Origin of the sequence: Nostoc sp. (assembly GCF_036917935.1) — a bacterium.
Classification (GTDB): Bacteria; Cyanobacteriota; Cyanobacteriia; order Cyanobacteriales; family Nostocaceae; genus Nostoc.
In genome coordinates this window covers 57,672-115,342 of record NZ_JBALEL010000028.1, presented here as the reverse complement: position 1 = coordinate 115,342, position 57,671 = coordinate 57,672, and the positions used below count along the sequence as shown (strand labels likewise).

Annotated in this window: 38 protein-coding genes (2 of these 38 cut by a window edge); 6 read left to right on the top strand and 32 right to left on the bottom strand. The window is 42.3% G+C overall.

Translation table 11 applies throughout. The features are described from left to right. The 3 genes from V7K62_RS12275 to V7K62_RS12265 form a co-directional block, all read right to left on the bottom strand. Positions 1 to 31, bottom strand: partial view of a hypothetical protein gene (locus tag V7K62_RS12275; RefSeq protein WP_181930943.1) — the 5' end (the start) only. 137 nt of this gene lie to the left of the window's left edge; only the first 31 of its 168 coding nucleotides appear in the window; the start codon lies at positions 29 to 31; its stop codon lies off the left edge, out of view. 515 nt (positions 32 to 546) lie between these two features. Next, positions 547 to 1,266 carry a Uma2 family endonuclease gene (locus V7K62_RS12270; RefSeq protein ID WP_334864198.1) on the bottom strand — a complete coding sequence of 240 codons (720 nt, stop codon included), beginning with the start codon at positions 1,264 to 1,266 and terminating at the stop codon, positions 547 to 549. 50 nt (positions 1,267 to 1,316) lie between these two features. After that, positions 1,317 to 2,114, bottom strand: a complete 798-nt coding sequence (locus tag V7K62_RS12265; RefSeq protein ID WP_334864197.1) for an HAD family hydrolase — start codon at positions 2,112 to 2,114, stop codon at positions 1,317 to 1,319. A gap of 104 nt (positions 2,115 to 2,218) precedes the next feature. Between V7K62_RS12265 and V7K62_RS12260 the strand changes: the two genes are divergently transcribed. Next, complete coding sequence (locus V7K62_RS12260) at positions 2,219 to 3,043, top strand: hypothetical protein (RefSeq protein WP_334864422.1); 825 nt, start codon at positions 2,219 to 2,221, stop codon at positions 3,041 to 3,043. A 58-nt stretch (positions 3,044 to 3,101) separates the two neighbouring features. Here the strand turns inward: V7K62_RS12260 and V7K62_RS12255 are convergent, their stop codons facing one another. The 9 genes from V7K62_RS12255 to V7K62_RS12215 all read right to left on the bottom strand — a co-directional run bounded on the left by V7K62_RS12255 (position 3,102) and on the right by V7K62_RS12215 (position 12,650). Then, positions 3,102 to 3,812, bottom strand: a complete 711-nt coding sequence (locus V7K62_RS12255) for a DevA family ABC transporter ATP-binding protein (RefSeq protein ID WP_334864196.1) — start codon at positions 3,810 to 3,812, stop codon at positions 3,102 to 3,104. A gap of 125 nt (positions 3,813 to 3,937) precedes the next feature. Continuing rightward, on the bottom strand, positions 3,938 to 5,092 hold the full coding sequence (gene devC / locus V7K62_RS12250; RefSeq protein ID WP_334864195.1) for an ABC transporter permease DevC: 1,155 nt from the start codon (positions 5,090 to 5,092) through the stop codon (positions 3,938 to 3,940). Positions 5,093 to 5,223: 131 nt separating this feature from the next. Further along, positions 5,224 to 6,648: an HlyD family efflux transporter periplasmic adaptor subunit gene (locus tag V7K62_RS12245; protein WP_334864194.1), complete on the bottom strand. Its 1,425-nt coding sequence runs from the start codon at positions 6,646 to 6,648 to the stop codon at positions 5,224 to 5,226. A gap of 848 nt (positions 6,649 to 7,496) precedes the next feature. Then, the gene (locus V7K62_RS12240) at positions 7,497 to 8,234 is read right to left on the bottom strand and encodes a phycocyanobilin:ferredoxin oxidoreductase (RefSeq protein ID WP_334836523.1); all 738 of its coding nucleotides are present in this window, start codon (positions 8,232 to 8,234) and stop codon (positions 7,497 to 7,499) included. Positions 8,235 to 8,683: 449 nt separating this feature from the next. Continuing rightward, positions 8,684 to 9,277 (bottom strand): Maf family protein, encoded by a 594-nt coding sequence (locus tag V7K62_RS12235; protein WP_334864193.1) that lies wholly within the window; start codon positions 9,275 to 9,277, stop codon positions 8,684 to 8,686. A 110-nt stretch (positions 9,278 to 9,387) separates the two neighbouring features. Next, positions 9,388 to 9,933, bottom strand: a complete 546-nt coding sequence (gene psbP / locus V7K62_RS12230; RefSeq protein WP_334864192.1) for a photosystem II reaction center PsbP — start codon at positions 9,931 to 9,933, stop codon at positions 9,388 to 9,390. A gap of 393 nt (positions 9,934 to 10,326) precedes the next feature. Further along, complete coding sequence (locus V7K62_RS12225; RefSeq protein ID WP_334864191.1) at positions 10,327 to 10,665, bottom strand: ribulose bisphosphate carboxylase small subunit; 339 nt, start codon at positions 10,663 to 10,665, stop codon at positions 10,327 to 10,329. Positions 10,666 to 10,711: 46 nt separating this feature from the next. After that, positions 10,712 to 11,119: a RuBisCO chaperone RbcX gene (gene rcbX, locus V7K62_RS12220; protein WP_334864190.1), complete on the bottom strand. Its 408-nt coding sequence runs from the start codon at positions 11,117 to 11,119 to the stop codon at positions 10,712 to 10,714. A gap of 100 nt (positions 11,120 to 11,219) precedes the next feature. Continuing rightward, the gene (locus V7K62_RS12215; RefSeq protein ID WP_094350138.1) at positions 11,220 to 12,650 is read right to left on the bottom strand and encodes a form I ribulose bisphosphate carboxylase large subunit; all 1,431 of its coding nucleotides are present in this window, start codon (positions 12,648 to 12,650) and stop codon (positions 11,220 to 11,222) included. A 792-nt stretch (positions 12,651 to 13,442) separates the two neighbouring features. Between V7K62_RS12215 and V7K62_RS12210 the strand changes: the two genes are divergently transcribed. Next, on the top strand, positions 13,443 to 14,549 hold the full coding sequence (locus V7K62_RS12210; RefSeq protein WP_334864189.1) for a ligand-binding sensor domain-containing protein: 1,107 nt from the start codon (positions 13,443 to 13,445) through the stop codon (positions 14,547 to 14,549). Between the two features lie 113 nt (positions 14,550 to 14,662). Further along, a complete protein-coding gene (gene panB / locus V7K62_RS12205) occupies positions 14,663 to 15,433 on the top strand; it encodes a 3-methyl-2-oxobutanoate hydroxymethyltransferase (RefSeq protein ID WP_334864188.1) in 771 nt (256 codons plus the stop codon). Positions 15,434 to 15,672: 239 nt separating this feature from the next. Here the strand turns inward: panB and V7K62_RS12200 are convergent, their stop codons facing one another. Beyond that, positions 15,673 to 16,773 (bottom strand): HoxN/HupN/NixA family nickel/cobalt transporter, encoded by a 1,101-nt coding sequence (locus V7K62_RS12200; RefSeq protein WP_334864187.1) that lies wholly within the window; start codon positions 16,771 to 16,773, stop codon positions 15,673 to 15,675. A 387-nt stretch (positions 16,774 to 17,160) separates the two neighbouring features. Here V7K62_RS12200 and dapB point away from each other — a divergent pair, with 387 nt between their 5' ends. Together dapB and V7K62_RS12190 are read left to right on the top strand one after the other, a co-directional pair. Then, complete coding sequence (gene dapB, locus V7K62_RS12195) at positions 17,161 to 17,997, top strand: 4-hydroxy-tetrahydrodipicolinate reductase (protein WP_334864186.1); 837 nt, start codon at positions 17,161 to 17,163, stop codon at positions 17,995 to 17,997. A gap of 18 nt (positions 17,998 to 18,015) precedes the next feature. Continuing rightward, positions 18,016 to 18,702, top strand: coding sequence for a phosphate ABC transporter permease (locus V7K62_RS12190; protein WP_334864185.1), 687 nt, complete (start codon positions 18,016 to 18,018; stop codon positions 18,700 to 18,702). 596 nt (positions 18,703 to 19,298) lie between these two features. Here the strand turns inward: V7K62_RS12190 and V7K62_RS12185 are convergent. The 6 genes from V7K62_RS12185 to V7K62_RS12160 form a co-directional block, all read right to left on the bottom strand. Next, on the bottom strand, positions 19,299 to 20,714 hold the full coding sequence (locus V7K62_RS12185; protein WP_334864184.1) for a right-handed parallel beta-helix repeat-containing protein: 1,416 nt from the start codon (positions 20,712 to 20,714) through the stop codon (positions 19,299 to 19,301). Between the two features lie 100 nt (positions 20,715 to 20,814). Next, entirely contained in the window at positions 20,815 to 21,444 is a 630-nt protein-coding gene (locus V7K62_RS12180; RefSeq protein WP_334864183.1) for a precorrin-8X methylmutase, read from the bottom strand. 149 nt (positions 21,445 to 21,593) lie between these two features. After that, positions 21,594 to 22,403, bottom strand: a complete 810-nt coding sequence (locus V7K62_RS12175) for a TPM domain-containing protein (protein WP_334864182.1) — start codon at positions 22,401 to 22,403, stop codon at positions 21,594 to 21,596. 263 nt (positions 22,404 to 22,666) lie between these two features. Further along, a complete protein-coding gene (locus V7K62_RS12170; RefSeq protein ID WP_334864181.1) occupies positions 22,667 to 23,206 on the bottom strand; it encodes a DUF948 domain-containing protein in 540 nt (179 codons plus the stop codon). 11 nt (positions 23,207 to 23,217) lie between these two features. Next, positions 23,218 to 23,568, bottom strand: coding sequence for a YtxH domain-containing protein (locus tag V7K62_RS12165; RefSeq protein WP_334864179.1), 351 nt, complete (start codon positions 23,566 to 23,568; stop codon positions 23,218 to 23,220). 389 nt (positions 23,569 to 23,957) lie between these two features. Next, a complete protein-coding gene (locus V7K62_RS12160; protein ID WP_334864178.1) occupies positions 23,958 to 24,293 on the bottom strand; it encodes a hypothetical protein in 336 nt (111 codons plus the stop codon). Positions 24,294 to 25,062: 769 nt separating this feature from the next. Between V7K62_RS12160 and V7K62_RS12155 the strand changes: the two genes are divergently transcribed. Further along, a complete protein-coding gene (locus tag V7K62_RS12155; protein ID WP_334864177.1) occupies positions 25,063 to 26,055 on the top strand; it encodes a metal ABC transporter solute-binding protein, Zn/Mn family in 993 nt (330 codons plus the stop codon). A 200-nt stretch (positions 26,056 to 26,255) separates the two neighbouring features. Here the strand turns inward: V7K62_RS12155 and V7K62_RS12150 are convergent, their stop codons facing one another. From V7K62_RS12150 to V7K62_RS12090, 13 genes are all read right to left on the bottom strand, one after another. Next, positions 26,256 to 26,783, bottom strand: a complete 528-nt coding sequence (locus V7K62_RS12150) for a GrpB family protein (protein ID WP_334864176.1) — start codon at positions 26,781 to 26,783, stop codon at positions 26,256 to 26,258. A 212-nt stretch (positions 26,784 to 26,995) separates the two neighbouring features. Continuing rightward, positions 26,996 to 27,493 carry a DUF427 domain-containing protein gene (locus V7K62_RS12145; protein WP_334864175.1) on the bottom strand — a complete coding sequence of 166 codons (498 nt, stop codon included), beginning with the start codon at positions 27,491 to 27,493 and terminating at the stop codon, positions 26,996 to 26,998. A gap of 133 nt (positions 27,494 to 27,626) precedes the next feature. Beyond that, positions 27,627 to 29,210: an HlyD family efflux transporter periplasmic adaptor subunit gene (locus V7K62_RS12140; RefSeq protein WP_334864174.1), complete on the bottom strand. Its 1,584-nt coding sequence runs from the start codon at positions 29,208 to 29,210 to the stop codon at positions 27,627 to 27,629. A gap of 87 nt (positions 29,211 to 29,297) precedes the next feature. Beyond that, on the bottom strand, positions 29,298 to 32,309 hold the full coding sequence (locus V7K62_RS12135; protein ID WP_334864173.1) for a peptidase domain-containing ABC transporter: 3,012 nt from the start codon (positions 32,307 to 32,309) through the stop codon (positions 29,298 to 29,300). Between the two features lie 943 nt (positions 32,310 to 33,252). Then, complete coding sequence (locus V7K62_RS12130; protein WP_334864172.1) at positions 33,253 to 35,685, bottom strand: beta-propeller fold lactonase family protein; 2,433 nt, start codon at positions 35,683 to 35,685, stop codon at positions 33,253 to 33,255. A gap of 950 nt (positions 35,686 to 36,635) precedes the next feature. Further along, positions 36,636 to 40,934, bottom strand: coding sequence for a non-ribosomal peptide synthetase (locus V7K62_RS12125; RefSeq protein WP_334864171.1), 4,299 nt, complete (start codon positions 40,932 to 40,934; stop codon positions 36,636 to 36,638). Next, on the bottom strand, positions 40,931 to 44,197 hold the full coding sequence (locus V7K62_RS12120; RefSeq protein WP_334864170.1) for a non-ribosomal peptide synthetase: 3,267 nt from the start codon (positions 44,195 to 44,197) through the stop codon (positions 40,931 to 40,933). The genes V7K62_RS12125 and V7K62_RS12120 overlap by 4 nt, the downstream gene beginning before the upstream one ends. A 66-nt stretch (positions 44,198 to 44,263) precedes the next feature. Beyond that, on the bottom strand, positions 44,264 to 45,406 hold the full coding sequence (locus V7K62_RS12115; protein WP_334864169.1) for an acyltransferase family protein: 1,143 nt from the start codon (positions 45,404 to 45,406) through the stop codon (positions 44,264 to 44,266). A 330-nt stretch (positions 45,407 to 45,736) separates the two neighbouring features. Then, positions 45,737 to 46,735: a hypothetical protein gene (locus tag V7K62_RS12110; RefSeq protein WP_334864168.1), complete on the bottom strand. Its 999-nt coding sequence runs from the start codon at positions 46,733 to 46,735 to the stop codon at positions 45,737 to 45,739. 89 nt (positions 46,736 to 46,824) lie between these two features. After that, positions 46,825 to 51,765: an aminotransferase class III-fold pyridoxal phosphate-dependent enzyme gene (locus V7K62_RS12105; RefSeq protein WP_334864167.1), complete on the bottom strand. Its 4,941-nt coding sequence runs from the start codon at positions 51,763 to 51,765 to the stop codon at positions 46,825 to 46,827. 3 nt (positions 51,766 to 51,768) lie between these two features. Continuing rightward, on the bottom strand, positions 51,769 to 53,796 hold the full coding sequence (locus V7K62_RS12100) for a non-ribosomal peptide synthetase (RefSeq protein ID WP_334864166.1): 2,028 nt from the start codon (positions 53,794 to 53,796) through the stop codon (positions 51,769 to 51,771). A gap of 820 nt (positions 53,797 to 54,616) precedes the next feature. After that, the gene (locus tag V7K62_RS12095; protein WP_334864165.1) at positions 54,617 to 57,292 is read right to left on the bottom strand and encodes an alkaline phosphatase family protein; all 2,676 of its coding nucleotides are present in this window, start codon (positions 57,290 to 57,292) and stop codon (positions 54,617 to 54,619) included. A gap of 370 nt (positions 57,293 to 57,662) precedes the next feature. Then, a protein-coding gene (locus V7K62_RS12090) for an esterase-like activity of phytase family protein (protein ID WP_334864419.1) crosses the window boundary here: on the bottom strand, positions 57,663 to 57,671 show its 3' portion. Its footprint extends 3,093 nt past the window's final position; 9 of the gene's 3,102 nt are visible here — the last part of the coding sequence; its start codon lies off the right edge, out of view; the stop codon is at positions 57,663 to 57,665.

The window sequence follows — 57,671 nt, the reverse complement described above, 5'->3', positions numbered from 1 at the left end:
AGTTGCCAAAAAATCTTTCAATTTCTTGCATAATTTTATACCTCAGTATTTAAAGGTAAATTCTTGACTTTACATTGGTCTTGGACTTTTTAGTGGAAGTTGGAAATAAAACGCTAATCTGTCCTTGAAGTATCTGTTAGTCTCTGGGTGCTTAAAGGGCTGGCGGTTTATTTATCCTTTGATTCAGTAGACCTCTTGCAAAAGTCCCTAACACCCCACCCCTCGCCGCAAGCGCGGAGGGGAGACAAAGCATAGCTTTGGCGGGGTGAGGTTCTTATTTTTGATTTATATAACAGGTCTAGTTTTGCTTGAGAATGACTGTATAAAACAGTCTCATCAATCAAATCAGTATTGTTGAGACTTAGGAGATTGAAACGCCTTGGACGTTTATATATTGTATTCTGTCTAAGGTAATAAATGTAGCAAAGACACAGGTAACAAATTGTCTACTTGTTTGTAACAATTTTCCGATTTCACAGTCATTTACTCATTAGTGTCTTTGGTGCGATGTATACGACGAACTGTTGGGTGATGCAACTTATAGAATTACTGAATAGTATCGGGATCTACATTGAGCGATCGCAACCTTGCTTTTAACTGTTCTATCTGCAATTCTGCCTGTTCTGCTCGTTGGCGTTCTTGTTCTAGCAGTTCTTCTGCTTGTTGTCTTGCTAAAACTTCCTGCCCTAAAGCCTCTGCCAGTTCATTGGGGATCAGTAATTTTTCCCCCGTATCCTCTCGATAAAACCCAATTAACCTTCCCTCAACCACCAAACGCAGTTGTAACGGTTCACTACGTCCATCTTGTATAGATTCGTAGATTTCTCCCCGCAGGCGATAGCCACGTAACCGTTGTTGCACCCACTCGCCTTTAGGGTCAAATAGCCAGTATTCCTTGACACCTAGCTGCTCATAGAGGGTCTTTTTGAAGATTTCGTCTTGTCCCTTTGTCCCAAAGGATGTCATTTCAAAAATAACTGTGGGTACTTGACCCTCTTCCCAAACTTTATAGTTGTCCCGACCGCCAGGTGCAACATCAAAAATCACCATCACATCTGGGGCTACCCGCAACTTGGGAAAGCCCTGTGCATAGTAAAGAAATTGATTTCCCAATACTGTTGCCTGACGATTTGCCAGATACTGTTTCAGGACTTCTAAGGTAGTTAGTAACGCATAAAGGTGGTCGTAGGTTTCTGCCACTGGTTGACCATCAGCACTGGGGTAGAAGATTTCTGATTCGACACTAACAGGTAAAGTAGCCGTCATGGTTTTAAACTCAGTGCTACGAGATTATTGTAGAACAACTCTACTTCTCTCTAACTTGAGATGTGCAAGCTTTTCAAAATATAACTAGATAACTCACAAAATCCTTCCCCTTCGGCAGCAGTGGTAATGTAAGCAGGATGATATTTCAACTGATTCACATATTCCAGCACATTCGCCACGCCTACAGAAACAGGAAAATAACGCCGATCAAATAAACTTTCGTCATTGGGACTATCGCCCACAGTCACAATTTGTTCTGATGAGTACTGGGGCAAATATTCGCGCAATACCTGCAACAATCCCACAGCTTTATCTTGCCCTTGGGGTTTAATGTGACACTGCACATTGCTATAAGTAAATCCCCAACCCATTTGTTGACAGAGATTATCTAGGGTTTGTAGTTCGTCTTCACGCAAATCAGCTACATCAAAAGTCCAGTCGGTGATGCGAAAGCAATTATCAGTAGATTCTTGAATTTGGGGAAATTTAGTTTGTAAATTCTCAAAAGTCATAGCCAAGTGCTGGCGATGTTGAGCTAAATCGGGAATGAGTGTTAAGACTACTGGTTTCTGGTTTCCAGGTGGAAAGTACAAACCACCATTTTCTGCGATCGCACCTGCCACTGGCATCAAACTACTCAATCCACTCACCCACCCAGCCGAACGTCCGGTGACAATTAGCACCTTAATGTCAGCTGCGGCTAAATCTTCTAAAGCTTGCAGCAGTGCAGGAGTAAATTTTCCTCGTCTAGTCAGGGTGCCATCCATATCTGTGGCTATCAGACGAATCTTACTCAGGCAAATAGATGAAATCTCAGACAGGGCAGAGAGGCTCAAATGTCTGGACATATACGGTTTGTAAAATGCTGTAAAAAATATCAATGATACAGCAAGATGGCACTGAATATTTGGGCATCCTAAACATCAGGAGTCAAGTTTTTCAGTTTCCCACCATGTCCACTTCAATGTTTCTTGCCCAATCCTCTGGGAAAAAGGCTACTAAAAAGGCATCCCAGGAAGTGCCAGCAAGTAATCCTCAAATACCACCATTATTGTTGGTAACTTCTGGAGGACTGGCTTTAGTGGTGATTGCTTTGATTGTGTATATTAAACTCCAGAAGGATAAGCTGGATAAAAAACTTAAGTTTGAACAATTCCGGGCGCGAGAATTAGAGAAAAAGTTTAAGCTGGCGCTGGAAACAATTCGCAAAATGGAAACTAATCCCGATTTGGTCAACTCACGGGACTTTAACCTGGATTATCTGCGAATGCGGATGTCAGAGGAGGTGTTTCATTTTGCAATTCTTAATCAAATAAAGATTCAGATTAAAGAAAAAATTTCTCAAGCCCTGCGTCCAAATCAAGCCCAACAAGGATCGGTTGGAATTGCTAATAGTGCTGGACGGCAAGTAGATGAAACTTTTGATGTCGAGTACGAAACTGGTAGTCCAGGAAATTCTGCGAAACGAGTGCTGTTTCGCATTCAAGTTCGGTTAATGAAGTTACCGACGCAAGCAACTTCTGCGACTATTAGTCAAATTATTGATTGTATAGAAACTTATTTAAGCCCTATAGAAGACGAAGATAGTTGGCAACCAATAATTCAAGGCCGGATTGCGACTATGCATTGGGATCAAAAGGCTAAACCTACGCCTCTACTGGTGCTGGAACAATCAAATGAAGGCGTAAATGTAACTTTTCGTACTACTCGCCAACCAAATACCCCAACTCCGCCAAAGTCAACTGGAATTAAAAAATCAGGTTCGGCTAGACAATAAATTATGGCTGTCATTGGTCATTGGTCATTCACAAAGGACAAATGACTAATGACTAAAATTATGACTGAATAGCTGTATTGGGGGAATTACGGGTTAAAAGACCATCTTCCATTTCTACGATGCGATCGGCTATATCTAAAATGCGGTTGTCGTGTGTGACTAATAAGATAGTAGTTCCCTGATTTTTGGCTAGACTCTGCATTATTTCCACAACATCGCGTCCTGATTGTTTGTCTAATGCGGCTGTTGGTTCGTCTGCTAGTACCAGTGGGGGATGGTTCACCAAGGCGCGGGCGATCGCAATTCTTTGTTTTTGTCCACCAGAAAGATTGTCTGGGTAGTAATCAACTCGTTCTTCTAGACCAACAGATCCTAGCATGGCTTTTGATTTAGCCACTGCTTCTGTTTGAGAAATATTATCGTTCAATTCTACCGCCATTTGCACATTTTGCTTTGCTGTCAAGAACCCTAGCAAATTGTGAGCTTGGAAAATATAACCAATGTTGCGTCGCATCTGCACTAATTTGTTTTGACTGACGCCAACGAGTTCTTCACCTAAAAATTTTAAACTTCCCTCTTGTACAGACCGCAAACCACCAATTAAGCTCAGTAATGTTGTTTTACCTGAACCTGATGGGCCGGTCATAATTACAATTTCACCAGAATAAATTTCTAGGTTGATGTCAAATAATATCTGTTTTCTCAGTGCGCCTTTGCCATAGTAGTGATTGAGATTTTTAATGGCGATTACAGGTTCTTTTTCCATCATATTTTTGTTAGTTATAAATTAGCAGTTCCCCAATTTCACTGTCGTGACTATCAGAAATTAAATTTGCTTATTTATGATTATAAGTCAAACTTATAATTAATATCTTTTAATTAATCTTGAATTAATTAAAAGATATCTGCTGGATCGGCAGAGCGTAATTTTCTAACTGCGATCGCACCGGAAATAATACACATCATTATCGTCAAAAACAACACCATTACAGCCCGATCGAAACTCATAAAAACTGGTAAAAGTGTTGCATCTCTGGCACTCTTGTACATAAATAAAGCAAAAACTATTCCAGGGAAATATCCTAAAATTGCTAACAATAAAGCCTCTTGAAGAATCACAGTTAATAAATAGTTTTGTGTATAGCCTATTGCCTTGAGGGTAGCATATTCAGCTAAGTGATCTGCAACTTCTGTATAAAGAATTTGATAAACAATCACAGTCCCGACAATGAAACCCATAACAGTCCCTAATGTGAAAATAAACCCAATTGCTGTACTATTTGCCCAATAATTCCGCTCAAAATCAATAAATTCTTGCTTAGTTAAAACATTTACTTCATTAGGTAAATACTTTCGTAATTCTTGGGCGACAACTTTAGCATCTGCTCCCGGCTTTAATCTAATTAGCCCAATATCAATTAATCCTTTTTGACGATTATTGAATATCCGCAGAAAGTTTATATCACTCGTAATTAAATTACCATCTGCGCCAAATGATGCACCTAATGTAAATAGTCCTTCTACTTTAATTCGCCGCCTTCGCACTTCTGCTGTTACGGTCTTTCCTTGCTCATAATTAGTAGCAATTGGGCCATACTCTACCCTAGAAGAACGGTCAAATAGAACTACATCAGGTAGTTTCAGTTTATCTAAATTCTCCTGAACTCCAGGTAAGTTAACTAGGTTAGTTTCTGGGTTCATTCCATATATCAGGATACTCCGAGGACGGCCTGTTACAGGATTTTTCCAGATTGTAAAGTCTAAATATATCGGATGTACTGATTGGACTGCGGGTAATTCTAAAGCTTTATATAACCGTCGTTGAGAAAAGCTTCTCATCGCCAGTACAGCGCTAGATTGACTGTTAATTAAAACAATATCGCCTTGCAAGCTGTTATGGAATCGAACGTTACTATAATAGAGAGCATCCCGAAAGCCGAGTTGCATAAACATTAAAATATCAGCGAAAGCAATTCCTGCTAAAGCCACAGCTAGGCGAGTTTTTTCTCTTGTCAGTTGTAGCCACGACAGAGGTATTTTTTGATTCATTTTAAATCCATTCAATGAGGCTCGGATCTAATTTATAGAATGTTTAAAATTGATTAAACAAACTATTTAAAAATATTCCCAATCCAAAATATCAAATTTTTAATTGGTATTGCTGCTCACCGACAACTTAATTAGTTATTAATATCGACAACAACTTTGGCGTAAGTTAAACCAGAAACTTTCGGGCTATCTTCTGGAGACAGAGCAATTTTCACTTCTACGACTCTGGCATCCACATCTGCTGCTGGATCTGTATTCAGCACATCTTTTTTACCAATTTTTCTGCCAATTTCAGTGACAGTTCCCTTTAATTCGCCGCTAAATGCGCCGTTATCACTGGTGATAGTAGCATTTTGACCAATACGCACTTTACCAATGCTGTCTTCAGCGACTTCAGCAATCACAAACATTTGGCTGGTTTGGCCAATTTCAGCAATGCCATTTGCACCGATCGCTTCGCCCGATTTGGTGTAAACTTTTAAAATCTCTCCAGCGATTGGTGCTTGAACGTAGCTTAACCTTAGTTCTGCTTCGGCTTTTCTGACATTTGCGATCGCATTACTAACTTGGGCTTGCGCTACTTGCACATCGGTAGGACTAACATCTAAAATTCTGCTTAGTTTGGCCTTTTCTTCATCGATTTGTCTTTGCAAAGTTGCTAAAGTTTTATCACGGTTAACTTTAGCTTCGATTAGCTGCTGTTGCAAAGTTGCTAAATTTTGTATTTGGGTTGCTCTGGCTTCGGCAACTTGCTGTCGTAGAGTTGCCAATGTCTGCTTTCGCGTAGCTTGGCTTTCAGCAACCTGTTGATTAGAAGTTACTGCACTCAGGCGTCTACTATCCCGCTCTTGCTGAGAAATCGCACCTTCTCGGTATAAATAATCATAGCGTCCGGCATCGACTTGGGCATTGCGCTGTTGGGCTTGAATACGTGTAAGCGTTGCTCTCAGAGCTTCTTTTTGCCCACTGAGTTCAGCTTCTAGGCGATTTACTGTTGCTTGTTGGACAAGTTTATCACCACTTAACTGAGCTGCAATCCGGGCGATCGTTGCTTGTTGACCATCCCTTTCCCCAAGTAACTGCGCTTGTAGGCGAGCAATAACTGCTCTTTGGGCTTGAATATCTCTGGGAGATCCAGCCCTGACTTGCGCTAAATTCGCACTGGCTTCTTGAACTTTCGCTTTTGCCTCTTGTAGTCCGGCTATTTGGGTATCGCGGTTGTCCAAAATTGCCACAATTTGACCTTGCTTTACCTGTTCACCCTCTCTCACCAGAAGTTGCTGAATTCGTGACGATGGTGCTAATCCTGATGATGGGGCGGACAATTTAACAACTTCGCCTCGCGGTTCCAAACGCCCGACAGCACTAATGCTATTGGTAGATGGCATTACGGGCGCGGATGTAGTTAGTTTTCTTAACTGCTCGATTTTAGCCGTACCTAGTATCCCAGCAGCGATTACTATTGGCACGGCTACAGCGATACCCCACCAAATCTTAGGTTGTTCATGATTCAGTGTCTGCTCACTTGGGTTTGGCTTTTCAGTCACCCTTGACATAGTATGTTGCCCATTTACCTGAATTGTGCTGATGGAAGTAAAAATAAAAGGGTTTTTAATCAACAGCCAGCTGTTAGGACAAACAACAGTGGTTAAAAGCTGGGTATGGCTTAAAATCCATTGTGTGATGAACGTTCAACACTATGGCTTTACAAAATGGTGTTTATTTCTATGCAATACACTTTGACCTCACTTCTATTTCTCTCTCCTAAAAGGAGAAAGACTTTGAATTTTCCCCCTTCTCGACACGGGAAGGGGCTGGGGTCAGGTCTGTATTGAAACCCAGAAGCGCTATAGTAGCTGTCTATTCAATAACTCTGAGTATCATTGAGACATGAGTGCAATGGGAGTTAGCAGAATTCACAAGCAGTATGAATCTAGATATAAAGACGCGATATATCGCGCCTCTACACAAAATCCTAAATTGGTATGATGCGGTACTTTACTGCTACATTCACTACGGCTATAGTTAGTCAACAAAATTGAAAAGAAACATCAAAAATAGACTGTTACCTTTTTTGGACACAATCTTGCTACAAAAGTTAGTCTTCCTTAAGTGAATCAACGATTAACTAACTAAAAAATGTCTGTCAACTTGAGCATTCTTAACATTAGAGTTTCCTTAACTTTCTGGTCAATGAGTTAGCTGTCTCTAGTTGCTTGCACCTACCAAGACAACAAACCATTTTGTGATATTCGCTTCAAAGACCTTGCTATTCTCCCTGTTGCTGTTTTGGGCACTCCATTAAACTCTCGTTGAATGAATTCTACATTTATCCCTTAACTGAAAACGTAACAGAGCCTACAGATGGGGGAGATGGGGGAGATCAGGGAGATCGAGGGGATGATTAAGTTGGGAGATCGAATAAAACTGTGGTCATATAATTTTCTGCCCAAGCTGGGCCAAAGGCTTTTTCTAGTACGCGGCGGGTTTTATCGTTTTGCTGCTGTTTGGTGCAGTAGTTGTGTTGTCCGGCGAGATTTTGCGTGACTTGTTCAACCGAAACAGGATGTGAAGCGATCGCTTGGGTGCAATGAATGTCTAAAAATTCTCGCACCCGCGACAGAAACATTGTTTCTTCTTCTGGGGAACTGGGGCGGACAAAGATACAAAAATCTGAAAAAATATTTCCCCATTCAGGTAACTCACGGGGTTGAGAAAAGTTAAGCACTGTTAACTGTGTCAGTGCAGAAGTATAAGATTCTGGTAAGGTGCGTTCTACTTGGATAGGAGAAAGGTCTGCGATCGCTGCACTAATTTGACCTCTACCCCCAACTAAATCACAACCAAACATCGGCAGGTTGTATTCTGGACGGGGAAACATGACACAGTGCAAAATATCCAGCATATTTCCGATTTTTGCCAGTTCCAAGTGCATTTTCCGAAACTGGGGCGTTTGATAGCAGCGGTTTTCAATCGTCAGTTTTTCGCCTTCTAATCTACCTTCCACATACCCCAACTCATTAGGCAAATGGTAGGGCGATAGATCCAGGTGCTGATGCCAAGCTGCCTCAATACAATCAGCTAGCTGACGAATTAGGGGATGTTGTTGCTCACGCAGCGAGGGCATAGAAGTAAATGACATATTCTAGTTGGGAATGCGATCTAGTGGCCAGTCTACAACCTGTCGTGCCATACCTGCTCTGGACTGCAATATAAGCAAACACTTACTGACCTGCCAGCAAGAAATATTGACCCGCGATCGCATAACATTGACCTGCAATTCAATTGTATCGACTTACAATCGCATAACATCGACCTGCAATTCAATTGCATCGACTTACAATCGCATAACATCGACCTGCAATTCAATTGCATCGACTTACAATCGCATAACATCGACCTGCAATTCAATTGTATCGACTTACAATCGCATAACATCGACCTGCAATTCAATTGTATCGACTTACAATCACATAACATCGACCTGCAATTCAATTGTATCGACTTACAATCACATAACATCGACCTGCAATTCAATTGCATCGACCTGCAAAAATTAACTCATGTTTTCCCCTTACCTATGACAAAAGACTATTGCCAGAAATCAGTAACATCATATCCCAATTCCCCTAGCATCTGCCGCAGCAGGGGTAAACTGAGTCCAATTACATTGCTATGACAGCCTGCAATTTTTTCCACGAAGAAACTACCAAAACCCTCAATGGCAAAGGCTCCAGCACACTTGAGGGGTTCACCTGTGGCAACATAAGCTGCAATGGCGCGATCGCTCATTTGGGCAAAGTAAACTCTTGTAACTTGAGACTTGACTAAAGTACGGTTTTGGTATGTATCAATTAAGGCGTGACCTGTGTACAAGTCGCCAAAGTTACCTTGCATTATCTGCCAACGGGCGATCGCTTCCGAGATATCTGCTGGTTTGCCGTAAATTTCACCATTCATCGACAAAACGGAATCACAACCCATAATCAAAGCCGATTCAAACTGCGGGGCTACAGTTTGTGCTTTGTAGTCGGCAAGAGTTTTGACTAATTCTGCTGGATCACTTAGTTCAATTTGCGACTCATCAAAGTCACTAGGTCGAACTATCGGTTCAATACCAACAGTTTGCAGCAAGCGGTGTCGAGCTGGGGAGGCTGAGGCAAGTACAAAAGGTGGAATTTTCATGAGATTTCTGACAAACTTGGTAATTGGGTATTGGCCAATTCAATTTTAGATTTTGAATTAAATTTCAATCTAAAATCCAAAATCTAAAATCTAAAATTCTTACTCCCCAATTAATAGACAGAAAAAGAATTGACAACCTCATCAATCATTCGTTTAACTCTCTGCCAGCGTTTCTCAGGAATTGAGGCGTTGAAGGTAAAAAGTTTACCACGGCTAACAGCGACACTGGCAATGTTGTGTCGTTGCTGTTGATTGGGGAGTTTAACTTCGTACTCTAAAAGGTAGTATGTTTTACCGTCTACTTCTCGCTGTCCGGCATTGACTAATTCAGCCGAACGACCAGAGTCAGGAGGCGCAAGAGCTGCTTTTCCTAATTTATATCCTACTTCTGTTGGGGTTCCCAATTCTGACAAAGTTTTGCCTTCTGGAACTGGGCTAATTACAACCGAAATATTTTCAGACACCTCAATCAAATCGTGGAAAACCACATCTGGGCCATCGGCAACTTTAACTGGCAGCCAGCCGTTAGGATATAAAAACTGATAGCCATCACTACTGTCTACAAAGCTTTTGAGTCCAGCCGCAGCCGCAACATCAGAATTACTTAGACTGAAGCTCAACACCAATAACAAAATTAATACAATTCGTTTCCACATTTATACAGATTCCTTTGGGCTGGAGATAACACCATCCAATGCATCATTTATCGTCTTTAATTCTCCCACCAACTGGGACGCTTCGGATAATGCATTAGATGGTGAGGTATAAATGCCCAAATGTCGGCAAATACTTACTGAACTACTTGGGTTCACCTCTAATCGTAATTTTGTATAGTCTTAATGGTCTGCTAGTCGCCCTAACGCTCTCCTCTTCTATTACTCTGTTAAAAAACATAGAGGCAGACAGAGAATAACTCCGTGCCCCTGGCGAAGCGCCTATGCGTAAACCTCTGCGTCCCTCTGCGTTTAAAAACAAATCTAGTAAATAGGAGAGGCAGATAATTCTACCTCTCCTATGGGGATAAACCAATTACTTAAAGCTTGCTAGCTTTAGTATTTGTTGGGTTTGTTGGGTTTGTGAACAAGAAAGCTGAGAATTTGGCACTGCTTGATGTTGTCAAAACCCACAACCCGGATATAGCTGGTGTTGAATTGAGAACGGCATCCTTGGACTTCGCTCAATACTTCTTGAGTGGATTTAGCACCGAACAAAGGCAACTTCCACATTGTCCAATATAATTCTGTTGGCTCAGAAGTTTCGTTAAACTCGATCGCTGGAATGTAACCTTGATTCAAAATGTACTGGATTTGCTTGGCAATTTGAGCATCAGTCAGAGGTGGGAGATAAGAAAGGGTTTCGTAACGACGCTCTTTTGGTAAAGTTTGCATAGCTTTTGATAATGGGTTGCGATTTTTTACTACTAGGTTGACCGAACTAATTGGATAAGTTATCCAAATTCTGATCTGAAGTTGCTTGCTGTTCTGGTTGCAGACTGGGGTTAGATGTGTCTATCCGTGTGATGCGTTCTAAATGCTGGCGACGCTGTTCCATGTTGGCTTGCTGAATGCCAGTGCGAACCATTTCCGGTAAAAATTCGGCAATTTCTTCGGCAATGTGTTCTCTGACAGTCATGATTCGCAAAGCCAAATCTGGTTTTTCTCGCAACAGTTGTTCAATGTATGACTCACCATTCTGAATTTTGCCAGACGAAAAGTTATGCAACCAAAGTTCTAATGGCGGATTCGTTTCGCCTAGCTGTGCCAATACTGTCCTTAGAGCCTGATAAGTCAGATAGCTTTGGAGAGTTTTGGCTGTGTCCTTCGCAATTTGCTTAAGATTCATGCTTGACCCCAGCCCTAAAGAGTTATGAATTATGAGTTATGAGTTATGAATTAATCCAAATCCTAACTCTTAACTCTTAACTCTTAACTGTTAACTCAGATCAGACGGTATCCATTGCTTCAAACTCGAACTTGATTTCTTTCCAGAGTTCGCAAGCTACAGCCAGTTCAGGAGACCACTTGGCAGCTTCGCGGATGATATCGTTACCTTCACGAGCCAAGTTGCGGCCTTCGTTACGAGCTTGAACAACGGCTTCCAAGGCGACGCGGTTAGCGGTTGCACCAGGAGCATTACCCCAAGGGTGTCCCAGAGTACCACCACCGAATTGTAGTACGGAGTCATCACCAAAGATTTCTACTAGCGCGGGCATGTGCCATACGTGGATACCACCAGAAGCAACTGCCATTACACCAGGTAGAGAAGCCCAGTCTTGGGTAAAGTAAATACCACGAGACTTGTCTTGCTCAATGTAGTTTTCACGCAACAGGTCAACGAAGCCCATTGTGATGCCGCGCTCACCTTCCAACTTACCAACTACTGTACCAGTGTGGATGTGATCGCCACCAGACAAACGGAGGGCTTTAGCCAATACCCGGAAGTGGATACCGTGGTTCTTTTGACGGTCAATTACAGCGTGCATCGCACGGTGAATGTGCAACAGGATACCGTTATCACGGCACCAACGAGACAATGTGGTGTTGGCGGTGAAACCTGCGGTGAGGTAGTCATGCATGATAATGGGCATTTTGAGTTCTTTGGCGTACTCAGCCCGCTTCAGCATTTCTTCACAGGTAGGAGCGGTGACGTTTAGGTAGTGACCTTTAATTTCACCGGTTTCTGCTTGAGCTTTGTTGATAGCTTCAGCTACGAACAAAAAGCGATCGCGCCATCTTTGGAATGGTGCGGAGTTGATGTTTTCGTCGTCTTTGGTGAAGTCCAAACCACCGCGTAAACACTCGTATACAGCGCGTCCGTAGTTCTTAGCGGAAAGACCCAATTTGGGCTTAATGGTACAACCCAACAAAGGACGACCGTATTTGTTTAACTTGTCGCGCTCAACTTGGATACCGTGAGGAGGCCCTTGGAAGGTCTTGATGTAAGCTACTGGAAAGCGGATGTCTTCTAAACGCAGTGCCCGCAAAGCTTTGAAACCAAATACGTTACCGACAATTGAGGTCAATACGTTGGTTACAGAGCCTTCTTCAAACAAGTCCAAAGGATAGGCAACGTAACAGATGTACTGGTTGTCTTCGCCGGGAACTGGTTCGATATCATAGCAACGACCTTTGTAGCGATCGAGGTCGGTGAGCAAATCTGTCCACACAGTTGTCCAAGTACCTGTGGAAGATTCAGCCGCAACAGCCGCACCTGCTTCTTCGGGAGGAACACCAGGCTGAGGTGTCATACGGAACGCAGCTAGAAGATCGGTATCTTTTGGTGTGTAATCCGGTGTGTAATAAGTTAGTCTGTAATCTTGAACCCCGGCTTTATACCCAGATTTGCTCTGAGTCTTCGTTTGAGCGTAAGACATAATTTTATCCTTCCCTGAAATCACTCTTTTTAATTATCAAATCACGTTTCGTGCAACTTCCCCTCACCCCGCTCTTGCCCCCTTGAGCGAGGGGAAGATCAGGAAAAATTTTTGTTAGGAGTTGCCTTTGGCAGAGGTTAGCAGTTTTTTTGCGGCGGACACAATGGTCCCGGTGGTAGCCCTCCTCACCAGTGTTTTCCCCTTCTAGGGGTACACGACCTAGCGCTTCTACTGTTCCCTCTTGCTAAAAATCAAAATTCTTTTTTACCTCTTCTTCGCACCCAACTAAACCTTCTCAATTTCACCAAAACTTCCGCGTTTTGCGGCTTGATTTAGATAATTCCCCCATAAATTGGGTATTCAAGACATTGGGCTGGCTGGCACACATTCCCGCCTTTGCACTCCTTATATCTTTCCCCTTGATGGAAAAGATACCAGAAAAGAATTTACTTGACAGAGATTTAGCAGAGTGGTGAGCGAAAGATATAAAGAATTGCACACCACGTGATTTGTAACTTATTTCACAATATATCAAGAATTCGATAAGTTATTCTTTGAAAGTTTTTAACTTATCTATTTAATTTTGTTATTACATAATGATTTAAACTTTTTGTTACAAATGCTTTACAAAGTGCCATTAATGGTATGTGGGGAGTGGGGAGTAGGTGTTAGGTAATGAGAAAGTATTCCTAAATATTTATTTCCTATTCCCCAATCCCTATTCCTCGATGTTTAAAAAATCCTAGCTAGGGGAACACTGAAATTAACCCAAAGCCAGTTTAGGTAACGGCTATGGGTACTGTCTCCAAAGGAAATGTCACCGTGGTATTGTTTTGCAAGCGTACTAGTTTATTAATTACTTCTATCCTGCTAGGGTTGATAGCTTCGCCAAATATGGGATGGGCACAAAAAACGCCTGACATTAATTCATCTGATGTAACCCCCGCTTACCCACCTTCCGCACCGCCTCCACGAGTAGAACCCTTACCCAATGAGCGAGGAGTCCAAGAACATTCGCCAGAAACTGATTATCGTGTCAGTAACTTACTGGAAGACGTTACAGGCAATCTTTGGGTAGGTTCTTGGCGCGGACTATCGCGGATTGATCCTAAAACTGGCAAGATAATTTCTCGTGTTAGTTTACCGAATGTTACCATTGGTGCTTTAGCCCAAGACAAAGTAGGACGCTTGTGGGTGGGAAGTTATGAGGGACTAATCCGAGTAGACCCCCGCACTAGCGAAATCACCGCGCAGAATTTATTTTTGCCTTCTAAACGGGTATTGTCACTGTTACTTGACAAACGGGGTTATTTGTGGACTGGAACCGATAGCGGTTTAGCTTTAATTAGTCCCGACCAAGGTTTGATTATGACAACATTAAAAAATCTGCCTGGTGTCAGCGCTAACACCCTGACTTTAGATGCTGAAGGTCAACTGTGGGTAGGCACTCTTGAGGGATTGGTGCGGGTAAATACTGCTACTGCTGCGATTATGAAGCGGATAGTCGATTTACCAGGGACGACTGTACAAGCTTTGGCTATTAGTCCAGAAGGGTTAATTTGGGCGGGAATGCCAAATAATTTGCTAGTTATTAATCCAAAAACTGGTGCAGTGTTGCGGTCTGTGACTCGCCTGCGCGGGCGTGACGTCACAGCGATACGTTTTGCGAAAGATGGTAGTGTCTGGGTTGGGACTAGTAATGGTTTGTTACGATTAAATCCAAATACAGGAGCTGTGTTAGACGCAGAAGTTGCTGGACTTCCTTCTAGTCGGGTTCTTACCCTTGCACCTGACATCGCCAATAAATTATGGATCGGCACTAGTCAAGGTCTAGCTTGGTTAATGCCCAAAACGAACAGTGCAAAACCCCATCTTGCTTTCAGTCGCGCTGTTAAATGATTAGTTAAGAGTTATGAGTTAGGAGTTATAAGTTAAAAAATTTTTAAATTCAAAACTCCTCACTCCTAATTTTTAACTTCTAACTCAGGACTCCCTACTCCCCACCGAGAAAAATGGCAATCACTACCCAGCAATTAATTCAATGGAAACAACAGGGACGTTCAATTGTGGCGTTGACCGCCTGGGATTATGCGATCGCTCAACTCCTCGACGCAGCTGGTGTAGACTTAATCCTCGTGGGTGACTCTATGGCAGTAGTTCTAGGGTATGAAACAACACTGCCAATAACTTTGGATGAAATTATCTATCACGCCAAATCGGTGCGCCGGGGGGTTAAACGCGCATTAGTAGTTGTAGATTTACCATTTTTGACGTATCAAGAAAGTCTGCAACAAGCGATGCACTCGGCTGGGCGGGTACTGAAGGAAACGGGCGCTCAAGCGGTAAAATTGGAAGGCGGTTATCCAGCGATCGCTGAAACTGTGGCTCGTTTAGTAGAAGCCGGAATTCCAGTAATGGGTCATCTGGGTTTGACACCGCAATCAGTACATCAACTGGGTTTGCGACAACAAGGAAAGACGCAAGAAGCTAGTGAGAAGATTTTACAACAAGCGATCGCTCTCGAACAAGCGGGTGTATTTTCTCTAGTGTTAGAGCATATACCCGCAGATTTGGCAATGCAGATTACACAAAAACTTACTATTCCGACAATTGGTATCGGTGCGGGAATTCACTGCGATGGACAAGTTTTAGTTACCTCAGATGTCCTGGGACTGGCAGAGAAGCATCCACCATTCGCCAAAGTTTACACAAATTTGCGCGAGACGATTACCAAAGCTGTGCAAGATTATGCTTTGGAAGTGCGAGAGAGGAAGTTTCCTTGAACAAGAATTCAGAAGTCAACCGATTTTGGATTTACTTTCTTCGTAGCTAGGACTTACGCAAAAACCTCTCAAACTCTTATTCCTCGCTGTCCTCTGCGTCCTATGTGGTTCGATTTTCCGTTGCTTATGCGTAAGTCCTGGTAGCGTTAGCGAGTCTTTGAGCGTTTTTGGATTGACCCGTAGTCAAGTCAGGGGCTTGAAGATTTTGGACTTCGGCGTGAGACGATTGATCATCTCCTTTAATCTCTATCTATTCCCTTATCCCTTGTCTGCTTAGGGGTTGTAGTGGTAGTAACCTCCAACTCATCGTACTTCTTGACTTTGTAGATCAAAGTCGAGAGTAACCAACTTAAGACAAAGATACCAATGATCAAGTAGCCAATTGCGCCAAAATTATCACTTAGTTTACTAATAAGATCCCAAAACGAACCTTTCAGTTCTAACTGATCGCCAATGATGCTCAGAGCTTCAATCCCTCCGATGATTACAGCAACCAGTACAGAAACAAAGGTGATGGTCATGTTGTAGTAGAGCTTGCGGATTGGTTTTACATAAGCCCAGCCATAAGCACCAAGCATTAAAATACCGTCTGTAGTGTCAACTAGGGACATACCTGCTGTAAACAAAGCTGGGAACAATAGGATCGACCAAATCGGCAGACCTTTAGCTGCTTGACTTGCAGAGATCCCAAGCAGTCCTACCTCAGTTGCTGTATCGAAGCCTAAACCGAAAAGAAAACCCAAAGGGTACATTTTCCAGCTACTATCTATCAGCCGAAACAAGGGACGGAAGAAGCGACCCAACAACCCACGTTGGTTTAAAAATTCGTCTAAGGACTGATCATCGTAGATTCCTCCCCGCTTTACGCTTTGGAAGGTTTTATAGACATCCCACAGCACCACCATATTAATCGCTGCAATTGCCAGTAGGAAAAGTGCCGAAACAGTAGTGCCAATTAACCCGCCAACCTTTTGAAAGTCAGGAAAGTCCTTTTGGATGGTTGCGGCGGTCAAAGCGATCGCAACAGAGGCTAAAACCACAATAGTAGAATGACCCAGTGAAAAAAAGAACCCAACAGCAACAGGTCGTTTATTCTCCTGCATCAATTTGCGGGTAACGTTGTCAATCGCCGCAATATGATCGGCATCTACAGCATGACGCAGACCAAAGCTATAAGCTAATACGGCAGTGCCAAGTAGAAGAGGGTAATTGTGAAATGCAATGAGGGCAACTACCCAAACCAAAATATTCACGCTAATCAGGAACGCATAAATGTTGATAACTTTACGTCTAACGTTTTTGGAACTATCGTTGAAAACACGCAAAAAACCTGATAACATGGATTTTCTCTTTAAAGGCAGATTTTTGTTTGCTGAAAACGAATAGGGCTGTATTAGCGGCAAAAAACAGAACCTACCTATTTCGTTTAGACTCGTGAAGATTATTTAATTGACGTAACGTTTTAATAAAACCTATTGTGATAAAAACCGCAATCCTCTAAGGGGGCATTTTAAGATTTCATTTTATATATTTGCTTTTGGTCTAAGCTCCAGGGCTAAGATAGTGGGATGAAAATGAGAAGCGATCTTTTGGAGAGTAGAAAAACTGAGCGATTAGCTGCACAAATCTGGGTAGTCGGAAATTAAGCCAGAGATTTGAGAAGCTAGCTACTAGATCACCAAAGTCTTTACAATTCCCTTGTTGACTCAAAAAGTATTTCTCGACCTATGACGAATCAAGCTCCTATCCCGGTTATTGTCAACGGTGCTGCTGGCAAAATGGGCCGTGAGGTGATTAAGGCGGTGGCTCTTGCGCCTGACTTAAACTTAGTGGGTGCAATTGACCACAGTTTGGAACATCAAGATAAAGATGCTGGAGAGTTGGCGGGTTTAAGCGAACCTCTGGAAGTGCCGATTACCAATCAATTAGAACCGATGTTGGGGTATGTGGCTGGTGACAGAAAATCGCCTCCAGGGGTGATTGTAGACTTTACCCATCCTGACTCAGTTTATGACAATATTCGCAGTGCGATCGCTTACGGTATTCGTCCTGTAGTCGGCACCACTGGCTTAAGTCCAAAACAAATTCAAGACTTGGCAGACTTTGCCGACAAAGCTAGCACCGGTTGTCTAATTATTCCTAACTTCTCCATTGGCATGGTACTGTTGCAACAAGCCGCGATCGCAGCTTCCAAATATTTTGACCATGTAGAAATTATCGAACTGCATCACAACCAAAAAGCTGATGCTCCCAGTGGTACTGCGATTCAAACAGCGCAGTTATTAGGAGAATTAGGTAAAACTTTTAATCCGGCTGTTGTAGAAGAAACGGAGAAATTGCCAGGAGCTAGAGGCAGTATAGCAGATGAAGGGATTAGAATTCATAGTGTGCGCTTGCCGGGATTGATTGCCCATCAGGAAGTTATTTTTGGCGCAGCGGGACAGATTTATACTTTACGACATGATACGAGCGATCGCGGTTGTTATATGCCAGGAGTGTTACTAGCGATTCGCAAAGTCTTAGCGCTCAAGTCGTTAGTATATGGATTAGAAAAGATACTTTAAACATACAATTGGGCACTCATGTTAGTACCACTGACTCGCCAGAAATTTGAACAAGTTGTCCCCCTAATTGCCACTGGTTTGCAATACAAGTACTACTGGGGAAAGTTCTCAAATTTTTTGCAACGGCTGTTAATTTCTGTAGTTGCCGTAGTTGCTATTTTGCTTGTAACAGTTGTTTTCAAGCTTGAGTTTGCTTCAATAGTATTTGTGCTAGGAATAATTAGCGCTTTTTTTTGGCTGTGGTATCCAGTGTTTCAAGCAAGTATGCGGAATTTACAATGCCGCCGTTATAAGTACGGCGGCTTTTTCCGTGGTCGAGTCCTAGATTGGTGGATTACAGACCAGTTGATGGGTAAAACCGAAACAGTCAACAACAAAGGCGAATTGGTGATTGTAGAAAACCGAGAAAAACAGCTAAACTTAGAGGTCGGTGATGACACAGGATTTAGTATTGAGTTTGTAGCACCATTACGTCCTGCTCACAAAGTTATTACTCGCGGTCAAATTGCAGAAATGGTAGTGATGTCAAATCGCTCAGATTTAAGCAGTATTGAAGAATTCAGCGATATATACTTTCCTAATCGTGACCTGTGGGTTAGCGATTATCCTTGTCTGCGGCGGGATTTCTTTAACGAAGTCGGTCGCCGCTTGCGTGAAGACCAACAACAAAACCCGCGTCGGCGGCGTCGTAGAGAAGAGGATTGAAGAAGTAATCAGTATAGGCTTCTCTTTCAGAAACGCGCAAGAGATATACTCACACTAATTACGAGCCGCATATCGCAAATATTTCGGTAGTTTGCTCTCAACCGCAAAGCTTGCCGACGGTCATAGGACTTACGCACTGTACAAATTAATCATGGTATGTATTCACGAAAATGGTCGTTTCAGGTCTTAATTGTTCTTTGACGATGGGTAAACCCGCGCTGTAGGGGCACAGAAAAAGCTCATTGGTGTCAACTTAACGTGAAAGCAAGTCTAGAACTAGCTTTTAGACTGCCTCGTCTGCCTCGTTCCCAGTCGGAGACTGGGAATGCTCGTCCTTGAGGCTCCGCCTCTCTTGCTGGCGGCAGAGCCGCCAGGAGCAGCATTTCTAGCCTCTGGCTAGAAACGAGGTTTTAAAGGAGTTTAAGCTTAAGTTGACACTAATGAGCATTGCTGTGCCCCTACGACAGATGTGGTTTTACAAGCCCTTCATACTTTGTATTTTGCGTCAATGCGTAAGTACTAGGTCGCCCAGGAGTTTCGAGCATTTTGATTAATTCGGGATAAATCTCTCCTGCCCTGTACCTCTTGCCTTCTTGCTAACGAGAGCATCCCACTTTGATGAGTTTCCCTTGCAAACGATAAGTCACTGTCCCACAAGCAAAAGCTGCTGACTTAGGCTCTACATAAGTCCGCGTTGGCGGATTTTGTTTATCTAGCCGCGATTTCCAATTGCCAGATATTTTTTCGAGAGTGGGATACTTGCTTAAAAACTGTGAGTCTGCAACAATATCGTGAGACCCCTTAACACTTATATTAGAACTATTAATGTAGATATTATAATCATAAATAACGTTTTTATTTTTAGTGTTAGTGTTAATATTTTTGCCAGGGAAAGCATAGAGAATGTTCCTTAAAATTCTGACATCAGATGACGTATGAGCATATATTTGACTACCTTTAATTTCTGGACTTTGATTATTTAAAACACCTGTGTTATTTAGAATATCAACATGCTCACTTAAAAATGCATGAATACCTGAGCCACCATTATTAAATGTAAGATTGTTTTGAACTAAAGTACGTCCTTTATATGCACCCAATGTTGAGTTATTCTGATCGTTTCTTGTGCTATCGATAATAATGCCATTACCGTCTGTGATTTTTCCGACCGCAATCCAAGGGATGTACATGCGATTATTGTAGGACTTGTTGTTGGTAACAAACATCTTGTATCCGCGATTGTTGTCAGAATTCCAATTGTTTAACATCGAAATGCCACTGCAACCATAAACGCTGTACCAGGCATTATCGAACACCACGTTATTACTTATTGTCACATAGTCCGATTCAATCGCTGAAATCCCTGCTCCTCCACACCCATGTACCTTGTTGTTGACAATACGTATATGGTGACTACGACCATTTTTTCGCCCATCTACATTAATGCAGTTTCCATTCGTTAGTGGGTTTACTTTGTTACTCTTTTGACTCATCGCATAATCAAGGGTTATGTTGGCATTGTTTCCTACGACCTCCAGCCCATTTATCTCAATATATGATGCTCCATTGTCAATCAAAATTCCATTCCATCCATTGTGCTGAATTTTCGGATAATGTCCAGGATATGCTTTAAACTTAATCCATGCATTTGCTGTTCCAGAGCGAGTAATAGATACCACGTTCCCACCCGGATTTGCATTCGTGTACACTCCGTTCATAATTAGTACGGTGTCCCCAGGCTTCGTAATATTTGCCGCCTTTTGAATGGTCTTAAAAGGGGATGAAGAAGAAACTCCGCTATTTTTGTCGTTTCCAGTACCACTAACATAGTATGTTTCCGGTGTCGCTTTAGTGCTGATTAGCTTGCGACTAGATAGGATAATTTCCTTGTTAGTGGATACCTGACGAACGTTTTTAATTAAAGATACTTTTATACTTTCTCCTTCAGCCAAAAGACCTAATACCAGAGGAATTGCAAGATATGCGCTTAAACTGAAACCTTGAATCACCACAAAAAAAGGCTCCTTTATCGGCACTACTTAACAAAAATATCAGGATATTCAGTGATTTTGAATACTCTTTTGGATACAAAATACAATAAAGCTGGCTTTCCTAACTCCCCCGATTTCCATCTTGTCCATAGGCTTGCCAAGCCAAGTCTACCAATCCATCAACGATCGCAGCTGCTACAACTGCATTACCTTTGCGACCGTCAATTGTAATGTGAGGCACTAGAGAGTCTTGTAAACGCTTTTTAGCTTCATCAACATTTATAAATCTCACTGGAGTTGCAATTATTAAAGCAGGTCTAATTTCCTCAACTTCAATTAAATCCACCAGTGCAGTCAGTGCCGTTTGCGCTTGGCCCACCACAAAAATACCCTCTGGATAACGCTTCGCTAAGGTTTCTATTCCCCATGCGGCGCGAGTTTTTTCTTTTTGAGGACGTGTTACAGCTTCCATGCTGCAATACACCGGATTAGCAAAGGTGTTTTGAATGTCGTAGGCAATACCTACTTGTACCATCGGGACATCTACCACAATCGTAGTACGTGCGGCTAGTGCTGCTGCTCCAGCTTGCAAGGCACGCTCAGAAAAGCGAATCAAAGACTTATACTCAAAATCAGCCGTGGCGTAGATTACCCGACGCACAATCTCATACTCTGCGGGTGAAAAGACATGATCGCCAATTTCACTATCAATGATTGCTAAACTTTGAGCATCAGTTACGTGCCATTCCATTTTTGTTGAGCTTCTCAAATATTAGCTTTCAGCTTATCAGCTTCAGAGAGTTAAGAGTTAGGAGTTATAAGTTATAAGTTAATTTTTAATTAACTCATAACTCAGCGATAAGTTTGAGCGGCAGCTTGAATCACTCAAATCTTCGCTACTCATAACTCATTATTAGAAGAAGACCGACTGAAAATAGGAGATAGGTAGGCAACCAAGACGCCAATGAGAAACCCAGAGATATTGCGAACTAAAGGTACCCAGTCGCTTGTGCGTGTCACAACTGGCCCAATACCGAAGGCAATAAACAAGATTCCCCACAAAGGTGAGAAAATTAAAGCCCATTGCCAAGCAAAAACTTGTCCTTTCTCGCGGGGTTGAGCTGCAAATCCACAAATCACCCCACCAATAACTGAGGTAATCAAGGTGAGAATCCATTGCTCTCGTGGCAGTCCGGGGACAACATTGCAACCACCTTTGAGCAAACAGCCTTTAACCGATTCTAAGGCTTGCAGAATGGCTTGGTCTTCGCCTTGTTCGCGGACAAAGTACAAATTACCGAAGCGGGTTTGCAGTTCTATCCAGAAAGTCCGGGGTAAAAGTTCATAAACAGCATCGCCGACACTAAAACTGAGGATGTTACCGCCACGAGAATCGGCAACTAGTAGAATGCTTTTGTCATCCAAACCCCAATATTTTATAACTGCCCTACCTGGGGTACGGTCATACTGGGTCAATACTCGCAGTTTCCAGCCCGTATCGGCTTCAAACTGATCTAAATCTTTGACAAGCTTTTCCTCTTGCAGCACAGGCAAAGATTTTGCTAAATCTACAACTGGGGTAAAGGTGTCAGGAAGTAACTCAGGATTGTCATAAGCCAGTGCTGGGGGAGAATGCATGACCCAAATTGACCCAGCCAGGAAAAATATTGCAATAGATACTAGAATTCGCCGCCAAAAACAAGATTGCATGGGCGTTTTTATACAAATATCAACGGTAGAACTGAACAAGTTATTTTAAAAGAGTACTAGAAAAATGATAGTTCTTTACACTTGTTTACTTTACTCTAATCTAGGGGATCAAAGCAAAAGGTTTTTGGTGAGTGGAGAGTGGGGAATGGTATTTATCAAAAATTGAGATAAAGTGCATTTTGTCAATCAGTTAAAATACTCAAGATATTCTTGCACGTTTTGACACCGCAACAAGGAAGATCAGCAATGCCTAATGCCCCAATTCAATCTTCATCATCAAAATTGTTTTCCCAGCTAGTGGCATCGTTATAACCGTCATTAACGCGGTACACTTCTGCTTTGATGCGGTGATTTTCTTGCCTCAGCACTTCTCGTTCTCGCAACGTTAGAGGTGGTTTTTCATTGATTGGGGTGCGATCGCTAGTTCGCCTCGCTGGTTTTTGGCGCGTGAAGTTTTTCCAAGCAGCTTTGGCGCCAATAAAGATACTGCGTGTACCTACTTGCAGATTTTGAGCCTGTTTTCTTGCACTATCAAGACTTTGGTCAACTTGTTTGGCGACTTGACTAGCACTTTTTACGCCTTCGCTGACATCATCAGTTAAGTCAGTGATTTCTAAGCCAGTCACGCGGATAGCTTCTAGAGTGGGCGGTAACTCCCGCGAGAGTGTATCAAATAGCTTTTCTGCACTGCGAGCCGCGCGTGCTAACTCCTGCAAAGCCGGTATTGCCGCCACTAAAACCGCAGTCAAGCTTGTGGCGACTAAAAGTAAGGAAAGTCCCAACCAAAACAGGGGTTCAATCACGGTTGTGTCATTTATGAGCGTTCTAATTGCTGGGGAAGCGAATCTGAGTCTTCAACAGATATTTGCCGCTTCAAGACTTGGCTTTCTCGCTGACTGGCATCTACACCAGCTGCTAGCGCTTCCCGTAATCTATCTAAAGTCTCATCCCAGTTTCGTAGTGCGCTAGCAGAGAGACGATCTGCCTGGATTTGCACACTCGTTGATAAATCTTCTGCCAATTCTGGGATAGCATTGGCAGATTTTTTCAAAATTTTACGCGTTTCGCGCCCTGTGCGTGGAGCCACGAGCAAACCGGTCAAAGCACCGATGGTAGCTCCCAGCATCAAACCGCCAATAAATACTCCAGAACGGTTATTAGACATCTTGTTGTTTCTCTCCTTACACCTATTTTAGGTGGGTTTTCTCCCCTTGCAAGACTCAACCGATTTTATTCAGTTAATCTATGCTGACAAAATATGAGCGAGAAATGTTGCTTTTATTGATTAATATCTAAAGCATTAATTACTTATAATTCAAAACTCCCCCTGTCTCCCAAAGTTTTCATACCTCCGGTAAGCCTTCTCGGGTGCGTCTGTTTGTATTACATCTTGGGTAGTTCCGTAGCCGATCTTGCTAGGTTACTTAAGATTAGGGTATGGAAAGGAGAAGCGATCGCTAGAAGCCAATGCACCCTGTGGGATCTTACTACGAAATTCTCTCCGTGTCCCCCCGTCAGCCCTGATCATAAATCTTCATCTGAACCTGACGTAACTCATTTTGTAACTGTTCTTTTCCCAGATGTTAACTCTAGCTTCAGAAAATAACGCTGCCAGATTTGCCGTCCTAGCAAAAGTAGACTGATAAGTTGCCGCACTTGTTGAATTTGCATTTGTAGCACTTGATTTCTCTGCCGTAAGTTATAAATATTCTGCTGGCTGAGATAAATATTTTCGGGTGCTTTATTCAGTGCTGCATGGGTACAACTTTCATAGGCGGTTAACCTATCTGCTATGTATGCTAGCTGCTGCTTAAGTTGCCACACCCGCCAAGCTACATAGAGTAGTATCAGCGAAATTAGGGTGTTAATTATGACAACTAAAATTACCATTGTTTATCTTAACCAATATTAGCTTTGAGGAATTATTCTATATACTTGATTTGGCTCTTATTTAACGATCAAAAAACTAGAGGATAAAAATTATGGCATCAAGTACAGCCTGGATTCTGGCAATAAAGAGTAGTTAGATGATGTTCTCAGGGCTATTAAAAGGCTTTACTAGGTGAAAATTAGTTTAACAAAGGCTGATGGCTAAAAAATCGCCAATTTGCCAATTTTGTCACAACGATATGTCCCCACCTCGCAAAACCACAGCTACAATTGCCTTAGATTCACGACTCGGTTTGCGAAATCAACCCGTATGATCAATAAGCCCCATCATTACTACCTCCCACTCCTTAACCTGATAATCCTAGTCAATTTGCGACCTTTGTGGGATGTAAGCACAATGGTATAACCCCTTCAACAGATGGTGAGAGACTACACTACACTCCTTGGAGACTCCCCAGCATCGCCTTTATTATTGTGCTCCTACCTCTACCAGTTTTCCAGCCCGTCGTGTGAAGTTAACTAATATTTTGCCTGTAAAAACCTCACTAGTGGTTCACCAACCAAAAATTGCTGGGTGTGGACTGGGAAAAGGGAAAGTGATAAAGGAGAAAATCTATTAATTCCTCTTCCCTTAACCTTTACCCTTTTCTTTGCCGAAGGCTTTCCCGTCAACCCTTAACCTCTTCCCTGCTAAAGACTTCCTCCTGGTATTTTACTAATACTTTACCAATAATGATTATCTTTTTTATACATCCAGTAGGAGTTGAGGATGTCAAAAAAATCACCATTGAATAATTTCTTCCAAGCTATTCTTGCTGCCTTGACGATTGGATTTGTTGGGTGTGGAAATCAAGCTGCAAGAACTACATTCACTCAGACTAGCACCCAGGTAAATGAGAATCTTCCCCAAGTTGTCGCGACTACAAGCGTACTATGTGACTTAACCAGACAGGTTGCCGGAAATACAGTTAACCTCACCTGCTTAATTTCTCCTACTGCCAACCCGCAATTTTATAAACCAAAAGCGGAAGATCGTAAAGCCATTCAGCGAGCTAATCTGATTCTTTATACTGGTTACAATTTTGAACCAAATCTGATCAAGTTAATTAAAGCGAGTAAAAACCCTGCACCGAAAATAGCCGTCGGTCAGATGGCAGTGTCTAAGCCACAAAAATTTCAGGCAGGTGGTAAGAATGTAAGCGATCCTCATCTTTGGCACAATACCAAAAATGCGATCAGAATGGTAGAGGTAATTAATAGTAATCTGAGAAAATTACAATCTAGTGATGCAGAGGCTTATACCAGTAATACCAAAAAAATTACAAATGAACTCACTCAACTAGATAGCTGGATTAAGTCAAGAATTGCCAGTATTCCTACTAAAGAACGTAAGTTAGTTACAACCTCTGATGCACTGAGTTATTACGCCAAAGCATACGGTATTTCATTGACAGGAGGATTGCAAAGTATTAGTAGTAACGAAAAACTGACAGCCGAACGAGTCAAAACTTTGGCTACAAACATTAAACGGGCTAAAGTGTCAACAATTTTTGCTGAGGTGGAAATTAATCCTAATTTAATTCAATCTGTAGCAAGAGTTGCTGAAGTGAACATTTCTGACAGAAACCTGTATGCTGAGGGACTTGGTGAACCAGGAAGCGACGGGGACACTTATCAGAAAATGATGATTGCCAATACACGCACAATTGTGGAAGGGCTAGGAGGGACGTATTTGATGTTTGAAGCGAAAGCTGCTAGATAGCTATAATATCAGGTTCGGTTCAACACTTATAATATCTGTAGGTTGGGGAGCGACTGCGCCCTTGCGGTTTCCCGACTTGTAGCAAGTGGCGTTTAAGGAACGAAACCCAACATTTGATCCTTGTTGATATTGGGTTTCACTATTGTTCAACCCAACCTACATTGATAGATATTATTATAAGTAATCACGCGAACTTGATGTTATTCAGATTTATCAAGTGTCCACCATACCAATGCTTTCTTTTCCATCTCTTTGATGAACCCATCTTTCCCATCCATATATCCGATGATATCGTTAGGATACTGTTTCGCTAACTTACGTTTTAATTCACTATATTTCTGGGCATCTTCGGGATGTGCAATCATGTAATCCCGAAATGCTAAGTGTCGTTCTACTTCCGATGATCTGGCCGTGAAGGTGTGGATATGATGCGTTCTTGTGCCTGTTTTATTATTTTTACGAAAGAAGCGGCGACCTGGTATGCCGAACTCGCCCATTACTTCATAACCTAACCCTTGCATACCCAAAGTACAATCATCTATTTTGGCGATGTTTTCAACTTCAACCAACAAATCAATAATGGGTTTCGCGTAGATATGTGGAATTGCTGTACTGCCAATATGGTGAATAGCAACTACATTTTCACCTAGTGTAAGCGCAACATTCTTTGATTCGTCCTCAAATTTGCCGCGCCATGTTAAATCATGCGGTACTACTTCTACTTTCATCAAGATTTAGGAAAAAAATTTTTGAAGCGTCAGGCGTAGACGCGCAAAACATCGCTTCACTGGCTTTGAATCCAAAATTTAAAATCGTTCGATGGTTCCTGAGCCTTGTCGTACCACTTCCCTACGGGACGCTACGCGAACGTGGAATCAAGCTACGCGTAGCGTCAGGGAAGGACTGAACGCTGACGACAAATCCAAAATCTAAAATTGATTCACCATCCCCAAGTACCAGGAGCGCCTTTAAATGGCCCAACAATATCACTGGTTATCCAACCGCCGTAGAAGTTACCTGGTTGTGGTTCCACCTCTTCGCCATTAACGTAGCATTTATCCATTAAATGAGCATAAAAAGCTACATAGTCCTTGATAGATTCAAAGGCTGGTGTGGGATTTGGGTAAAACCAAGCAGCATTATGGACTTCTTGATCACCAACTCGAATTGTATAGTAAACAGCACTTCCCTTCCACTCACAAAAGCTAGATTGCGGAGTCATCTGTAGATATTCCATTTTGATATCCGCTGGGGGAATGTAGTAAGAAGGAGGATGACTGGTTTCTAAAACACGTTTGGCGCTGTGAGTATCTACAATTACTACTCCGTTAAAGATTATTTGGATATGTTTGCTTGTGTCCTCCAAAAGAGGAGGACGGGGATAATCCCAAACTGATTCTTGTCCGGGAGCGGGTTCGATGCGTTGAGAATTAACCATTATGAAGAGTGCTGTTAGCGGTAACGGGGCGTTTAGCCCGTGCTGAGAGAGGAAAAAGTACTCAGTACTGATCTACTTGGTAAAGGAGCAACTCCCCTTGTGGAGCCACTGCGGTCTTTTAACTGAACCCTCTTCATCGTACCTCTTTAAGAGCATCAACTTGCTTGGTAAACAACTCAGTGAATAAACTAAGCACAGTCCGTTCTTCGCGCACTTTTATATTGGCACTGATGGACATACCTGATTGCAAGGTGACTTTTTTACCCTTAATCACTAAGGATTGCTTATCTAATGAGACTTTTGCCGGAAATCTGTAAAACTGATGGGTTTGGTCTGGTGGTAATGCGTCTGACCCTATCCCAAGCACTTCTCCCTTGATATCGCCAAACTCGCTGTAAGGAAAGGAGTCAATTCTGACATCTACTTTCATGCCTTTTCGCACAAATCCAATATCTTTGTTAGTGATGAAAACTTCAGCTATATAGTTTTCATTGGGGACAATTTGCAGCAGTTTTGTAGTTGGAGTTGCTACAAATCCTGGGTTTTTTGCTTGCAAATCGAAAACTGTTCCAGCTACAGGTGCGCGGAGTTCTTGATATCTAACATTTAACTGAGATTGAGATATTTTACTATTGACATCTGCCAAACGCTGCTCATTATCCAGCAAAACTTTCATGAATTGGCTATCGATTGTGGCAATCCGCTGTTTGTTGTCAGCTATCTTATCCAAAATGTTTTTATCAGAAACAGCCACCGTATTGCTTAACTCTTGTTGTCCTTTTTGTATATCAAACTGGAGGCGTTTCAGTTCCTCACCTAGTTGCCCTACTTCTGCTGTGCGGTTTTGTACTTCTTGTTGCTGGTTAAGATATTGAAGTTGAGAAATACCACCTTCTTCTGCTAATACCTTCAGCTTATTTAAAATCCCCTGTTGAATAGCTAAACTTGCTTTACTATCTTCCAGTTTAATTTGATTTTGAGTAAATTGTTTTTTGGTTTTTTCTACTTCCAATCGCGCCGATGAGGAGCGAGAGTCTAATTCCTGTTTAGCAACTCGTAGAAGTTGTTGTTCATCAATTCCGACTCCAGAATCTTGACCAGAATTTTTTAATTGAGTCCGAAATAATTCGTTTTCTGCTACTAACGCTGCCCGACTTTTCAGCAGAAAAGCAGTTTCTTGTGGCAAATTACCGCGCAAATATAACAGTTCAGATCCGCTGCCAGTACTTGCACCCATCAATCGGCGATAAATCTGGTTTTCTTTAATTAATGCAAGGCGAATTTTATTCAAAGAATTTAATTCGGCAACAGGGGCTATGGAATCAAAAGTTAGCAGTAAATCTCCTGGCTTTACTTCTTGTCCGTCTTTAACATTAACCGTTTTCACAACTCCACTAACAGGAGCCTGAACTTCTTTGACTGTTCCTTGCGGTTTTAATTGCCCTGTTGCTGGAACTACTTGCTCAATTTTTGCAAAATAAGCCCAAGCAACTCCAAAACAGGCTAGCCCCATGAGTGTAATCATGATTGTACGCGACCAAATTGGAGATTGGCGCAAGACAATGGATTGCTCAAAGTCTTGAGTGTTTGAGTTAGTTAAAGACTCTTGAGCAGCTTTCTGTTGTTTTGTCAGTACTCGTGAATCTTGCTTCACTCCATTTTTGTGATTGCCGTTTTTCTGATTGCCGTTGAGGTGATTCCCATTAAGTTGAGTCATAACGATTTTGGATTTTGGATTTTGACTTTTTTGTAAGCTGGGCAATGTTTCCCGATGCCAAAAACCTTTGCCCTCAAGAATGACTAATTACAAGTTTACATCTTGTTGCTGATACAGGTAACAATAATGACCTTTAGTAGCCATTAATTCTTGATGGCTACCTTGTTCTATAACCCTGCTATTATCCATTACAACAATCATGTCTGCATTACTCACAGTGTTCAGTCGGTGGGTAATAAAAAATACTGTATCACCCTTGAATGCTTTGGCTAAGTTGAGACATATTTGCCGTTCTGTGGGATAATCTAATGCGCTAGTTGCTTCATCTAAAACTAATAATTTTGGTCGTTGCAAAACAGAACGAGCGATCGCAATTCTTTGTCGTTGTCCACCGGAAAGTGCAGAACCCCGTTCTCCCACCCGCGAGTTGTAACCGTTGGGTAAGTTCATGATAAACTCGTGGGCGCACGCAACCTGAGCCGCTTCGATAATTTCTTCGGTTGTGGCATCGGGATTGGTTAGGGCAATATTTTCCTGAACGCTGCCGTCAAACAATAACGTTTCTTGGGGAACTACGCCAATTTGTCGTCGTAGTGAATAAAGTTCTACTTTGGCGATATCATAACCATCAATCAAAATTCTGCCGGACTCAGTTTCGTAAAGTCTCAGCAGTAATTTCATCATCGTACTTTTACCAGACCCACTTTGTCCGACAATGCCGATAAATTTACCTGGCGCAAATTCCAGGTTGACATTAGAAAGTTGCAGAGGGCCACTTGTACCAAAGCGGAAGGAAACATTTTCATATTTCACTGCTCCCTTGATCGTCGGTAAGGGTATATTGTAGCGGTCTGTTTCTCCTTCTTGTGGTGTATCGACAATATCGCTTAAACGCTCTAGAGACAAGGCAGTTTCTTGGAAGCTTTGCCAGAGTTGAGCTAAACGTAATATTGGGCTGGTGACATAACCCGATATAATCCTAAAGGCAATTAATTCGCCTAAAGTTAATTGTTGTTGTAGTACTAAATAAGCTCCTACCCACAAAACTAGTAAGCTGCTGAGTTTGTTGAGAAAGTTGCTGGTAGAGTTAGCAAGGGTAGAAGTCACAACTGTTTTAAAACCAGCGGCGACAAAGCGGGCGTAACGCTCTTGCCAGGAAAAGCGCGATCGCAATTCGATATTTTGTGCTTTTACTGTTTGAATGCCTGACATCACCTCCACTAAATAAGATTGAGTTTCGGCGTTGCGTTCGGCTTTGGCACGTAACTGTCTACTAATGGTGGGAGAAGCAATTAAGGTGATCACGATAAACACGGGAATCGTGCTTAAGCCGACTAAGGTGAGTTGCCAACTATAAATCAGCATCACACCGATATAAACCACCGAGAATAGAGCATCTAACCCCACTGTTAAGGCAGTACCCGTGAGGAATTGGCGGATATTTTCTAGTTCGTTGATGCGAGTGGAAAGTTCACCCACCGGTCGGCGTTCAAAATAGCGCAGTGGTAGACGTAGTAAGTGGTCGATGATTTCCGACCCTAAACCCATATCGATCCGGTTAGTGGTATCGACAAATAGGTAGGTTCGTAAGGTAGTCAGCACTGCTTCAAATAGCCCGACTACTAATAGCAAAACCCCCAAAATATGTAGTGTGCCAATACTATTTTGAGTGATAACTTTGTCGATAATTAACTGAACGACTAGGGGATTTGCCAAGGCTGCTAACTGCACGAAAAAGGAAGCGACAAAGACCTCTATCAAGACTCGACGGTGCTTTGACAAATAGGGCAGAAACCACCGTAAACTAAAGCGTTCTTGGGGTGTTTGGTTGGTAGCAGTCAGCAGTAATACCCTAACTTTGGGCGGAAAGTCAGTTGGATCGACATCTAATTGTTCAACCAATTGAGCGGGTTTGCAGCGCACAATTCCTTGAGATGGCACACCGACAACCATCGTATTTGCATCCGCTTCATATAAAACGGCAAAATTATCACCGTAGCGAATCAATGCCGGTGTAGGAATGCGCGTCACTGAAGCGACTGGTAGCTCTATCAACTGTGCCTTAAGTCCGATTAACTCTGCCAGGTAAGCAGTAACTTGAAACGATATAGTGCCCTGACGTTTGACTTGCTCAGTTAAGATGCGGCGAACTACCTCTCGACGAAACGGCATTTCTAAGTGCTTCGCGATCATTTGGAAGCAGGCGAAGGCTGTATTTAGTTCTCCGTTACCGCCAAAAAATGGATATTTTTGTTTTGAGGAATTTTTGGAGTTTTGGGGGGCTGTCTGTGGAACTAGTTCATCTGATGCATAGGGAATAATATCTAGGTCGTCGGCGCTATCTCTATCTAATGTGGTGTCACTTACCACAAGTTCTATCTCATGACTATCTTCTAAAATCAAATCTGACGGATGTATACCAAGCAACCGTGCGGGGTTTTGATCGATGACCTGGATCTTGTCTCTGTCATCGTCTGATTCTAAGCGATCGCCAGGTGAGAAATTCGTGACTGTACCACCGCCACTGACAAACCAAACGCTTTTGCTATCCAGTTGGTTGAATGGAGTTTTTCCGGAAGGGAGATAATGTATTTTCGCTTGGGGTAAGGCTTTTTCTGCCAGTTCTCTGAGATTTAAAGTGGCGATCGCTTGCTTTTGCCAATAGGAACTGAGAATATCGAAAACTTCGACCAAATAGCTGCGGTTCTTACGAGCTTCGGCAAAAGCTGGGTAGGAAGCCAGAAAGCTAAAATATGCTGATGCACTCAAGGTTAAACAGACTACTTCGGTGGAAGCGATCGCTGTTTCACAGGCGAGATCGCGCAACAAACCAATTTCACCAATAATTTCCCCCGGTTGCAGTAATTTTAGGGTGATTGGCATTTGCGTCTGGGGATCGTATCCCAACAGCCGCACTTGTCCCTCATAAATGATCGTGATGCGTTCCGGGAGACTTTCTTTACCGATGATTTTCTGACCTATGCGATAGCGCCAGGCTTGCAGCTGTTCTGATAGATTAGCGATCGCCCCATCTGGCAACTGCTCAAACCCCTCTAGGGTGGTGAGAAATTCGGGAAAAGTGTTCTTAATATAAGTCATATAAAACAAGTAAAAGTGAGGAATTAAGTCGAAAATATTAGGGGGTATCTCTTTTACTAACAGTGGCAGTGTTTGGTTGGATGCCGGCAGTGACAAGACTTCTGTGGAATTCAGGTGTTTAAATATGTAAAAGCACAGAGGGGAGGTTCGTCTAATTGCAGACCTGTATTTGTATCACACGGTTACGATTGTTATGCGTTTTTCAAAACAAAGCATAGTCTAAATAGATCGAGGACAAGTTATCACTTGGTTAACGCTACATAATTTATACAAACTTAAAATCAATATTTAGCATTGCAAGTATGGAAGATGGATACTCATCATCAAACTAAGACAGATCAAGGCGGTTGTTAAATTTAGCGTTGCATATTTTAATTTATGATAATCAACATGAAAGTATCACAAATGCTTTCCTAAGTAAATACCCTCATTAAGAATTATGTAATAAAAAAAACTTTAAATTTCGGAATTATTTTTTACAAATTTTTGAATATAGGGATTGAGAATATCACTAAGTAGGTGGGCGGGAAAATTTATAACTATGTCATTGCGAACGCAACGGAGTGGAGTGAAGCAATCGCAAGGTTGTCACCGCTTTTATTTTTCGTTACATAGTTAGGTTTATTTGTGCCTACCTACTTAATGGCGAAAGATAGTGAGCTTTTCTTGGTAAACAGCACCATACCTGATTTATAAAAGAATTATCCATCACTTTTTTGGGAGATTAATTTAATAAAAATTAACTGGAAAAGTAAAGGTGAAGATTTTGATCACCCTAGAGGAATCAACTATTAAATTTATGAAGTAAAGGCAAGAACTGCCTTCAGTAAATTTACTAGTTTAATTAATATCGAGTCCATCTAATCGCTATGCATAAAATAACCCCACCCCGCAACCGGGATGAGGTTGTTTGATTTTGCTAAGTAATTACTTGCATTGGATATTACGCAGCATTGACACTCAAATTTACTTGCACAATCACATCGTTGTAATCTTTGTCACCACCATTAGCTAAATCTTCAAAACCAAAAGTGTTATTTCCCAACAGTCGAATGTGATCTACCTTATCTGAGTTAGCACCCAAGAATGTGAAGTAAACATTCTTATTAACATTGCTATCGAGAATTGCATCGGGTTTACCATCTACAATAATAAATGGTGCAAACAAAGAATTAGGCCCAAAAGTGCCACTGTATTTTGCAGTACCTTGGTTGTCCACCGTCAAATCAATGCCTCCAACACGTCCACGCACAGCGGCTTCGGCGTAACCAGCCTGTCCAACGAGGATATCTGCTGTGCCATCGCCATTGGTGTCAATACCACCATTTTCATCAGCCACCTGATAGAAGCCGACAAAGTTGTTGTAAGATGCTTCTCGGTTGACTGCAAACTCAGCTGTTACTGATTGTGTCACACTCCGTAAATCAATCAGTTCGCCTTGAGATTTGCCTTGCAGACCAGTACCTAAAGATACCTCTTGATTGGTTGCTTGAATATTCACAACCAAATTCTGGAAGTTGAGAGAAAACCCTTCCTCTTCTGTGTTGGTATTGGTAGCTGAGGAAAAAACGACACTTGAGAAAGAGGTTTTTCCAGACAGTACAGCCTGAGTAGTACTGTTAGATACCATATAGAATCGGAGTTTGGTATTCGACTCAAATTCTAAGACGTTTTTCAGGTCGTCGTGCTTGAAACCCTTGGGGAGATTAGCAAGGGAGCAGAAAATCACCTTGGAGCGCAAAAGAGCAGCTTGTGTATAGCCTTCTGCACCAGGGGCTATGCCATCAATCTTACCTTCATCATCATCAACATTAAATACACACAGTTCATTCACCTCTTTAGAAGTGCTGGTTTTAATCTTGATTGAGATTTTTGCTTTATTGCCTTTAATCTTCAGCTTAGTCTTGACACTAAAGATATCGCCTGTAATTAATGTGAATAGACTAGTAGGAGCATTTTGATCGCTAACCCCAAGCGTAAATATATCACTAGCTTGCTCTCCAGTAATATCTTTAGCAGTGACTTTGATGTTTAGATTACCTACATCCTTATTTTTGGGAGTCCCACTGAAGGTAAGAGTAGTAGGATCGAATTTTAACCAAGTAGGCAGTACGCGATCATTTTCCAGAGTTGCAGTGTAAGTTAGGATGTCTTCAACATCCGCATCGCTAAAGGTGTCAACTGGAATGGTGAAGTTGAAGACACTATCTTCGGTGGTTTCTTGGTCAAGAATTTGATTTACCACCTCTGGCGCATGGTTGAAAGACGTACTAAACACCGCCACCGCCGAGTCATCATATCCAGCAGCATAGAAGTATTTTCCGTCGGGGCTGAGAGTTACAGAAATGGCACCACCAACTCCATCGACACCATTGGTACCATCTTTTTGAACTTCTACAAAACTCAGTTTGCCTGTTTGTTGATTGCGCTCAAACACCGCCACCGCCGAGTCCTGATATCCAGCAGCATAGAGGTATTTTCCATCGGGGCTGACGGTGACGGAGTAGACACCATCAAGCCCATCGACGCTGCTGATACCATCTTTTTGAACTTCCACGAAACTCAGTTGGCCTGTGGTTGTATCCCGCTCAAACACCGCTACAGCCGAGTCATTATATCCAGCAGCATAGAGGTATTTTCCATCAGGGCTAACAGTTACAGAAGCCGCACTAGCAAGCCCATCGACACCATTAGTACCATCTTTTTGAACTTCTACAAAACTCAGTTGGCCTGTGGTTGTATCCCGCTCAAACACCGCTACAGCCGAGTCATCATATCCAGCAGCATAGAGAAATTTGCCGTCGGGACTGACGATGACGGAGTTAGCACCACCAAGCCCATCGACACCATTAGTATCATCTTTTTGAACTTCTACAAAACTCAGTTGGCCTGTGGTTATATCCCGCTCAAACACCGCTACAGCCGAGTCATCATATCCAGATGCATAGAGAAATTTGCCGTCGGGACTGACGGTGATGGATTCAGCACCACCAAGCCCATCGACACCATTGGTATCATCTTTTTGAACTTCTACAAAACTCAGTTTGCCTGTTTGTTGATTGCGCTTAAACACCGCTACAGCCGAGTCATCATATCCAGACGCATAGAGAAATTTGCCATCGGGACTGACAGTGACGGAGTAGCTACTACCAAGCCCATCGACACCATTGGTATCATCTTTTTGAACTTCTACAAAACTCAGTTTGCCTGTGGTTGTATCCCGCTTAAATACCGCTACAGCCGAGTCATTATATCCAGCAGCATAGAGGAATCTGCCGTCGGGACTGACGGTGATGGAGTAGATACCACCAAGCCCATCGACACCATTGGTATCATCTTTTTGAACTTCTACGAAATTCAGGATTTTCTCGGTCACAATTTTTCTTATTAATGCTTACTATTTATTCGGCCAATTTATGAGATAAAATCAACAATTGACTTCAGCAAATTCACTAATTTAATTAATATCTAGTCCATCTAATGACCCAGGATCAAAAAATCTTACCCCTCTACCAGAATGAGGTTGTTTTATTTGGTTAAGTGATTATTTGAATTTAGTTTCTTTGTTAGCAAGGTAGAAACCACACATATTATTGTGTAAATCAGGGTAATATAGCAAAGTGCTGTTAGCGGATAGCTAGGGTTTAGCCCGTGCTGAGTATAAACCCAGTTATTTCAAGGCTTTGAGCAACCAACACTGTCCTAACATATCTGACTACAGCTATACCTCAGTAAATGAACTGAGTAAAGTCCAATTTAGGATTTATACAAAGACTAGACCTCTTGCAAAAGTCCATAACACCCCACCCCCAACCCCTGCCCGCTCTTCGGGAGGGGAGCGTTTGCTTTACTCAAATGCGGGGTGGGGTTCTTTATTTTTGATTTATGCAAGAGGTCTACTTTATTGGCGATCGCATTTACACATACAGCGTATTTCAGGTAAATGAAGTACAGGGGTAGGGGCACAACATGTTCATTGGTGTCAACTTAACGTCAAAGCAAGTCTAGAACTAGCTTTTAGATTACCTCCTTCCCTCGTTCCCAGTCTCCGACTGGGAATGCTCGTCCTTGAGGCTCCGCCTCTCTTACTGGCGGCAGAGCCGCCAGGAGCAGCATTTCTAGCCAGAGGCTAGAAACGAGGTTTTAAAGGAGTTTCAGCTTAAGTTGACACCAATGAACATCTTATGCCCCTACAATTATCTGTACCTCACGCCTGTTGTAATCTGCTGTATATAGTGGAAGTTATTAATCGCAAATAAAACAACCCCATCACGCAAGCGAGAAGAGGTTGGAAAACTATAACTATTTCTGCAAAATAGATGAATTTTAGATGTCTACAATAGCTCGATCTATACAAGCCCTCATCTTTTCAGATAGAGATCGGACATGGGGTTCTCTAAAAATAGAGTCGTGATTTCCTGGGACATTTTCAATATCCAAACCTCCTAAGACCATTTCACTCCAACCCATATTGGGATCAACCTCCCGTTTTTCCAATGCAAAGCGCTCTTCTGCTCGGAATACAGTGACTCGACCGGGATAAACTTGTAGAACGTATTCTCTGGCTGCCTGTTTATTGGCCTCTTCGATTGTTAATTTCCGGTAGTTATAAGGTACAGTTCGCCAGATTCTTAAGGAAAACTTAAACATAAATTTCCGAAAATTTTCTTGAAGTTTATACTTCAGCCAAGAGCCTTTGTTCCTGATTTGCTCAAGCACGTAATTAGGCCCAAGTTTTGCAAGGTTGTCCCAATGCTGAGAAACTCGCTTTTCTAATGGCGCTTGTTTAATATAATTTGGGCCAGTGGTATCAAATAAAGCTAACAAAGCTACTTTTTGACCTTGCCTTACTAGTTGTTGAGCCATTTCCCAAGCTACTAGTCCGCCAAAGGAGGAGCCACCCAAAAAATAAGGGCCTTCAGGTTGAATTGTTTGCATCTCTTTGATGTAATGAGCCGCCATTTCTGCAAGCTTGGTAAAGGGAGCGTCTTTCCCATTTAATCCTCGTGCTTGTAGTGCATAAAATGGCTGATTTGCACCTAAATAAAGTGATAAATCTCGGTAATAGAGGACACTTAAACCAATTGCATGGATACAAAATAGAGGTGGCTTAGAACCGTTGGGCTGCATTGGTACTAGTGATGACCAAGGTATCGATTTTACTGAGTTGATACTAGTACTACTCTCAACCTGATTATGGCTTTCTGGCAAAAACCCTTGCTGGCGAATAATATTAGTTAATTGCTCAATGGTTGAATATTGCAAGAGAATAGCTAAGGGCAGATTTAAGCCAAATGTCTTTTCAATCTGAGAAAACAGATGTACTGCAAGTAGTGAGTTTCCACCCAAATCAAAAAAGTTATCTTTTATGCCAATGGGATGAATACCTAAAATATTTTCCCAGATTTTAGCTAACTGAAGTTGTAATGGATCTTCTGCTGTGGCAAATGTTTTTTCTATTTTAGAATTAGTTGGATTCAGCGCAGATAAGGCTTGGCGATCAACTTGGTCGTTAGCATTCAATGGCAGAGAATCGACGATGAAAAAGGCAGAAGGCAACAAATGTTCAGGCAGCTTTTGCTGGAGAAAACTCAGCAGTTGCTCATTCCCAAAAGTCTCCCCTTGTTTGGGGACAACATAAGCAACTAAACGTTTATCCCCAGGAACATCTTCTTTGGCAATCACCACAGTTTTTTGCAGGCCTGGATATTGACCCAAAATTGTTTCAATTTCAGCCAACTCAATGCGAAAACCGCAAATTTTTACCTGATTGTCTAAGCGGCCCTGAAACTCAATATTGCCGTCACTTAAGTAGCGTCCTAAGTCACCAGTTCTGTAAAGGTATGCCCCAGATTCGCTGCTAAAGGGATTGGGGATAAATTTCTCAGATGTTAATTCGGGACGATTAAAGTAGCCTTGAGTAACACCGATACCGCTGATGTAGATTTCACCAGTAACGCCAATCGGGAGGAGTTGCGATCGCTGATCGAGAATGTAGATTTGGGTATTGGCGATCGCTCTTCCTATGGGAATTTCTGACTGAGTGTTACTGGCTTCGGTGGCAGTCTCCGGATCGTAAACCGTGGCGGTTAAGGTTGTTTCTAGCGATCCATAAGCATTCAACCAGCGTACTTGCTTGCCAACTTTTTCTACCCAAGTTAAATAAGTTTGGCGTGAGACTTTCTCACCACCAACTATGACTAAGCGCAAGCTGGCTGGTAAGGTTTGGGGAGATACAGATGGCTCTTTAACTAACTCATACCAAAAATAAGTAGGTAAATTGACAACGGTGATCTGTTGTTGAGCAATGAATGGGAAAAACTGCGTCGTCGAGTTTTGTAGCTCTTGAGACTGGAGAATTGCGGTAGCACCAGTAATCCAACTGGGGAAAAGTGATTCAATGAAAGTATCGCAACTGATACTAGGTATGAGTAATAGGCGATCGCTCTGGCTCAACTCCCAAGTTTCGCTAATTGCCAAACTGTGGGTGACAAGATTACGGTGGGTAATAGCTATACCGTTGGGTTTTCCCTTGCAGCCGGACACATACATCACACAGGCGAGAGTCTGATCTGTGGTATAATTATCTGGATTTTCAGTTGCGTGTAGGGCAATAACTTCCCAATCACTATCCAAACAGATAACTTGTGGCTGATGCTCAGAGAGTTTTTCAATCAATGAGCTTTGGGTTAATACCCAAGATATTTGGGTATCTTCTAAAATGAAAGCCAAATCATCTTTCCCAGATGTCGCAGCTATGGACACGTAAGTTCCCCCAGCTTTCAAAATACCCAACAGCCCCACAATCATCTCTAGGGAAGGTTCTACGTAAAGACCGACGAGTACCCCCGATTTTACCCCTAGAGTTTGCAAATAGTGGGCTAGTTGATTTGCACGCTGGTTGAGTTCCTGATAGGTTAGTTGCTGATTTTCAAAACTTACCGCAATATTATTTGGAGTTCCTTTAGCTTGAGTTTCAAACCACTGATGGATACAAATCTCCTGGGGATAGTCAGCTTGTTTGCCATTCCACTCAACTAACAATTGATGTCGTTCAGGTGCTGTTAACAGGGGTAATTCAGCAATCGACCGATCGGGATTAGCAACAATACCTTCGAGTAAAGTTTTGAAGTGTCCCAACATCCGCTCTGTGGTGCTGGCATCAAACATCTCGGCATTATAATCGAATACCATGCCCAGACCATTATCCTGTTCCCGCAAGACTAATGTCAGATCGTATTTGGTCTTGCCATGATAGATGTAGCCAAATAGAGAAGTGATAGTCAAATCAGGTAGTTGCACTGAGGCCATGCCACGACCATTCGACCAAGGAGGATTTAGGGAGAATTTTACCTGAAACAGGGGCGAGCTATTGCGACTTCGCTGTTCTGGTCTAAGTTCTTCAATTAGCTTTTCAAAGGGTAGGTCTTGATGGGTATAAGCCTCTAAACAATCCTTACGCACTCGGTCTAATAATTGTCGGAAAGTTGGGTTAAGGGCAAAGTTACTCCGCAGTACAAGAGTATTAGAAAAAAATCCAATCAGCCCCTCGGTTTCAACTTGTCCTCGACCTGCGCTTGCAAAGCTAATTAGTAGGTCTTCTTGTCCAGAATAACGGTAGAGCAATAGCTCGAATGCTGCCAGTAGAGTCATGAACAGGGTGACACCCCATTTTTGACTCATGTCTGTTAGGGCATGGTTCAGTGACTTTGATAGCAGCAGGGCCGCGCGATCGCCTCGATAAGTTTGCACGCTTTGAGGACGGGGGCGATCGTAAGGTAACTCAATGATCGGTAAATTGCCTTCTAGCTTTTGCTTCCAGTAGTTTACCTGTGACTCTAAAACCTCTCCCTGGAGCCATTGATATTGCCAATTGGTAAAATCAGCATACTGCACTGGTAAGGGAGTTAAAGGAGAAGTTTTTCCCGCCGACAATGCTTTATAGATGGTAACGAGGTCTTGATAGAACAGATCGGATGAAGCACCATCACAAACTATACAGTGCATATTCCAAATTAGCAGATGTTCGCGATCGCTAAAGCGCAGCAATAACACCCGCAAAATCGGCCCATTCGCTAAATCAAAGGGTTGATGAGCTTCTTTAGTTGCCAGTAGGTAAGCTTCCGCCTCTCGTTGTTCATCTGGTACTTGCTGCAAGTCAATTATTGGCAATGTCAAGGAGACATCGGTGGCAATTACTTGAGTAGGCTTTCCATTCACTGCTGGAAAAGTTGTCCGCAGGACTTCATGGCGACGGACGACTTCTCTTAAACTTTCTTCTAAGACAGCAACATTCAGATTCCCGGTAAAACGCACCACAACCGGCATATTATTTGAGGAACTATCAGGTTCAAACTGATGGAGGAACCATATCCGTTGCTGACCAAAGGAAAGCGGCAAGTTGCCATTCCGTTCACAAGCGACAATTGGGGGAATCTGTGAACTGGCGGCTGTGGCAATTTGTCGGAGAAAGTTGATGATTTCGGCTTTTTGAGTTTTTAACTCGGTGAGCAATTCTGGTGTGAGACTATCTTTTGCCGCCCGATAGCGTAAGCGTTCGCCCTCTAGCCAAAGTTTGACATCGCGCTGACGTAGCTCAGATAGTAGTTCATTTAATGTTTTCATAGCTCACCTTCCTCGTAATCATCAGCTGTTTCACTCTCAGCAGCCTGAACACCTTGGGTTGCCCACCGCAGAGTTTCCACTCGTTCAGCCAAATCTGCTACCGTTGGTAATTCAAATAAATTGGACATGAGAATTTCTGCTTGCAAGGCTTGGCGCAGTCGAGAAACCACTTGAATTCCTAGTAGAGAATATCCACCCAATTCAAAAAAGTTGTCGTTAATCCCAACCTGCTTGACATTAAGAACCTGCGCCCAGATATCTGCAATCTGCTGCTCAATGGGAGTGCGAGGCGCTACATAATTTGCCTCCAGTTCTGGGCGGGAAGCATCAGGCTGTGGCAATGCCTGGCGATCGACTTTGCCATTGGGGGTTAACGGCATAGCTTCCAGTGCCATAAAAATCGTTGGCACCATAAAGTCAGGAAGCTGTTGTTTCAAGAATCGACGCAACTGCGAAATCACTTGCAAGCTATCTTGACCAGTTTCCGCGACAATATAACCGACTAGACTAGTCTCATTAGGAATGTCTTCTCGAACAATTACAAGGGCTTCTTTTACTTCTGGATGTTGCAGGAGTGCGGTTTCAATTTCACCCAATTCTATGCGGAAACCACGCAGTTTTACCTGATAGTCGATACGACCCAAGTATTCTATATGTCCATCTGGTAAATAACGAGCCAAATCTCCAGTTTTGTATAAGCGCGATTCCGGGTTTGAACTGAAGGGATTAGAAATAAATCTCTCAGCAGTCAGTTCGGGACGATTCAGATATCCCCTTGCTAGTCCTTCGCCACCAATATACAACTCACCTGATATACCAATGGGAACGGGTTGTAAATGAGAGTCTAAAATGTAGATTTGCGTATTAGCTAGAGGGCAACCAATGCCTATTGCTTTATTTGCCGTTGTCACCTTGTAGCCTGTTGACCAAATCGTTGTTTCTGTAGGCCCGTAGAGGTTCCACAGACAAGCTCCCTTCGGTAATAATTGATTTGCGAGGTCTCTAGGTAAGGCTTCGCCCGTGGAAATCATTTTGAGTTGAGGACTACCTTGCCATCCGGCTGCCAGTAATAGCCGCCAAGTAACTGGTGTCGGTTGCATAAAGGTTGCGCCGGAGGTGATTAGCGTTTTTAACAGTTGAGTGCCATCAGCCGCAACTTCACGGCTTACCAAAACCAACTTCCCACCTACAGACAGGGGTAGAAAAATTTCTGCAACGGCAATATCAAAGGATAGGCTAGTAACAGAGAGGAGAGTATCTTCAGCGGTTAAACCGGGTTCTTGAGCGATCGCATTCAGGAGATTAACAGCACTCTGATGTTGAATTTGAACGCCTTTCGGTTGACCTGTCGAGCCAGATGTATAGATGACGTAGGCTAAGTTATGGGAAGTGACGTTATGTGTTGGGTTATCCAACCCATATTCTATGGATTGCCAGTTGCTATCAAGGCAAACAATCTCTGCTTGATGGTTGGGTAGCGCTTTCTTTAGCTTCTCCTGCGTTAGTACCACTGACACCTGAGCATCTTGCAGCATGAAAGCTAAACGTTCTTGAGGATAAGCATAATCTAACGGTACGTAGGCTCCCCCAGCTTTGAGAATGCCTAAAACTCCTACAACCATTTCCAAGCTGCGCTCGACACAAAGACCAACCAGAACCTCTGTCCCGACTCCTAAGCTTTGGAGATAATGGGCTAGTTGATTGGCTCGCTGATTCAGTTCGCGGTAGCTAATTTGTTCATCTTCAAAAACTACAGCGATCGCATCTGGAGTTTTCTCCACTTGAGTTTCAAATAACTGGTGAATGCAGATATCTTGGGGATAAGCTGTTTGAGTATTGTTCCATGTTGCTAATAACTGTTGCTCAACTGCTGGCAAAATTGGCAATTTAGCAATAATTTGATTTGGGTTAGCAACTATGCCCAATAACAAAGTTTCAAACTCTGCCATGCGGCGGCGGATAGTGTCAGCGTCAAATAAATTAGTGTTGTACTGACATTCCAGAATAAGTTCACCATGCGATTCCGTAGCATTGATAAACAGTTCAAAATTCTCGAATGCGCGGGGATTGGAGAAAAATTCTACCTCTAACCCAATAAAGGGAAGTTGATCGCTGTCTAAGGCTTGATCGACATTAAATATAATTGGTACTAAAGGAATGCGGCTAGAATCCCGTGGTAATACTAATTTTTTGACCAGACTGCCAAAGGTAAATTGTTGATGGTCATAAGCATCTAAGACAGCCGATCGCCGCATTTGCAAGTAGTCACTGAAAGATTTTTCGCCATTAATCTGGCTACGCAAGGGTAGTAAATTTACACAGTGACCTACGAGATTATATTGCCCTAAAGCAGCTTGTCCGGCGGCTGGAATACCTACAACTAAGTCGTTTTGTCCTGTGAGACGGTGCAGCCAGACCTCGAATCCTGACAAGATGGTGGTCATAAAGCTACAACCGAGTTTTATCCCTAGTTGTTTGAGATTGGCAACTAGTTCGGGATTTAAATGCCAATCTTCGCGGGTAGCGTTAAAGGTTCTGAGTGGGGGACGGGGGCGATCGCTAGGGAAATCTAGTACAGGTACGGAGTCAGCGAATTGTTGTAACCAGTATTGTTCTGTGGCGATCGCTTCTGGACTATCCGCCTCTTCTTCCTGTAAAGTCGCATATTCACTTAAATTGTCTGGTTCTTCCAGTTCAGGAACAATTCCCTGTTGTAAGCCAGAATAAAGTTTACCCAAATCTGGCATTAGCACTGCCCAAGACCAACCATCACAAATAATATGATGGGCTGTCAAAAGAACTAGATGCTCCTGCGGCTGCAATTTGACAATTTTTGCCCGAAATAGAGGCCCATGTTCCAAATCAAAAGGTTGCTCTACCTCTTGTCGCCAGATCGTAGCTAATTTTTCCTGTTGTTCCTGTGGTTCCAGGTTAGAAAGTTCAATAATCGGGATTTCAATTTGCCGATAAGCAACAATGCAGAGTGTATTGCCATCTGTGCTAAAAGTTGTTCGTAGTGCTTCATGACGTTGTACTAACTTTTTCACCGCAGATTGGAAAACTTTGACATCAAGTTCGCCTTTTAGTCGCAGAGATTGAGACTCGTTATAAGCACAATTGGCAGCATCCCCCATTTGCACAGAAGCCCAAATTTCTTTTTGTGATTCTGTCGCAGGGGCGGTTAGAAGTAATTCTCCATCTGCAAATGGATCAAAATCAACCGCAGTTAATGTGGATTGGTAATCTACAGGTGATAAGGTCATAAAAGTTTATTATTTTCTCAATTTATTGAATGTGGTTAAATCTCAATCTTTTTTTTAATCCTGACTTTAAATACCTTGTTTACCCAAGATTGTAGACTTTAAAAAATTACGTGTAGGAACTTCTACAAATCTATATGTCAATGATGCAGCCAGTAAGATAATCATAAGAAATACTCCTAAAGATGTCAATGCTTGATATTCTGTGAATCCTTTACCAAAAGCATCGTGAAATTGATAAAACCAGAAAAATTTTAACAATTCTTGAAAAAACCAATGAACCATATAAATTGAGTAAGATATAGTACCGATATATAGCATTAACTGTGAATTTAAAATTTTTGCGATCGCACTATTGTTGTTGATAGATACAGCTAAAATCAGTAGAGAGAAAGCTGGTAAAATTAGCCAATCATGAAGGTTACGAAAATGATGCCAGTAATAATGCATAATCATAGTTATCCAAGTTATAGCTATAATTGCCAGTAAATTAAGATTGAAATATTTTTTATAATTACCTCTACGATATACTTTGTAAGTTATAATACCAAGGACGCATTCTAGCCCGCATCTAGCTATCGAAGGTATGCCAATAATAGTATCTAAATTGCCACGGGTAAAGGTGATTAGTAGTAATATAGCCAAGAGAGTAAAAATATAAATTACCAAATCATTTTTGATGTTATTCCTTAATAAAAATAATAATAGAAATGGAAATATACAGTAAATAAAAAACTCTACGCTAATTGACCAAGCAGGTTCATTCCAATAGGTATCACACCAGAATAAAGGTTGGCATTTTAGGTCGAATGCTTGTAAAAGAAAAATATTGGCAAAAAGAGCAGTTAAGTTAAATTTACCAGTGAAGGCAGAAGTGTTTAGTAAGAATAACTTGACAATTTCTAATCCAATAAACAGAGAAATAATAAATATATGCAGAGGATAAATTCTAGCAAAGCGTGAGAATAAATACGCTCGATAGTGATTTAAACTTACTTTTAAATAAAAATCTTCTGCATAAACGTGGGTCATGATAAAACCACTTAGAATAAAGAAAAAATCAACCCATAAATATCCATTTTTAAAAAAATCGCTATAGGCTGATAATGTTGAACCTGTTTTCGGCAAACCGTAGTAAGAAAAATGGTGTACAACAACAACCAAGGCGGCAATACCGCGTAGAGAAGTGAGCGATTTGATGTGTTTATACATTGATATTTTTGGTTTTAATTTTTACCTATAGCAATCCGATCTGAGTTGTGAAAATTATTTTTTAACGTAGATGCGTATTTGTTTGCTGTAGGCTACCGCGAAGGATGTAACGATCGCAGACTCTTGCATAGAAACAAGCTACGCAGAGCGTCTAAAAAAGAAGATTTCACAAATGATTTAGAATTGCTATAGAACACCGATTCAGTATTTATAGCGGTTCTCAGTTGAGTGAGATACAAGAACCCCACCCCCAACCCCCTCCCCGCTCTTCGAGAGGGGGCTATGTAGGAAACGCTATAGGCTAATTAATAATTAGTCAGTTTATAAAATTTAGATTTTTTTCATAATCTTGTTGGTAAATTGCTTTAGTCTTCCCTCAATGGATTTGAGTCTTAATACACCAGAGCGCAGTATCATAAATTTACTTTTCGGTTGGCGATCGGATAGAAGATCCAGAGCAAAAATTTTGATCCGGTCTTTTAGGGCAGACTTACCTGGTGGAGTAGGTTCCAATCCCAGTCTGCGTAAATAACTGTTGACTTGATATATTCTGGCTTTGAGATCGTAAGGTCGCAGATAAAAGAGGATACTCAAAGCCACAGAGACATTATTACCATTTTTGGCCCAATGGGGTGCCAGTATTGGATGATGGAGTCCCTTACCTGGTTGCAAATGGTAAACCTTTGCTTTATTCTGATTTTCCTCTCTATAATTTGCGACATTCAGGTCGCCTACATAAAATTTTTCAATCTCCTCTTCGCTCAATACAGAACGATCGTTTTGATTGAAGAGGCTCATATCTTTTTCGCCCTGAATTTGAAACAGGAAATTCAACTCACTATCGATGTGGTAAGGTGTAATAGAATTTGGAGAACCAATAAAGATGTAAGCACCTAGCCACGTCATTTGCTTCCGAAGGGGTTTACCTGTAAGAGTTTTGAGTTCAGTTATAATCTGGTTGAGCAAGGCGGCATATTCTGGGTCTACTTGAACATCTTCAAGCATTACCCAAGAATCTGATTCTCCAATATGTGCGATCGCCTCGCTAATTTGCTTGATTCCAGGTCGATGATTCCACTTTTGCTCAACAGGGACTTTGCTGATATAAGACTGAATTTTATTTGTTCTTCCCTGACTTAAGATAGTATTTGCCAGCTCAACTAAGCGGGGGATCTCAAACAAAGGGTGTCCCGCAAGGTTATGCGAAAACATGAAGTGAGAAGAGTTGAAGTTTTCTCGGAAGTTTGAAATATCAGTTTCAATGATTTGTTCAGGAAGCTTCGGATCGGACTTAATAGAACTCGGTTCAAGTAGATTATCAACTGACATACAAAACCTGGATGGATGAGTATTTACTATTTGCAAAAATTACTGACGCAGACTATAATTTCTGTGCAATTGCTTTTTTTACAACACTTTCAGGAAACACTAGCAACTTGTAGGTATTTACCAGGTCGCTCTGTATCGGGGATATACCAAGCGGGGTTTCCTTGGGGATCTCGTCCTAATTTGGCATTAGATTGCGGAGGACGATTACGTAAACTGTTATTGGTAACTTCGCGGTTTGTTACTTCTATGGGCGGTGCAGACAAGAAGCCAGCAGACTGCATTTCGGCAATACTTTCTTTAAAGGCTGCCATTACGAAAGCTAGATCGGCTTCGGAATGGGCTGTCGTCAAGAAGCAAGGACGGTGATCCCAAGTATGCACTCCCTTATCCCGCAGCAAGTAAAACAGTAAATCTCCGTAGGGAAACTCTGGTGCAGATTTCACCATGAACAGGGAGCCGAAATTATAAGCTGTGAACGGAGCTTGAACTTGCTGGAAATAGCCCATAAGTTCCGCTACAAACTTATCGGTTCTGGCATTAAGATTTTGCTGTAAGCTGGGGCCACTCTGTTTTAAATGCTGAAGTACTGCTTTGGCGGCTGCTAGTGCTAAAGGATGGCGGACGAAAGTGCCGGCGAAGTAAGTCACGCCTACTTCAGGAACGGAGTCATCGCCAAACTGCCAAAACCCACCATCTAAAGCATCCATATATTGTGATTTGCCAGCAATGACTCCAATTGGTAGCCCACCGCCCACAATCTTACCGTAGGTTGCTATGTCCGCCTTTATACCGAAATGTGCCTGAGCGCCACCTGGATGAATTCTGAATCCGGTAACGATTTCATCAAAAATCAGGGCAATACCAGCTTTCTCCGTGAAATCACGCAATTGCTGGAGGAATTCTTTGGGCTGGTATTCAGGGCGACGGCTTTGCACAGATTCCACCATCACTGCTGCTAACTCATCAGCCCGATTTCTGAGGATTTCTAGAGACTCAGGCGAATCATAGTCCACTACCAAAATGTTCTCTACCATTTCGGGTGGGATACCAGGAGCAGCGGGAATTGACCGAAGTTTTTTTGTACCCCGAACAATTACTTCATCTAAAATACCGTGATAAGCTCCAGAAAAGATGGCGATTAAGTTACGCCCTGTGATGGTGCGTGCCATCCGCATCGCTCCCAGAACTGCTTCCGAACCTGTGTTGCAAAAGGCCGCTCGGTCAAAGTTGGTTAACTCACACATTAGCTTTGCCACTTCTCCAACTAATGGAGTCTGTGGTCCAATTTCCATACCGAGTTTCAGTTGTGCTTCAATTGCTTCGGTAATGAAAGGTGGCGACCAACCAAACAAATTCAAGCCAAAGCCATTGCTTAAATCGACATATTCATTGCCATCAACATCCCAAAGTTTAGAACCTGATGAACGAGACACCACGATGGGATAAACCATCTCTTTCATTGTCGGGTTAAAGCCAGAAACAGTTCTTGGATCTGCCAAATAAGGGCGATGAGCTTGAGTAAATTCTTTGGATTTTTGAGTCCGTTGTGTATATCTTTGAATAATTTTGTCTAGATGAGTGCGTTGTTGCGCTGTCAGAGTTTTAGTTTGGGTCTTTTCAATTCGAGCCGCCGCACCAAATGCTTTTTTGGCACCATTTGACTCTGTGTCTACCGATGCTGATTCTTTGCTGGTTTGGGTTGGGGGAATAGAAGATACAGCATTTTGTGGCTTGACACCATTATTTTGAGATGTCGCCGCAGGTACAACTGGGATTGTTAGAGATTGACTGTTATTACCCAATAGCGCCAATTGCTGGCTCATGATTTGTAGCTGCTGATTAATCACATTTTCTAGGAAACTGGATGCAGCAGGTTGGGAAGAAATCTGAGGTGCAGATCCATTTGTATGAACTTCATGCACTACCAAAGTGGGTGATGTAGTTACAGGTGTTGCTAATGGTATTTCTGGAGTTGGTTTTGCAACGGTTTCTATTAATCCTAATGCGGATAAAGTTTCGGGAGACAAGGCTGAATTGATAAAGTCAGCCAGTGTTCCTAAATTGGGGTAAATTTCTAGTAACTGCCTAAGTGTGACTTTGACTTTAAATTTTTTCTTTAACGCTAGTCCGACTTGGGTCAAAGATAAGGAATCTAATCCCATTTCTAAAAACGTTGTGGAGTCGTCAACACTAGCGATTTCCAATCCTGAAGTTTCTTCGATAACTTCTTTGAGCAGTGGAATGAGCTTTTGCTGAGGGAATGTTGTCATAGTTTGGGCCTTTTCTAATAATTGGGGATTTAAAAGTTTAGGAGTTGCTGCGCGATTGGGATGAGGTGGAGGATCAATCCAGAAGCGTTGGCGTTCAAAGGGATAAGTAGGCAGGGGAATTCGTTGTCGCGTTTCCCTTTGATAGAAGTTGCTCCAGTCAATAGATACTCCTGCTAGCCACAGTTGTCCTACTGCCTTGAGTAATGCCGTCCATTCCGTTTCGTTCTCAGCGTTATCACCCAGAGAAGGAATCGCTATCTGTTGTTTAATATCTTTTGCTTGTTGGCGGGCTAAAGTCGTAGTTGTGATTCGTGGCCCCACTTCTAACAGTAGGCGTTCTGGCTGCTGCCACAGGGTTTTTATGCCCTCCGCAAATCGCACAGTCTGACGCAGATGTGTAGCCCAATACATCGGATCGGTTGCTTGCTGGGCTGTAATCCAGTCGGCGGTAACTGTGGATACAAAGGGAATTTGGGGTGGCGATAATTTAACCTTTCCAACTACCTCAGCAAAGGGGGCAATGATACTATCCATCATTGGGGAGTGGAAAGCGTGGGAAGTGTGTAAATGGCGACAAACAACTTCTTCGCTTTCTAATTGTTTTTGCAGAGCCGCGATCGCCTCTGTGGGGCCAGAAACTACACACAGGGATGGGCCATTAATTGCGGCGATCGCTAGTTCTGCACTCAATCGCGGCTCTACCTCTTTGGCTGGTAGGCGCACTGAGAGCATTGCCCCTTCTGGTAACTCCCACATGAAGCGCCCGCGAGTTGCAACCAACATCAGCGCATCTTCTAAGGTAAATACACCCGCAATACAAGCGGCGACAAATTCGCCAATACTGTGGCCAATCATGGCTTGGGGCTTGACTCCCCAACTTTGCCACAGTTGCGCTAAAGCGTATTCAATAACGAATAATGCTGGTTGGGTAAAGCAAGTTTGCCGTAGGGAAATAGCCGCAGTTTCGCGTAGGCGTAGCCCGCCGTAGGCATCGCCTGGTGCAGGATAGATGATTTCTCGTAAATCCCTACCCAACAAAGGTTTAAGGATTTCAGCACATTCATCTACTGCCTCCTGAAACACAGGTTCGCAGTTGTAGAGATTTAGTCCCATGTTCACATATTGCGATCCTTGTCCGGGGAACATAAAAACAACGGCTGGATTGCGGATTTCTGTATGCCGGGTATTTACTTGATTTGGATCTAAAGATTGCAGCGCTGCGATCGCATCTGTGATATCGTGACAAACTATACTGCGTCGGTAGTTAAAAGCTTTGCGCCCTCGCTGTAAAGTATAGGCTACATCAGCTAAGTTAATTTCGGCATTGTACTGTAAATGTTGCTGCAAATTTGCTGTTGCAGCTTCTAAAGCTTTACTAGTTTTTGCCGAGAGTAGCAATAGCTGCTGTGGACGCGAAGATCCTGAACTTTGGATTTGTGGCGCTTCTTCTAGCACAATATGAGCATTAGTCCCACCGACACCAAAAGAACTCACACCAGATCGTCGCGGAGCTTCACCTTCTAACCACTCAGCTAGTTTGGTATTGACATAAAAGGGGCTGTTGGCAAAGTCAATTTTGGGGTTGGGAGCCTCAAAATTTAAACTAGGTGGAATCTTTTTATAATGCAGGGCAAGAGCGGTTTTAATTAACCCTGCTACTCCCGCCGCCGCAACTAAATGTCCAACATTGCTTTTAAGAGAGCCGATGGCACAAAATTGTTTAGCAGCTGTATGTACACGAAATGCTTGCGTCAGCGCTTCAATTTCAATCGGGTCGCCTAAAGGTGTAGCTGTACCGTGAGCTTCAATATAAGAGATAGTTTCGGGGTGAAAGTTGGCATCAGCTTGCGCCATTGCAACGGCCTCTGCTTGTCCGTCTACACTGGGAGCGGTAAAGCTCACCTTATCAGCGCCGTCATTATTTATACCACAACCCTTAATTACAGCATAGATGCGATCGCCATCATTGAGTGCATCTTCTAAACGCTTCAGGACAACCACCCCTGCGCCATTGTTGAACATTGTGCCCTGAGCGCTGACATCAAAGGGACGACAATGCCCATCTCCAGACAGCATACTGCCTTCTTGAGCCATATAACCGCTGTTTTGGGGTGTAGTCATAGATACACCACCAGCTAAAGCTATATCGCACTGATAGCTGCTTAAGGCTTGGCAAGCCTGAATGACTGCTACCAAAGAAGTGGAACAGGCTGTATTGACGCTGACGGCTGGGCCTTTGAGGTTGAGCTTGTAAGCAGCACGGGTTGTCAAAAAGTCTTTTTCATTGGCTAACATCGTCTGGAATTCACCGATGCGATCGACAATTTCCATGCGTCCAGAAATGTGGTTAGCAAAATAAGTATTTTGACCGCACCCAGCGTATAAACCAATCAAACCCTCAAAAGACTCTGATTCATAACCAGCATTTTCTAAAGCTTCATAAACCAACTCTAGAAAAACTCTCGCCTGTGGGTCCATCACCACAGCTTCTAGTGGATTAATGCCAAAGAAAGCAGCATCAAAAGTTTCTCCCCCAGGAATAATTCCTCTAGCTTTTACGTAGCTAGGATCTTTGCAAAGGTTTGGGTCAATACTAGGATCTAGTTCTTCATCTTGAAAAAAAGTCGTTGACTCTAATCCCTCACACAGATTGCGCCAAAACTCATCGACATTTCCAGCGCCAGGAAATCTTCCTACCATGCCAATAATGGCAACACCATCAATAGGATCTTGGTTGTCGGATGCTTGCATATTTACCATTGCTTAAACACCTTGTTGATGATTACGGCGACGAGTTCGAGCTGCTTGTTGGCGTTGGGCGCGATTTTGCAGCTTGTCAGAAGACGGTTGGCTATTCTGGTTTGAATGCAAATAGTTTGCTAAAGAGCCAATTGTTGAATATTGAAATAGTTTCACAGCAGATAGCTCAATATTAAGTTGCTGTTGCACTCGCACAGCAACTTGCAAAATTGAGATTGAAGTTGCTCCCAAATCAAAGAAATTATCATCAATCCCAACGCGATCTATTTTGATCAGTTCGGACAAAATACCTGCAAGCAGACGCTCTAAATCGCTTTGGGGAGAAATATAAGCTTGTTCGAGTTGCGGACGTTCTCTACTTGGTGCTGGCAATTTATGTCTATCTACTTTGCCATTTGCAGTCAAAGGCAGTGATTCTAAGATCACAAACGCCGATGGCACCATGTAATTAGGTAGTCGCTGCTGTAAGAAACCACGTAATTTATTGTGCGTATAACTACGGTTATAGTGAGGAACAATATAAGCTACTAACTGCTTTTCACCTATTTCGTCCTGACGAGCTAAAACGACAATTTCCCGAACGTCAGGATGTTGTGCAATTTCTCGCTCAATTTCCCCTAGTTCAATTCGGAAACCGCGAATTTTTACCTGATTGTCAATCCGACCTAAGAACTCGATATTGCCATCTGGAAGATAACGAGCTAAATCTCCAGTCTTGTAAAGGCGCGTTGTTAAATTACTATCAAAGTAGTGATAAATAAATTTTTCGGCAGTTAAATCTGGACGGTTTAAATAGCCTCTAGCTAATCCATCACCACCAATGTACAATTCGCCAGCTTCTCCAATTGATACTGATTGCAGGTTGTGATCTAATATATAAACTTGGGTATTAGCAATTGGGCGGCCAATCGGAATCGAAACATCTGGTGGTAGTGGCGCTGTTATAGAATGGCAGCAGGTAAAAGTTGTATTCTCAGTTGGCCCATAACCATTAATTAGCTGACAGTTCTCTACTGTTTGCAGAAACTTCTGCACATGGGGAACAGATAAAACATCGCCACCCGCTAAAAGTTGACGCAAGGATTTTAAAGCATCAATTTTTTCATCCACTATCAGGTGGAATAAACCGGCTGTCAGCCAAAGAGTAGTAACTTTATATTGCTGAATAATCTGCCCCAATTCTTCTAAAGATGGTGTATGAGGAGGGTAAATTACTAATCGCCCGCCGTTAAGTAAGCAACCCCAAATTTCAAAAGTGGAAGCGTCGAAGGAAATAGGAGCAAGTTGCAGAATTACTTCTTCAGCCGTGAGGTGAGCATAATTAGTTTCTTTGACTAACCTAACTACACCACGATGGATAACGCTAACACCCTTGGGTGTACCTGTAGAACCTGATGTATACATGACATAAGCCAAGTTGTCAGCAGTGACGGTAGTGCTTAGGTTCTCTTTTTTATTTTGGGCGATTGTATTCCAATCTGCATCTAGGCAAATAACAAATGCTGTATGAGTAGGTAATTTGGCAACTAGTTCTTTTTGAGTTAATAGTACTGATACCTGAGTATCTGACAGCATGAAAGCTAAACGTTCTTGTGGATACCCTGGATCTAATGGTATGTATGCTCCACCTGCTTTGAGGATAGCTAAAAGTGCTACAACCATTTCTAAGGAGCGCTCTATACAGATGCCTACAAGAGTTTCTGCGCCTACCCCCAGAGATTGCAGATGTTGTGCTAGTTGATTAGCACGAATATTCAAATCTCTATAGGTGAGATGCTGATTATTAAAGATTAATGCTACAGCATCAGGTGTTTTCTCTACTTGTGCTTCAAACAACTGATGAATACACGCTTGCTGAGGATAATCAGTTTGAGTATGATTCCACTGTAACAGTAGGTGTTTTTCGGATTTTTGCAAAATAGGTAATATTAAATTATCTCGTTCTAAGTTATTTTGTGATAATGAGGTTTGACCCTCAGTTGCCAGTAAGTCATTTTGATTTTGAGCCAATGAATTAGTTATTAGTTTCATATTGAACTGGAAGCAAAATAATATTTTTACAAAATGTGTATTTTTTAAGTATTACTGCATTTTTAACTCAACAAATTTATGGCTTATTGATGCAGTTAATGTTAATACTCAAATATACAAAACCAGAATAATTACTGACTGAGAAATATTAAAGGTTGTTCCAAACTTCACATGAAAGATACTTTTGTATGTTAATCATATAGATTTTTGGATAAACCAGTGAACCATCTAAATCAAGTACGATATTGTTCCAAGATAAATGAGTAACGAGGAATTTAGTATATTTGAGATGAGGTTGTTATTTTTCGTATCTAGAGAAACAGATAAAATGAAAAGGGAAAAAGCGCTTTTATCTGTTTACTAATTAGTGTTTTCACGTAGATTGTATAGTTGTATTTTTAACCTTTAAATTATATTAAAAGACAAATTTCGCAACAAGTTATGCCGCAATCTGACAATGTTTGTATGAAAGGGCACTAACTCTAAGATTTAGTTCTCCTATTCTGACTTATTTCCTCAAAATCGTAGTTATTTTCACTACATCTTCATTGAAAATTAAAACTTTAGAGATGTTTGCAATGGGAGTATTAACTGTACGTAAGCTTATTTGGAGATAACAAGAAGAATTAATACCTTGAGGAACAAGGTAGAGGTAAGTAATGGAACCCCTTCGAGGTAGGTTGGACTCCAGCGAAACGACAATAGGGTGGGCATTGTAATGCCCACCCCAGGATAACGAACTATTTGCTGTAGTCTACGTAATTGAAAACCGCTGTTTCAACTGATAGTTATTTCCGCCAAGCTGCACTAGGGGAACAGACTAAGCGACAACACTAGCAGAGAAAACGAAGTCATTTGCAGTCAGGTTAGTTGAGGTAATTTGCAGTAATGAAGCCAACTCTGTATTTCCGGTTTTTACAATAGTGTCAGCACCCTGTTGCAATAGGGTTAGGGCACTAAACTGAGTGACGCCAATTCCGCCCAGCCCGATTTTATCAATACCGATCGCAAAATCAGTTACAATGCTCTTGCTAATTGGCAGACTGGCGTTAGCAAGAAAGAATTGGTCAACACCAGTACCACCAGTCAAGCGATCGCCACCCTGTTGACTAGCAAATAGCACATCATCACCATCGCCACCAAATAGCGAATCATTTACACCGGAGAAGAGTTTGTCATCGCCAGAACCACCATACAGACGGTTATTGCTACCTTCGCTCTTGAGGGTGTCATTGCCTGAGCCACCGAAAGATAATTGACGAGAACCTTCAACTACTGTGAGAGTATCAGCACCCGCGCCTCCAAACAAATTATTACTACCATTAGCTTCGACTACGGTAACTTCATCATTACCATTGCCACTATCAGCACTAGTGTTGTTAGCAGGGCCATTTGCGCCAATCAAGACTTGATCGTTACCGTCTCCTGTGGACACTGAGGAGTCACTACCGACTACCACCGTGTCATCACCTTTCCCAGTTATGATTGTGTTACTTTTATTACCTTCTACAAAATCTGCTCCATCACCTGTAAATAAGGTTTGATTTGGCTTGAGAGTGAGATCATCACTACTGCTAGAACCAAATTGAAGGTCTAGTGTTGTTAGTCCAACAGTGCGACCATCAAACCCTGCGGCTGTAAAGTAATGAGTATTGCCTACACTCTGAGAATCCAGAATTGTTGCTTGACCATTAGTAGTTTTTTCTGAAGTCAAAACTTCTTTAGTAGAGGGAACTACATCCGGGCCTCCCACTAATGCTTCTGTAATGGCACGACCTTTCAAATCGCCATTACTGGGAATGTCTAACCCCAGAATACGAGCAAGTGTAGGCGTAACATCAGCATTACTGATGGGCGCATAGTCCACATAGCCTTGTTTAAAGTCAGGGCCAATAGCCTCCATGTTATTGAAGGTATCACCTCGGCCAAAGCTGCCATGCATCCCCTGCCCTTGCTGCAAAGTTGTATCAGCAATCTCTACCTGCGCTTGAGGGTTGTTTGGGTTATTTGGGTCGCTGCTAAAGGTTTTGAAGTTGATCACAATAGATGGAACTGGTGTTTGAGCATCACCTTTTAGCCCGATCGCACTCAGTGGTAAAGCGCCTGGGATGTTTCCATAAGCATCGTCTACAAAAATACCACTGATGTAGTCTTTTTGCGAAAGCAAATCCACTACCTGTTTAGCTAGGGCAGCATTGCCATTAGGCAGATAAATCAGGTCAGAACCACCATTGGCAGCTACAACTATCTTTGTACCTGAGTCAAGTTTGCCATCAATTACCTCACCTGTACCACCAATTACACCATTGCCAGAAATAGGGCGTTGACCTTGTGTGGCATCAACAGTTGTATATTGGATATGGTTGAGGTCTGGGGGAAGGGTTGTAGGGTTAGGATCGTATAAGGGTAGACCGAGATCGTGAGCCAAATCAATCGCCACAAAGCCTGCTGGTAGAAATCCCGGATTTACGCCAGCATAAGTTTGGGTAGCAGCATAACTTGTAGTTTTTGTGCCTTGGCTATCAATAGCTTGTTTGCTGATGGTAGAAAAACCGTGGTCGGAAGTAACAAAGACATCAGTAGTCTTGTCTAAGCCTGTACTTTTGAGATAGTCAAGAAGTTGCTTTAAATTATCATCAGCATTTTTGACTCCAGCTTTGGAAGTTGCACCATTGATACCTGGTGTCAAGGTGTTTAAACTATCGCCCTGATTGTGTTGACTACCGTCGGGATCTCTTGACCAGTAAACCAATGCGAATGGTTTACCGTCTTCTTGAAACTTGGGTAAAATTACTTTGGTCGTGGCATCTGCAAAGTATTGTTGTTGATTCACATTGGCATTCAGGGTGCCTGGAGTTGTATTGTTACCAGCTGGCTGGACTCGTGTTGTCGGTTTTACATCTAAACCAGCGGCTTGTAAACGATTAACAATATCTGGATCGAGTGGAACAGCAGCAGGTGAACCAGCGGCTGTAGTCGGTGGTGTTGCACCATTTGTACTGTCATCAATAATTATTGTATCGGGAGTAGGAATAGTACCTGTAGTACCACCTTCTCGGTTAACTTGTGTGACATCTTGGATGGCAACAGGCCCTAATTTTCCAACTGCTGCTGTGTTGAAACCCTGCGATCGCGCATAAGCTAAGAGTGACTCTTCATCTAAAAAGTTGTTTCCGGGAAACTTTTCATCGATATCCCCCAGAACTGCATCATTTTCGATGAATGGCGTGACACTACCATTGACATTAGGACTAGGAAAACCCGTGTAGATAGTGTTACTAAAGTCACCTGTATCACCAAGATAATGCCCCGTGGCGATCGCAGAAGCATTCGGGGTGGTAAATGTCGGAAACAGCGAATGACTATTGGCAAAAGTAACTCCCTGCTGACGGATGCTATATAAAGTTGGGGTATCAATGGGGTTTACAGAACCGTTACGCAATCCATCTGCAACAAAAATAATCACATTTCTACCGTTGCCATTTGTATCAGCCATGCCGACTACTCCTTAAGTATTATGAGCTACGAGCGATGCCTACGCCTACGCAGCAATTGTTTGTCTATAGACTGAGCGATTAATTACACTCAACCCAAGCGAAAAATTGTTGGCTAGAAAAACCTGAGTAGTATTTGGCGACAAAATGCTTAGTGTCCACACAAATTAGTGCAAACAATTAAATGAATTGAACTTTGATAACTGTCTCAAAAGATAATTGTTCAATGTTTAAGGAAGGTTATAAACAAGTTAAGACTTTAGACAAAAAGTAGAAGGATCTTGACTAACAAAAATATCCCCGACTTCTTCAATAAGTCGGGGATATGAGCCTAATTTTGAATGTTGAATCTAAGCTGTAATCATCTTTTGGCTAAACGAC

What these genes read in the sequence shown, in the direction of transcription:
- V7K62_RS12270 (WP_334864198.1), bottom strand. Translation starts at nt 1,266, where the DNA reads ATGACGGCTACTTTACCTGTTAGTGTCGAATCAGAAATCTTCTACCCC.
- V7K62_RS12265 (WP_334864197.1), bottom strand. Translation starts at nt 2,114, where the DNA reads ATGTCCAGACATTTGAGCCTCTCTGCCCTGTCTGAGATTTCATCTATT.
- V7K62_RS12260 (WP_334864422.1), top strand. Translation starts at nt 2,219, where the DNA reads ATGTCCACTTCAATGTTTCTTGCCCAATCCTCTGGGAAAAAGGCTACT.
- V7K62_RS12255 (WP_334864196.1), bottom strand. Translation starts at nt 3,812, where the DNA reads ATGATGGAAAAAGAACCTGTAATCGCCATTAAAAATCTCAATCACTAC.
- devC (WP_334864195.1), bottom strand. Translation starts at nt 5,092, where the DNA reads ATGAATCAAAAAATACCTCTGTCGTGGCTACAACTGACAAGAGAAAAA.
- V7K62_RS12245 (WP_334864194.1), bottom strand. Translation starts at nt 6,648, where the DNA reads ATGTCAAGGGTGACTGAAAAGCCAAACCCAAGTGAGCAGACACTGAAT.
- V7K62_RS12240 (WP_334836523.1), bottom strand. Translation starts at nt 8,234, where the DNA reads ATGTCATTTACTTCTATGCCCTCGCTGCGTGAGCAACAACATCCCCTA.
- V7K62_RS12235 (WP_334864193.1), bottom strand. Translation starts at nt 9,277, where the DNA reads ATGAAAATTCCACCTTTTGTACTTGCCTCAGCCTCCCCAGCTCGACAC.
- psbP (WP_334864192.1), bottom strand. Translation starts at nt 9,933, where the DNA reads ATGTGGAAACGAATTGTATTAATTTTGTTATTGGTGTTGAGCTTCAGT.
- V7K62_RS12225 (WP_334864191.1), bottom strand. Translation starts at nt 10,665, where the DNA reads ATGCAAACTTTACCAAAAGAGCGTCGTTACGAAACCCTTTCTTATCTC.
- rcbX (WP_334864190.1), bottom strand. Translation starts at nt 11,119, where the DNA reads ATGAATCTTAAGCAAATTGCGAAGGACACAGCCAAAACTCTCCAAAGC.
- V7K62_RS12215 (WP_094350138.1), bottom strand. Translation starts at nt 12,650, where the DNA reads ATGTCTTACGCTCAAACGAAGACTCAGAGCAAATCTGGGTATAAAGCC.
- V7K62_RS12210 (WP_334864189.1), top strand. Translation starts at nt 13,443, where the DNA reads ATGGGTACTGTCTCCAAAGGAAATGTCACCGTGGTATTGTTTTGCAAG.
- panB (WP_334864188.1), top strand. Translation starts at nt 14,663, where the DNA reads ATGGCAATCACTACCCAGCAATTAATTCAATGGAAACAACAGGGACGT.
- V7K62_RS12200 (WP_334864187.1), bottom strand. Translation starts at nt 16,773, where the DNA reads ATGTTATCAGGTTTTTTGCGTGTTTTCAACGATAGTTCCAAAAACGTT.
- dapB (WP_334864186.1), top strand. Translation starts at nt 17,161, where the DNA reads ATGACGAATCAAGCTCCTATCCCGGTTATTGTCAACGGTGCTGCTGGC.
- V7K62_RS12190 (WP_334864185.1), top strand. Translation starts at nt 18,016, where the DNA reads ATGTTAGTACCACTGACTCGCCAGAAATTTGAACAAGTTGTCCCCCTA.
- V7K62_RS12180 (WP_334864183.1), bottom strand. Translation starts at nt 21,444, where the DNA reads ATGGAATGGCACGTAACTGATGCTCAAAGTTTAGCAATCATTGATAGT.
- V7K62_RS12175 (WP_334864182.1), bottom strand. Translation starts at nt 22,403, where the DNA reads ATGCAATCTTGTTTTTGGCGGCGAATTCTAGTATCTATTGCAATATTT.
- V7K62_RS12165 (WP_334864179.1), bottom strand. Translation starts at nt 23,568, where the DNA reads ATGTCTAATAACCGTTCTGGAGTATTTATTGGCGGTTTGATGCTGGGA.
- V7K62_RS12160 (WP_334864178.1), bottom strand. Translation starts at nt 24,293, where the DNA reads ATGGTAATTTTAGTTGTCATAATTAACACCCTAATTTCGCTGATACTA.
- V7K62_RS12155 (WP_334864177.1), top strand. Translation starts at nt 25,063, where the DNA reads ATGTCAAAAAAATCACCATTGAATAATTTCTTCCAAGCTATTCTTGCT.
- V7K62_RS12150 (WP_334864176.1), bottom strand. Translation starts at nt 26,783, where the DNA reads ATGAAAGTAGAAGTAGTACCGCATGATTTAACATGGCGCGGCAAATTT.
- V7K62_RS12145 (WP_334864175.1), bottom strand. Translation starts at nt 27,493, where the DNA reads ATGGTTAATTCTCAACGCATCGAACCCGCTCCCGGACAAGAATCAGTT.
- V7K62_RS12140 (WP_334864174.1), bottom strand. Translation starts at nt 29,210, where the DNA reads ATGACTCAACTTAATGGGAATCACCTCAACGGCAATCAGAAAAACGGC.
- V7K62_RS12135 (WP_334864173.1), bottom strand. Translation starts at nt 32,309, where the DNA reads ATGACTTATATTAAGAACACTTTTCCCGAATTTCTCACCACCCTAGAG.
- V7K62_RS12125 (WP_334864171.1), bottom strand. Translation starts at nt 40,934, where the DNA reads ATGAAAACATTAAATGAACTACTATCTGAGCTACGTCAGCGCGATGTC.
- V7K62_RS12120 (WP_334864170.1), bottom strand. Translation starts at nt 44,197, where the DNA reads ATGACCTTATCACCTGTAGATTACCAATCCACATTAACTGCGGTTGAT.
- V7K62_RS12115 (WP_334864169.1), bottom strand. Translation starts at nt 45,406, where the DNA reads ATGTATAAACACATCAAATCGCTCACTTCTCTACGCGGTATTGCCGCC.
- V7K62_RS12110 (WP_334864168.1), bottom strand. Translation starts at nt 46,735, where the DNA reads ATGTCAGTTGATAATCTACTTGAACCGAGTTCTATTAAGTCCGATCCG.
- V7K62_RS12105 (WP_334864167.1), bottom strand. Translation starts at nt 51,765, where the DNA reads ATGGTAAATATGCAAGCATCCGACAACCAAGATCCTATTGATGGTGTT.
- V7K62_RS12100 (WP_334864166.1), bottom strand. Translation starts at nt 53,796, where the DNA reads ATGAAACTAATAACTAATTCATTGGCTCAAAATCAAAATGACTTACTG.
- V7K62_RS12095 (WP_334864165.1), bottom strand. Translation starts at nt 57,292, where the DNA reads ATGGCTGATACAAATGGCAACGGTAGAAATGTGATTATTTTTGTTGCA.